The organism is Longimicrobium sp. (assembly GCF_035474595.1).
In the GTDB taxonomy this organism is placed as follows: Bacteria; Gemmatimonadota; Gemmatimonadetes; order Longimicrobiales; family Longimicrobiaceae; genus Longimicrobium.
In genome coordinates this window covers 1-55,627 of sequence record NZ_DATIND010000011.1, presented here as the reverse complement: position 1 = coordinate 55,627, position 55,627 = coordinate 1, and the positions used below count along the sequence as shown (strand labels likewise).

Below are 55,627 nucleotides of genomic sequence, written 5' to 3'. Positions count from 1 at the left end.
CCGGGCGTTGGCCCACCCCCGCCGGACCCCGAATCCCGCAGCCGAATGAAGCGCACCGCCCCCACGCACGCTCCCGCGCGCCCGCATCCGCGCATGCGCGCCCGGAGGTCGTGGTGAGCATGGTGGCGCCCGCCGCGCACGTGGACGCGCCGCACGGGGCCGCCGCCGCCGAGCGCGAGCTGCGCCTGGCTGTGGCCGCCGACGTCTTCGAGCGGCTGGCCGCGGGGTTCGTGGACGGCCGCCGCCGCCGCGGGACCGCGCAGGAGACCGACGCGTCGCTGGCCGAGGTGTTCGCCGGCACGCTGCTCCTCCTCTCCCGCGTCCTCTTCCTGCTGAGCGCCGAGTCGCGCGGGCTGCTGCCGGCGGACGGGCCGTACGCGCGCCACGGCATCGGCCGCATCCGCGAGCGGGTGGCGGAGCTGCGCGCGCCGGGCGAGCGATTGAATCCCCAGTCCGCCGACCTGTGGCGCGAGCTGGCCGCGGTGTTCGACCTCGTCGCCCGCGGCAGCGCCTCCGTCGGCCTCCCCGCGTACGGCGGCATCTTCGCGGCCGGGACGCCGGCCGGGCGCTTCCTGCGCGACCACTCCGTCTCCGACTTCTTCCTGGTCCCCGCGCTCGACAAGCTCTCGCGCGACGCGGAGGGGGGATTCTACGACTTCGCCCCGCTGGGCCCCGACGACGTGGCCGGGGTGCTGGACGGCGTGCACGGCCTCCGCCTGGCGGCCGACGAGCGCGGCAAGCCGGTCCTCGTCGACCCGCGCGGCGAGCGGAAGGCGTCGCCGCACGGCGCGCTCCCGCGGTGGATCGTGGAGTACGTGGTGGCCGAGGCGGTCGGCCCCGCGCTGGCCGAGCGCGAGGCCGCGTACCGCGCCGCGGTGCACGAGGCCGCCGCCCGCCGCGAGCGCCTGCACGAGGCGCCGCCCGAGTCCGCCGCGCGGCTGGCGCGCGAGGCCGCCGCGCTGGAAGACCGCGCCGCCGACGCCCTCCTCTCGCTCCGGGTCGCCGACCCGGCGATGGGGAGCGGGCGCTTCCTGGTGCACGCCGCCGACCTCGCCGCCCGCCGCCTGGGCGAGCTGCTGCGCGAGATGCCGCGCGGGCCGCTCTCCGCGCGCGTGGCCGAGGTCCGCGCGGGGATCGCCGCCGGGGTGCGCGCACAGGGGCTGGAGCCGGATCCCGCCCGGCTGGGCGACGACGCGCTGCTGCGCCGCATCGTGGTCCGCCGCTGCCTCTTCGGCGTGGACGTGGACCCCGCCGCGGTCGAGGCGGCGCGGCTGGCGCTCTCGCTGGCCGGCTTCGTCCCCGGCGCCCCGCTCCCGCGCCTGGACCACCACCTGAAGTGCGGGAACGCGCTGGCCGGCGCGCGCGTGGCCGAGCTGCAGCGGGCGATGGAGGAGAACCCGCAGGGGCAGTTCGACGCGTTCGGCGGCCCCTTCCGCGGCCTCCTGCGCGCCGCCGCCGCCATCCGCGAGGTGGCCGCGTCCGCCGACGCCAGCCCCGCCGAGGCGGCCGAGGGCGCGCGCCGGCACGAGGAGCTCGAGGGCGCGCTGGCGCCCTACAAGCGGCTGCTGGACGTGTGGATGAGCCGGGGCTTCGGCAACCGGCTGGCCGAGGAGATGGCCAGCCTCCACGCCGACGAGGTGGTGGAGGCGGCGCGCGGGGGGCGCGGGCAGCTGGGGCGCGCGCACGCCGAGGCGCTGGAGCGCGCGGCGGGGCTGGCGCGCGAGCACCGCTTCTTCCACTGGGACCTGGAGTTCCCCGAGGCCTTCGTGGACGCCGAGACGGCCACGTGGAGCGAGGACCCCGGCTTCGACGCGGTGATCGGCCGCCCGCCCGCCTCGCGCGGCGAGCACGGCGCCGCGCTCCGCCCGCACCTGGCGCACGCCTTCGCCGAGGTGTACGACGCCTCGGCGGACCTGCACGCCTACTTCTGGCAGATGGCGATGACCGTGCTCCGCCGGGGCGGCCGCGTGGCCTTCGCCGCGGCGGAGCGGTGGATGCGCTCCGGCCCGGCCGAGGGGCTGCGGCGCTTCCTGGCCCAGCGCGCGGAGATGGAGCGGCTGGTGGATTTCCGCGCCGCGGCCGCGCGGGTGGAGCCCGACGCCGCCTGCGTGGTCGTGGCCCGCCGCCCCGGCCCGGACGGCCGCGCCACCGCGGGCGAGACGCAGGTCACCGTCCTTCCCGCCGGCGCGGGCGCGGAGCCGCGGCTGGCCGCGTACGCCGCGGCGCATTCGTACGCCGTGCCGCGCGGGCGCTTCGGCGGGGCGCCGTGGAGCCTGGAGCGCCCCGAGGTGCAGCGGCTCATCGACCGCATCACCGCCGCGGGCGTTCCCCTGGCCGACTACATGGGCGCGGCGCCGGCGGGGGGAATCCGCACCGGGCTGAACGACGCGTTCGTGGTCGACGCCGAGACCCGCGACCGCATCGTCCACGCGCACGCGGGCGCCGCGCACCTGGTGCGCCCGCTGGTCCGCGCGGGCGAGATCGAGCGCTGGGCGGCGGACTGGCGCGGCGCGTGGCTCATCGCCATCCCCAGCTCCGAGGAGCACGCGTGGCCCTGGACGGGCGCGGGGGAGAGCGATGCCGAGCACCTCTTCGCCCGCTCCTTCCCCACCCTGCACGCCTACCTGAAGCCGTGGGAAGAGCGGCTGCGCGCCCGCCACGACCAGGGGCGCTACTGGTGGGAGCTGCGCCCGCGGACCGAGCGCGAGCACGCCGGGCCGAAGATCGTGCACGCCGACAGCGCCGCGCACCCGCAGTTCGCCTACGCCGCGGCCGAGGTCTGCGTCCTCGCCAACGCCTGCGTCTGGCCCGCGGCCGATCCGTATCTCCTGGCCGTGGCCAACTCGCCGGTGGCGTGGACCTGGCTCTGGCGCAGCGCCCTGCACGGCCGCGACGACGTCCTCCGCCTCACCCCGTCGGCCGTCGAGGCGCTCCCCGTCGCCCTCCCCACCCCGGAGCTGAAGGGGGAGATCGACGGCGGGGTGGAGCGCATCGTGGAGCTCACCACCGAGCGGCGGGGGATGACGGAGGAGATGATGGCGTGGCTGCGCTCGGAGTACCACATCGCCCCGCCCGACGCGGCGCTGGCGGCCTTCGCCGACCTGAACGCCACCGCCTTCGTGGACGCCGTCCGCCGCCACCGCGTGGCGCACGCCGAGCCGCTGGCGCCGCGCGAGGTGGGGATGCTGCGCAACGCGCACGCCGAGTACGCGCCGCGGCTCACCTCGGTGCAGGCCAAGGCCGCCGGTCTGGAGCGCCGCATCTCGCAGCTGGTGGTGCGCGCCTACGGGCTGTCGCCCGACGAGGTGGAGCTGATGTGGTCCACCGCGCCGCCGCGGATGCCCGGAAGCCGGTGAACGGACGCGCGCGGAAGCGCCGCGTCAGGCTCCCGGACAGACGTTCGTTCACGAAAGACGAGGCAGGCAGCGCGGGCTCCCGGTAACAGACTCTGGTCATGGCGCCGCAACCGACATACTTTATGGCCGCAAACGCGGTCCATCCCGTCGCCGCGCGGGCTTCAGCGCCCGCGCCCCGCCAACGGAGCCCGATGAAGGCACTCCAGCCGAACGGACGCGTCGTGCGTCCGCGCGCCTCCTGCGCCGCTCCGCCGCCCCCGCACGCCGACGACGCCGCCGAGGGGGCGGACCTGCTGGACGAGATCGCCGGGCCGGTGGGCGTGCTCCTGTGGAGCGCGCTGCGCGACTTCATGCTCTGGGCGGACACGCCGGCGGAACGGCGGGCCGGCCTGTTCGGCCCCCATGCGGGCGAGGTGCGGCGCCGCGAGCTGGCCGCGGCCGCGCCGGAGCAGGAGCTCTGGGCGCCGCTGCTGACGCTGGCCCAGATGACCGACGACGCCGCGCATGCCGACCCCACCCGGCTGGTGTTCGCCGTGCGATCGCTGGCGCGGTGGGCGGAGCGGCGCGGGGCGCCGCGTGCGCGGCTGGCGTTCGCGCACGCGGCGGCGGTCGCCGTGGCCGACGATGCCCGGCTGGCGCTGGACGCGGCCCGGCTGGCGCGCGACGCGGCGCGCCACGCGCAGGCCGAAAGCTGGTTCCGGCGGGCCATCCGGCTGGCCCGGGGGCACGACTGGGAAACCTACGTGTGGGGGTTCATCGGCCTGGGCGTGCAGTACATGCGCACGGGCAACTACCCCGCCGCCCAGGCGGTGATGCGCCGCGCGCTGCGGTCCGCGCGCAAGCGCCGGCTGCACGGCCTGGAAGGGTCCGCGCACCACCACCTGTTCGTGTTCTGCGTGGACGCGGGGCGGATGGACGAGGGGTACGCGCACGCGGGCTTCGCCCTGCGCGCCTACGGCGAAGGGCACGCGCGCCTTCCCGCGCTGGCCCACGACCTGGGATGCTTCTGGGCGGAGCGCGGGCACTTCGCGCGCGCCCTCTCCATCCTGGACGTTTCGCTCCCGCACTTCCCCGGCGGCCCCGGGCGCCTGCTGTCGCTGGCGAACGTGGTGCGGGCCGCGGGGGGCGCGGGGGCGCGGGCCCGCTACGAAGCCGCGCGCGCCGAGGCCATGGCGCTGGCCGAGATGCCTATCTGCGCCGAGTTCGCGGCCGAGTCGCTGCTGGTGATCGCGCAGGGTGACGTGAGCCTGGGCGAATGGACGCGCGCGGAGACGGCGGCGCGTGCGGCGCTCGTGGTTGCCCGCGAGCGCGACGAGGCGCGCACGATGATGGCGGCCGAGGCGCAGCTCGAGGCCGCCGCCAACGGCCGCGCCGTCGAGCGCACCGCGCCTCCGGAAACCACGGAGCTGGCGCGCCGCGCCGACGAGCTCGCGGTGCAGGTGCGCGCCTCGCTGGCGCGCCGCCCGGCGCACGCCGACGCCTGAAAACGGCGCGAGCCCCCGATCGGTCCGGATCAGGGACTTCGCGGCACGGCTTCCGCAGCGGAGCCCGGCCGGACCGTCACCGCACGGGTGACGGCCCGGCCGGGTGGCTCGCGATCCGGAATCAGCCTCCGCCGCCCATCATCCCGCTCCCGTCGGTGGTCTTGTTTCCGCCGCCGCCCATCATCCCGCTCCCGTTGGATTCCTGGTTGACGGGCGGGCGCCGGGTCACGGGCCCGGTAAGCGAGTCGGCCGAACAGGCAGCCAGCGTGAGCACGGCGGCGGCGAACACGAGCGACGTACGGAATTTCATCCGGTCCTCCTGGTGTGCATCGGGTTGTGTGGGGGCGAGGCGGCATAAGGTGATGCGTTTTTGTGCGGCCCGTCAAGCGGTGTCGCCAATCTGACCCCCTTTCAGGACGTAACATTGCAGGAGGTCGTCCGGCCGCTGTTCCTGCTCCACGCCTCGCCGGTGCTGAAGGAGCGCCTGGCCGCGGTGCAGGGAACGGCTTTCCGGCTGGTGCCGGTGCGTGACTGGAAGGAGCTGGCGTCCGAGCTGGGCCGGGCGCCGGGAACGGCCGTGTCGGTCGTAGACCCGTTCGCCGGGGCGGCGGGCGGCGCGCCGGTGCCGGCGCTGCGGGCGCTGCTCGAGGAGCACCCCCTGGCCACCGTGGTCGCCGCGTTCCCGGTAACGCCCGGGCATGCCGACGCGCTGCGCACCCTGCTCGCGTGGGGCGTGGCGGATGTCGTCGCGCTGGGGCGCGAGGACAGCGAGCCGGCGCTGGCCCGCCGCATCGCCGCGGTGCAGGCGCGCACGGTGCACCGGCTGCTGCGCCGCGCCCTTCCGCGCGGCGTGCCCGCCCGCGCCCGCGCGCTGCTGACCACCGCGGCCGAGACGGTGGCGGCCGGCGGACAGGCGCCGGAACTGGCCGCGGCGCTGGGAGTGAACGAGCGCACCGTCCCCCGCTGGTTCGCGCGCGCCGACCTGCCGCCGCCGCGCCGGCTGATGGCGTGGCTGCGCCTGCTCCTGGCGGCGGAGCTGCTGGACGACCCGCGGCGCACGGTGGCGCAGGTGGCGCGCGCCTGCGGGTACGCCAGCGAGGTCAGCCTGAAAGCCGCCATGCGGCAGTTCATGGGCGCCCCGCCCAGCGAGCTGCGCGAGCGCGGCGCCTTCGCCACGGCGGCGCGCGCGTTCAGCCGCGAGCTGTTCGAGCTGCGCGAGACCGCACGGGCGCGGGGCAAGCCGGAGAAGACCTGGCTCAACTGACGCATCTCCATCCCCCGCTCCCGGTCCGCCCGGAAGCGAACGCGCGGTCCACGGCATCCGCGCATCGCCGCGCGGCGCGGGGACGGCGACGAAATCAAACGACCGGCGGCCCGCACCACTCGCGGGCCGCCGGTTCCGTCTTGTGGAATGCGATCCCCGCGAGCTCAGCCTGCCGGAAAGCCGGCGTGCTCCTTCACCCGCCGCATCTGCCAGAGGTGGCGTCGCTCGTGGGCCAGGATGAGCGCCAGCGCGTCGCCCGCGTTCATCCGCACCAGCCGGCTGGCGGGGGAGACGATGCGGATGCGGCGCAGGTCCAGCCCCGCGGCGGCGCGGATCGTCTCCTCGAACGCGTCGTGCAGCGCGCGCCAGTCCGCCATCTCCCGCGTTCGATCCGCCGCATCCCCGCCAGCGCCGGCGGGGCGCCAGATGCGCGGAGCCTTGAAGCGCATCCGCGGCGGCGGCTCCATCCAGCGCACCATCAGCCCGCCGACGAGGCTCGGCCTGAAATCCCCCCGGTCCGCCGATCCCCGGGCGCGCGCGGCCGCCAGCGCCGGGCGCAGCGCATCCGCGTAGCTGCGGCCGGAGACGGTGAGATGGCGCACGATCTGCCCGACCGACCACACGGCCGGCTCCGGGCGCCAGCCGAACTGCGCGCCGGTGAGGCCGGCCGTCAGCTCTTCCGCGTCGCGGCGGATGGCGGCGAGCTCATCGAGATATCCCTGCAGGAGCGGCGAGAGCGGGAGCGTGGGCGGGAGGATGGTCGGCATCGCGCGGGCGGCGGGTGGGACGGAGGATTGCTCTCATGATAGGCGTGGCGCGGCGGCGGAGCCAGAACGGCGATGATGCCGCGGGTGCGCGCCGGGGGTGGAAAGCGAGTAGATCCGCCCCTCGATGCCGAGGCCTCCAATCCATCTCCACACAAAACCGCGGGGGCGCCCGTTTCCGAGCGCCCCCGCGGTGGTTGGATCTCCGCCTGGAGAATCAGGATCCGGCCGCCCGGGCGCGGATCAGAACTCCGATTCGGCGGGCGAGGCGGCGGTGCCGCCGTTCCGGCTCTTCCACCACTCCACCAGCTTCAGCACGCCCCACACCAGGAGCACCAGCGGCAGCACCTTGGTCAGCAGGATCCCGCCGAGCACCCATGCCAGGGCGAATACGCTGAAGACGATCTTCATCGCCACCACGGCGAGGATCACCAGGACGATCCACTTCAGGATCATCTCTACCTTGTTCTTTCCGTTCGTGTCCATCTCGAGCGCTCCGGATTCTGGGGACTGCGTTTCAGGCGGATTCGCCGGGCCATCCCGCTGTACGGGGGCCGCCGCGGGGAAGTTTCAGCCGGCCGGGCGCCGGCACTCGGGCCCGCGCCGGACCGACACGGAAGGCGCGATGCAATCTCACGATACGCGGGGGGATGGACAACGGTTTCAGCGCGGATAGCCGCTCCCGGACGCGCGGAGCGGGCCGGCGGGCGGTGATGCGGGGCTTGCGCGGATCGCCGCCCGCGCGCATCCTCACGGATACACGTGAACGGAGGATGCGGCGTGGCGGGAGAGATCCGGATCGGCACGCAGGGGTGGAACTACGCGGCGTGGGTGGGGCCCTTCTACCCCGAGGGCACCCGCCCGGCCGACATGCTCACGCTCTACGCCCAGGCGTTCGGCACGGTGGAGGTCGATTCCACCTTCTACGCCACTCCGCCGCCCAACTCGGTGCGCGGGTGGGCGCGGCGCACGCCGGACGACTTCGTCTTCGCGCTGAAGATGCCGCAGGAGATCACGCACGAGCGCCATCTCCGCCGCGCCGAGGCCGAGACGGAGACGTTCCTGGAGCGCGCGCGGATGCTGGGCCCCAAGCTGGGGCCCATCCTGGTGCAGATGGGGCCCGAGTTCGCGCCGCCGGACTTCGACGCGCTGGAGTCGTTCATCCCCCGGCTCCCGCGCGACCTGCGCTTCGCGGTGGAGCTGCGGCAGGCGAAGTGGATGCGGCCGGACGTGCTGTGGGACCTGCTGGCGCTGCTGGCCGAGCACGGCGTGGCGCTGGCGCTCAGCGACGGCCGCTGGATCCCGCGCGACATGGTGCTGGAGCTGGCCGCGAAGCCCACGGCGGACTTCCACTACCTGCGGTGGATGGGGCCCAACCGCGACCTGACCGACTTCTCGCACGTGCAGGTGGACCGCGGCGAGGAAACCGCGGAGTGGGCGGGCGTGCTGCGCGGGCTGACGGTCGACGTCTTCGGCTACATGAACAACCACTTCGCCGGTCACAGCCCCGCCTCCGCGCGCGACCTGCAGCGCCGCCTCGGCATCGCGCCCGTGGACCCGAAGCAGATCGGGGAGCAGATCTCGCTCTTCTGAACCATCGATAACTGCAATCTCACGCGGAGACGCAGAGAACTCATCGCGGCGATGGGTTCTCCGCGTCTCCGCGTCTCCGCGTGAGGCCGTTCCGTTTTCTGCTATGCGGGAACGGCGGGAGTCCGCCGCCGCCCGAACGCGAGCCAGTAGACGGCGACGTTCACGGCGATGACGAAGAGGCCGATGGCGATCTGCATCCCGCGCGTGAGGCCGGCGGGGTACATCGCGCGGGTGATGTAGTGCTCCACGAAACCGCCGGCGTACCCCGGCTCGTGGCCCAGGTCGCGGAGGCGGTGCTCCAGCGGCGTGAGCGGGCAGATCCACCCGCCGAACTCGATCAGCGCACCCCACGCGGCGCACGGCAGATGGGCCCGCGCCGCGCGCCGCCACCGCAGCACCAGAATTCCCCCGAGCACCACGAACAGCACGAAGCCGAAGTGGATCACCACCACGGTGTCGGCCAGCGTGCGGTACGTTGCGGGCGAGAGCGTCATCCGCTGAATCCTGCGGGAGCCGGTCCTCTCCGGGTGCGGAGAGGGCCGGCTCGGGGTTTCCCTTCTTTCGCGCCCGCCCCGCGATCAGCAGTACTGGGGATACTGGGTCGGGCACGCTTCCGGGCTGTACGTGGGCGCACAGTTGGGGGTGCAGAGGCCCGTGTGGCAGGCATCGTATGCCGAGCCGCAATGCTGCCCCTGCATGGTCTGCTGGTAAGCCACCACGGTTCCTTCGGCGGCGTGTGAACTCGACGTGGCGAAGCTCTGCACATCGAGACTCTCCACCGCCAGCTTGATCTTCCGCATCGGTCTCATCCCTTTCTGGCTCTGTGGCACGCATGCGGGCGTTCGCCGCGCGCGTCCGCCCCGCACGGGATGCGCAGGGGAGGTAGCCACAACAACGAGCTGCGGGGAAGGGGCAAGAACGGGTCCACGTAAGCCGCCAAGTCGTTTACAATCGCCGAGTTGGATGCAAATGGGATCGCGCCCGGCGATCACGGGTCCGTTCGCGGGCGAACCGGGTCAGGGACCCTTCTTCGTGGACCGCCCGGCGCGCCATTCCCGCCAGCTCGGGTGATCCACCTCCACGAACGGCCCCAGCGCATTCCGCTCCGCCAGGAACGCGCGCTCGTCCGGGTCGCGCGCCGGCCGCGTCATTCCGGTGGGATCGATCCGCTTTCGCAGTTCGACGAGCGCGGCCCGGTGGCGCGCCCACATCTCGCGAAGCTCAGTGAGATCAATATCGTCGATGTCCATAGTCCTTGGTCTCCAATGACGCTTCAACGATACTCGCGGTGCCATCGGGCCTCAAGCGTCTGCTCCGTCAGGGGCTCGCCCGACGCCATAATCTCACGCAGCAGATCATAGGCGTGCTCCGAGCCCTCCTTGCGCAGATAGGCACGAAGCGCCGCTTCATCGATCTGGCTCCCGAGAGCGCGAATCATCTCGATTGCCTCCACGCCGTATGCCCAGTACTTCCAATGTCGGAACCCGATTACGCGGTCCGCCAGCACGTACTCCTTCCGCACCACCCGCAGAGTCATGGGACCGATTGTAAACTCCTCCGTCGGCTCCGCCATGTAGTTGCCGGGCACTTCGACGAATAACTCCCCACGGACCCAATGCCTGCCACGGCGCGTCAACCCGAGCGAGGTGAACACGTCGTCTAACGCCTCGCGTGTCTGGCGCTCGACAACCAGATCTATGTCGCTCGTCGTGTAGGCGTCCGGAATGTAGAACTCGATCGCGCCGCCGCCGACCAGCGTCGCCTCCATCCCCGCTTCTCGCAACGCGGTCTGCAGGACGGCGGCGGCGAGCGTCAACCGTTCCACGTGCTCGCGGTCGCTGTCCCAGGCCTGCTCCAGCGCGCGGCGAAGCTCGTCCGTGGTCATTCGCCGTCGCGGCGGGGGATGGGGGATGCGGCTGCGTCACCCAGCCGCGCCAGCACCTCGCGGCGGAGGGCGGCGAAGGGGGCGTCGGGGAGCGCGGGGAAGGCGGGGGCGGCGGAGACGGGTTCGTCCAGCTTCAACCACGAGACGCAGCCCTCGTACGCGGCCGTGTTGGGGATGGCGCGCGGCTCGGCGAGGACGTGCGCGCGGACGAGGACCACGTGCAGGTACGGCTTGCCGCGGTACTCGAAGCGCGACTCCAGCGTCTCGTCGGTGAACGGCTGCAGGTCGGCGAGGCGCTTCAGCGCGTCCAGGTCCTCCACGCGCCACGCGTCCTCGACTGCGCACCAGACGCGCAGCGGGATGGTGTCCGGGGCGAAGCGCGGCGTGTCGCCCAGGTGGCCGCGGAAGGCGGGGGAAAGCTCGTGCTCGTTCTGGTGCCACCCCGTGGGGAAGATCCAGAAGCCGCGGTGCTCCACCTCGAAGCCGCCGCGCTTCTCATGGATGCCGCCCTTGCGCACCAGCACGGAGAGGCGGCCGCTCGCGAGCGCATCCTCGATCGCCGCCCACTCCTTCAGCGCGACGTCGCCCGTCTCCATCACGCCGGCCGCTCGAAGGGCAGCTTCGCGACCGTCGCCATCGCACCGTCCGGCGCGCCGAGGCGGACGACGGCACCGGGCTCGACCTCGCGGCGGACGTAGCCGAGCGCGACCGACTGCCCCAGCAGGGGCGAGTGCGCGACGCTGGTGAGCCAGCCCGCGTCTTTCCCCGTTTCCGCGTTCACCAGCCGCGTGCCGGGCGCCGGCGCGGGCGCGTCGCCGAGGAGGAGGCCGCGCAGGTGCTTGTTCACGTGGCCGCGGTGGGCGATGCGGACGATCACCTCCTGCCCCGTGTAGCACCCCTTGGAGAAGGAGATGGCGCGCTCCATCAGCCCCGCCTCCTCGAACGCCTCGGTGGGGATCACGTCCTCGGTCAGGTCCGCGCCAAAGCGCGGGCGCCCCGCCTCGATGCGCAGCGTCTCGATCGCGCCGAAGCCGATCGGCCGCGCGCCGGCCACGGCGAGCGCATCCCACAGCGCCCCCGCCGCATCCGCGGCGACGAACAGGTCGAATCCGTCCTCCAGTCCCACGTACCGCGTCGCCGCGACCATCACCGCCGCGCCGCCGAAGTCCGCCTCCGCGTGCGCATCCTCCGCGGACGGCGGGTCGATCCCCAGCACCTGGCCCACGATCTCCCGCGAGCGCGGGCCGTAGACGCCCAGTCCGGCCAGCGTGTCCGTCACGTCGCCCCACTTCGCGAACATGGGCGGCACCATCTTGCGGAAGTGCTCGCGGACGCCGTCCAGCGCCTCGCGCGGCATCTCCACCAGCACCTCCACACCCGACGGCAGCTCGCGCCGGAAGATGCGCAGCTCGGCGATGGTGCGGCCCTTGGGCGTGAGCATGGCCGCGTAGACGCCCTGCCCCGGCGCGGCCTTCAGCAGGTCGTTGGTGATGAGCCCGTGGATCATCTTCACGGGGTCCTTGCCCCACATGCGGATGCGCGCGCGGTCGCCGCGCTCGGCCAGCCCGGCGCCCTCGCGCACCGCGCGGTACTCGCCCGCGGAGTCGCCGTAGTGCCGCGCCACGCGCCGCCCCGCCACCTCCGTCCACACCGCGCCCACGGCGTCCTGCCGCGCGCGGATCGGGCTCTCGGACGGGGGAATCTCCACGGCGGGAGAGGGGGATGGAGCGCTGGTGGGGATCGAATCTACCATCGTCGGGATTCTGCTTCGGTGCGAAACGACTTCCGTGAGCGTGATTGTACACCGGGAGATGTATCGCGTTTGCGGGATGGAAGAAAGAGAGTCGCGGCGAAGCCCCCGGGAAGGCGGCCGAAGCCGCGGCAACCACGACGGAAAGCCTCGCAAACTACGCGAGGCTTCAACCGCACGAGGCCGCGCCGGCAGAGCGCGAAGTTACAGCAATGCCGCCGTAGACCGGCTCTCGCGGATCACCTGCTCCATGCTGCACTGGCGCGGCTCCTTGTCGGGGCGCCAGCGGAGGAAGCGGGTGCCGTGGCGGAAGCGGCCGCCGCTGAAGTGGTCGTACTGCACCTCGGCGACCAGCTTCGGCGCCAGCGGCTCCCACTGGGTGGAGCGCTCGGTGCTCCAGCGGCTGGGGCCGCCGGGCGCGCTGCCGGTGAAGCCGGGCGCCTGCCGCAGCTTTTCCAGCTTCGGCGTCAGCTCCTCGCGTTCCTCCTCGGGAATCGCGGAGCAGAAGCCGATGTGGTGCAGCAGCCCGTCCACCGTGTAGAGGCCGAGCAGGAGCGAGCCGATGACGGGCTTTTTCTGCAGGTAGCGGAAGCCGCCGACCACGCACTCGGCGGTGCGCAGGTTCTTGATCTTCACCATCGCGGTGCGCTCGCCGCTGGCGTAGGGCTCGTCCTCGCGCTTGGCCATCACGCCGTCCAGTCCCCGCACGCCGCCGGTGAGCCACCCCTTCGCCTCGCCCACGTCGCACGTCGACTTCGAGAGGCGGACGGGGCCGCCGGCCTCGAAGAACTGCTCCGCGAACTCCTCCAGCTTGCGGCGCCGCTCCTCCAGCGGCCGGTCGTGGACCGGGCCGCCGCGCGGGCCCAGCAGCAGGTCGAAGGCGACGAAGACGGCCGGGTGCGCCGCCGCCAGCTTCGCCACGCGGCTCGCGGCGGGATGGAGGCGCAGCTGCAGCTCCTCGAACGAGAGCGAGTCGCCGACGGGGACGACGATCTCGCCGTCGAGGACGAAGCGCTTCGCGCGCAGCGACAGCATCGCCTGGACGACGTCGGGGAAGTAGCGCGCGAGCGGCTTCCCGGCCTTGGAGCGCAGGTCCACCTCGTCGCCGTCGCGGAAGGCCAGGCAGCGGAAGCCGTCCCACTTGGGCTCGTACATCCACCCGGCGCCCGTGGGGATCTCGGCCGCGCTGTCGGCCTCCATGGGCGCGTAGTCCAGCCCGATCGGCAGCTCCATCTTCTTTCTTTCCAACGTGTTCGTTCGTTACCCAAGGAGTTTCGTGCGAGCCCCGGCCCCGCTGCCCGGCGACTGAAGTCGCAGCAACAACCACGGGAAGCCTCGCAAACTGCGCGAGGCTGTTCGGCGCGGTGAAGGGCTTCGTCTCGCATCAGCATCCGCCCTGCGCACCGACGTCATCCTGAGGCCGACCACACCGTAACTCGTATCAGCGCAACACCTTCCAGGCCGAAGGATCTGTGGGTGCGGCAGCACGTGAGCTAGTCGGATGCACCGATCCTTCTCTCGGATTCCGTGTCAGATCAGCTTCGACAGGTCGAATCTTCCGCGGTTCAGCAGCAGGGGGCGATACAGATCACCCTTCTCCTTCAGCCGCGCGGGGACGTTCAGGACGGTGAAGTCCTCGATCTCCACGCCGCCCTCGACCTCGTCCCACGTGACCGGTGTGGAAACCGTGGCGCCGGGCTTGGCGCGGACGGAGTAGACGGACGCCAGCGTGCGGCCCCACGCGTTCTGGTTGTAGTCGACCAGCACGCGGCCCGCGGGGCGCCTGGCGACGCGGTACTCGGCCGTGACGAGGTCGGGGTAGAGCTGCTCCATCGCCTGCGCGAAGCGCTTGGCGAAGCCCCACACCTGCTTCTGCAGCGGCCCGCGCACGATCGGCACGTAGATGTGGATCCCCTTGGAGCCGGTGGTCTTGGGGTAGCTCTTCATCCCCAGCTTGGCCAGCGCGTCGCGCACGTGCAGCGCCACCTGCCGCACCCGCGCGAAGTCCGCGCCGGGGACGGGGTCCAGGTCGAAGTGCACGTAGTCGGGGCGGTTGTAGTCCTCACAGGTGGCGTACCACTGGTTCAGGTCGATGCACCCCAGGTTCACCACCCAGAGCAGCGACGCCACGTCGTTGACGATGGGAAAGTCGATGATGCTCTTGCTCTTGTGCTCGATGGCGCAGGTCTTCAGCCACGCCGGCGCGCCCGACGGCGTGCGCTTCATGAAGAAGAACGGGCCGTTCCAGCCGTTGGGGTAGCGCTTCATCACCATGGCGCGGCCGCGCAGGTGCGGCAGCAGGTACGGGCTGACGGCCAGGTAGTAGCGCAGCAGGTCGCCCTTGGTGATCCCCAGCTCCGGCCAGAACGGCTTGTGCAGGTTGGTCAGCCGCACGGACTTGCCGCCCACCTTCACCTCGCACGCCTTGCCGCGCGCGGGGATCAGCTCCGGACCCGCGTCGGCCTGGCGCACGTTGGCGGGCGTGGATTTCGGCTTCGCTTTCGGTGCGGCCATGGCGAACAAAGTGCGAGAGTGCGGGAGTGCGGGAGTGCGAAAGAGGTCTCGTCGCGGGACGGGCTTCGCGGCGCTCCGCCGCGACGGAGCGCAACAACCCTGCCGGTGTGCACGATGATGGATTCGGGGGATGAGCGAGCGCCTTCTGCCGTTGCAGTTCCGGCGCTGCCGGGCGCGCTGGTGCACTTCTCGCGTTGGGCGCGCGGCACAAGGCACGGATGCGTTCCTCGCATCCGCGCGCGGTCGGGATTGAACTTCGGTTTGGATCGGACTCCAGTCGGGACACGCATGAAAGCCATCGTCATCACCCGCCCCGGCGGGCCGGAGGTGCTCGCGCCGGAGGAGCGGCCCATCCCCGAGCCCGGGCCGGGCGAGATCCGCGTGCGGGTGCGCGCGTCGGCGCTGAACCGCGCGGACCTGCTGCAGCGCCGCGGCAGCTACCCCGCGCCCCCCGGCGCCCCCGCCGACATCCCCGGGATGGAGTACGCGGGCGAGGTGGACGCCGTGGGCGAGGGCGCCGGCCTGTGGGCGGTGGGCAACCGCGTGATGGGAATCGTGGGCGGCGGCGGCCACGCCGAGTACGTGGTGGTGCACGAGCGCGAGGGGATCCGCATCCCCCACGACCTGGACTGGGAGCACGCGGCGGCCATCCCCGAGGCGTTCCTCACCTCGTACGACGCGCTCTTCCGCCAGCTCGACCTGAAGATGGGCGAGCGGCTGCTCATCCACGCCGTCGGCAGCGGCGTGGGGACGGCGGCGCTGCAGCTCGCCCGCGCCGCGGGGGCCATGACCATCGGCACCTCGCGCACCCCGGAGAAGCTGAAGCGCGCCGAGGAGCTGGGGCTGGAGGTGGGGATCGACACCACGCGCGAAGACCTGGCCGAGGCGGTGAACCAGGCCACCTACGGCAGCGGAGTGCACGCGGTGATGGACCTGGTGGGCGGCAAGCTGCTCGAGGCCAGCCTCCGCGTCCTCGCGGTGCAGGGGCGCGCGATCGTGGTGGGCACCACGGCGGGGTCGAAGGTGGAGATCGACCTGGGGCTGCTGCTGCGCCGCCGCGTGCACCTGTTCGGCACCGTGCTGCGCAGCCGCCCGCTGGAGGAGAAGATCGCCCTCGCGCGCGAGTTCTCGTCCGTCGTCCTCCCGCTCCTCTCGTCGGAGCGGATCAGGCCCGTGGTCGATTCGGTCTTCAGCTTCAAGGACATCCGCAAGGCGCACGAGCGGATGGAATCCAACGCCACCTTCGGCAAGATCGTGCTCACCTGGTAGACCGGCCCGGCACGCACGAGAAAGGGGAGCCCCGCGCGGGCTCCCCTTTCGTCGGTATACCAGATCCGGGAGATCAGCTTCTGCATCCGCGCTGCCCCCCCGACGTCATCCTGAGGCCGGCCACACTGCAACTTGAGTTAGCGCAACACCTTGCAGGCCGAAGGATCTGTGGGCGCGGCAGCACGTGAGTGGGTCGGATGCACCGATCCTTCCTACTGGATCTCGTATCACCCCGCGCTCACAGCGTCGAAGTCGGGCTCCTGGATCATCTGGTCGTTCACGATCACCCAGTGGTACGTCGGCGGGTCCGAGACGGTGGCGCCGCCCCTGATCTGCGCGGCTTCTTCCGTCGCGAGCGGCGCGAAGCGCGCGTCGCTCAGCGATTCCAGACGGGTCATGGCAGCTTCTCCGTGCCGGCCGGACGGGCCGGCCGATGGGTTCGGGGTCGATGGGGCCGCGGCGCCGGTCAGGCGACGGTCGCGGGCTCCGCCTGCTCGTCCTCGTCGCGGCCGTAGCCGACGAACACGCCGTTGACGTAGTCGGCCGCGAACGTCTGCGTCGCGGTGGCGATCATGCCGCCCTTCACCTGCGCGGCTTCGTCCTCCGCCAGCGGCGCGAACTGCGCCTCGCTCAGCGATTCCAGCTTCTTCATGGCGTCCTCCTGTGCATGGGGAGATGAGGGAATCGGCGGGATCAGTCGGTCACGTAGTCCCAGCCGATGAAGTTGCCGTCCAGCCCGTAGACCGGAACGAGCATCAGCGTGCTTCCCGGCTGCTCGGTCGCGGCGGCGCCGCCCTTCACCTGCGCGGCCTCGGCCGCCGCGAGCGGGGCGAACAGCGCGTCGTCGAGCGGCTGCAGCGTGGGGCGCGAGCTCACGCCACGGCCTCGGCGACGGTGGTGGAGTCCGGATCGGGAATGAGCTCCACGACCACCTGACCGTTGATGATCGTGTAGTCCTTGATGTAGGTCTGCGCGGGCGTCGAGGCGATTCCGCCCTTCAGCATCTCCGTCTCTTCCGCCGACAGCGGCGTGAAGAGCGCCTCGTTCAGCGATTCCAGCTTCGACATCGTCATCTCCGTCTCTCGAAAGGTGGATGTTGGGCCCCGCGGGTGCGGGGAGCGGGTGGGTCAGGCTCCGAGCGTGCCGATGGGCTCGGCCGGAGCGGAGTCGTCGTCGGGCGAGATGTCGTAGTCCATCACCACGGTGCCGTCGCTCAGGAAGGTGTTGGCGCCGCGGATCAGCTGCGTGGGCGCCGCCATCCCGCCCTGCACCGACGCCTGCTGGCCGGCGTCGAGGGGCTGGAACAGGTCGGAGCTCAGGGATTCCAGTCGGGACATCGGGAAGCTCTCCGTGCGTGTGTGGATCAGGGGGATCAGGCTCCCACCGTGCCGATCGGCTCGGCGGGCGCCACGTCGTCGTCGGTGTAGATGTCGTAGTCGTAGACGTAGCTGCCGTCGCTGATGAACGTCATGCCCTTCACCAGCATCTGCGTGGCCGCCGCCGCGCCGCCCTGCACCGCCGCCGACTGCTCGTCGTCGAGGGGCTGGAAGACGTCGGAGCTCAGGGATTCAAGCCGGGACATCGGGGGATTCTCCGCGCGTGAAGGGGTCAGGCCGGCTGCGTGGGCTCGGTGTCGCCGATGAAGTCGTTGTCCTCGATGCGGGTGCCGTCGGGCATGATGTCGTAGCTCTTCCCGATGTACATCATCGTGGCGCCGCTGCCGCCCTGCAGGCTGGCCGCGTCCTGCTCCGCGAGCGGCTGGAACAGCTCGGAATTCAGGGATTCCAGTCGGGACATGGGAATTTCTCCTGCGTTTCTGGGGAGATGAGGAGCCGCGCGCGAGCGGCGCGGATCGGGAGACGGCCCACCCGCCGTCGAGGAAAATCCTACGTCACGGCCCGATCTATCCGGGTCGTGGATGCCGGGGGATGGCCGCGGAGCCGTGTCCGCGGCGCATCCCTCGCCGATCGATCATTGCGAATGCGGGGATCGTGCAATCCCGCAGCGCACGTGCGACCTCGCCTGTAGATCCTTCGGCCTGCAGCCGTTCGTGCCGAGACGACGACGGTGTGGCCGGCCTCAGGATGACGTCTCTCTCTGCTCCTCTGGAACAGAGGTGATCGCCGGATCCGGTATCAGTGCCCGCCGGCGTGGTCCAGCAGGTCGCGCAGCTGGTTGAACACGCGCTCCAGCAGCCGCAGGTCGCGGGTGACGATCTGCGCCTGGCCGCGCATCTCCTGCCGGAAGGGGATCTCGCGGTGGTAGTTGGTCACCAGCTTCGAGGGCACGGCCACGTCGACCAGGTACATCGACTCGTCCTTGTCGCGCTGCTGGAAGGGCACCTGCGCGATGGACGTCACCCGCCCCTCCACGCTGCCGAACTCGCGCGACGGGTAGCTGTCGAAGCGGATCAGCACCGTCTGCCCGGGCTCCACCTTCCCCGCCCCGCTCTCGCTGAGCAGGACGCGGCCCACCACGCGCCCCGATGCGGGAACCACGGCGATGACGGGGTCGTTCGCGTCCACCGCCTGGTGCTCGGCCAGCCCGCGGAAGAGCGAGACCCGGCCCGCCACCGGCGCGCGCAGCACGTGCTCCTGGTCCCAGTGCGCCACCGCGGCCCGCAGCGCGCCGAAGGCGGTGCGCAGCGAGAGCAGCGAGTTGCGCCCCTGGTCGTCGCCGGTCTTGCGCAGGTCCAGCAGCTGGCTGCGCAGGCTGGAGATCTGGATCTCGCCCGAGGCCATGGCGTTGCGGCCGTCCTGCTCGGCCGAGCGGTGCTGGATGTAGTCGGCCTCGGCGCGCTCCATCTCTTCCTGCGAGATCAGCCCGCGCTGGGCCAGCGTGCGCGCCCGGTCGCGGTTGCGGCCGGAGATGGCCAGCGCCTCGGCCGCCAGCGCCTGCTTGGCCACCAGCGTCTCGCGCAGCCGCTCCTGCTCGGCCAGCTGGCGCTCCAGCTCGGCGCCCTTGCCGGCGTAGTACCCCGCGCCCGAGAACGAGCGGAAGTCCGACAGCGCCTGCAGGAAGGCGGCGTACGGCGCCTGGATGTCGCCCAGCGACAGGTTGGCGTCGAAGGGCACCGCGGCGGCCACCGAGGGCGAGGCCAGCGACCGCTCGAAGCGGTCCAGCCGCTCGTTCAGCGCGAACACGTCGCGGTAGTCGGCGGGGCCGCGGATCACCACCAGTGGCGCGCCGCGCTCCACCGGCTGGCCGTCGGCCACGAACAGCTTCTCCACCTCGCCCGCGGTGCGCGCCGCCAGCCGCGACGGCGGCTCGGGGGTGGTGAGCGTCACCTTCCCCTCCACCATGTCGGGATAGCGCACGAACCAGCTGGTCAGCAGCAGCGCGCCCACGGTGGCGAAGATCAGCGAGATCCCCCACCGCACCACCCAGTGGGGAACGTAGCCGATGATGTCCTCCATCTCGTCGCTGCGCAGGTTCAGCTCCGGCTCCTCGCCCTCGTCGCCCAGGTCGAACGGCAGGGGCGCGAACGCCGGCTCGCGCGCGGGGACGTATGACGAAACGGCGTGGGGCGATGGAGATGGAGATGCGGCCGTCGTCCCCGTCTCCCCCATCCCCATCGTCCCGACCGGAGACGGCGCCGGCGATGCGGGCGAGGATGCAGGCGCGGGGGCCGAGGCCGCGCGCAGGATGATGCGCTCGGCGCCGACGAACAGGATGCGGCGCCCGTGGTCGTCCGTCACCACGCGCACGCTCTCGGCGTCGCCCGGCTTCAGCTCGATCGGCGGCAGGGGGATGCGCTCGGCGCCGACCACCACCACCAGCCGCCCCGCGTCGTCGGTGGCGATGCGCGCGGGCTCGCCGGCCCCCGGGGCGGCCGCGGCCGGCGCGGGCGCGGCGGAGGGAAGCGGAATGCGTTCGTCGCCCAGCACGGCAAAGCGGCGCCCGGCCTCGTCCATCATCAGCCGCGGCTCGGGGATGGGGCCGCCCGGGTGCGCGCCGGGCAGCACGATCCGCTCCCCGTCCACCACCAGGATCCGCCGCCCGGATTCATCGACGACGACCCGCATCGGCGCGGGAACGGGTGCGGGGGCGGGCGCGGCGGGGCCGTGCGTCCCCGTTCCCCGCGCGGCGGCGGCGCCGGCGGCGGAGTGCAGGATCACGCGCTGCGAGCCCACGAACAGGATGCGGCGCCCGGAGTCGTCGGTCGCCACGCGCGCGGCGGCCGCCTCTTCCGGCGCGAAGGCCACCGGCGGCAGCGCCAGCCGCTCGCCGCCCACCACCACCACGCGCTTCCCGTCCTCGCCGGTCACGATGCGCGCGGGCTCGCCCACCATCACCGCGGGGGCGGCGGCGCCCGGCGCGGGCTCCAGGCGGGGGAGGGCCACGCGCTCGGAGCCCAGCAGCACCCAGCGGCGGCCGGACTCGTCGGACATCAGCCGCGGCTCGGGGATGGGCTCGCCCGCGGGGTGCGCGCCGGGAAGGACGATCCCCTCGCCGTCGATCACCAGCACGCGGCGGCCGGCGTCGTCCACCACCAGGCGCATGGGCGCGGGCGCGGTGCCGTTCATGGAGTTCATGGCTCAGCTCCCCAGCTCGAGCTGGTTCTTCACCAGCCGGTAGTAGTGCCCGCGCTGCGCGGCCAGCTCCTCGTGCGTGCCGCGCTCCACCACGCGGCCGCGGTCCAGCACCACGATCTGGTCGGCGTTCTTCACCGTGCTCAGCCGGTGCGCCACGATCACCACGGTGCGCCCGCGGAACTCCTCCTGCAGGTTCTCCATGATCGCGCGCTCGTTGTTGGCGTCCAGCGCGCTGGTGGCCTCGTCGAACATCAGGTAGCGCGGGCTCTTGTAGACGGCGCGGGCAATCAGCAGGCGCTGCTTCTGTCCCTGGCTCATCCCCACCCCGTCGCGCCCCACGCGGGTGTTGTAGGCCAGCGGCAGCCCCTCCACGAACTCGCGGATGTTGGCCACGCGCACCGCGTGCAGCAGGCGGCGCTGGTCCACGTGGTCGTTGCCCACCGCCACGTTCCCCGCGATGGTGTCGGAGAAGAGCGCGCCGTCCTGCATCACCGCGCCGCAGGCCCCCCGCCAGGTGCGCGCGGAAAGGTTCCTCAGGTTGCACCCGCCCACGTGCACCTCGCCGCCGCCGGGGGCGTAGAACTTCAGCAGCAGCTTCAGCAGCGTGGTCTTTCCGCTTCCGCTGGCCCCCACCACCGCCGTCACCTTCCCTTCGGGGATGTCGAGGTCCAGGTCCTGGAGCACCGGCTCGCCCAGCGCGCCGCCGTAGCTGAAGGAGACGCCGCGCAGCGAGATCGACCCGTCCTCGGGGAGCTGGGCGATGCGGTTCTCGGGGTCTTCCTCGTCCTCGTGCAGGTGGATCTCGCCCAGGCGCTCCACCGCGATCTTGGCGTCCTGCGCCGCGTGGGCGATGTCGACCAGCTGGGTGATGGGGCCGTTCAGCTGGCCGATGATGTACTGCACCGCCAGCAGCATCCCCAGCGTCAGCTGGCCGTCGATCACCAGCTTGGCCGCCAGGAACGAGATGACGATGTTCTTCAGCTCGTTGATGGCGATGGAGCCGCCGTCCTGGAACTGCTCCAGCGAAAGGCTCTTCAGGCTGACCTTGAAGAGCCGCGCCTGGATGCGCTCCCAGCGCCAGCGCTTCTGCTGCTCGGCGTTGGCCAGCTTGATCTCGCCGATGGCCCCCGCCATCTCCACCAGCGCGCTCTGGTTGCGCGCGCTCTCGGCGAACTTCTGGTAGTCCAGCTCCTTGCGCCGGCGCAGGAAGAGGAGGGCGTACGCGATGTACAGCGCGCTCCCGCCCGCGAACACCAGGAAGATGGTGCCGTTGTAGATGGCCAGCACCGCGCTGAACACGGTGAGCGTGACCATGCTGAACACCGCGTTCAGCGACGTGGTGGTCAGGAACTGCTGGATGCGCGAATGGTCCTGCACCCGCTGCAGGATGTCGCCCACGTGCCGCGTGTCGAAGAACGGCACCGGCAGGCGCATCAGCTTGGCCAGGAAGTCGGAGATCAGCGATACGTAGATCCGCGTCCCCACGTGGAAGAGGATGCGGTTGCGGATGAAGTCCACCGCGGTGCGCGAGATGAACAGCGCCAGCTGCGCGATCAGCACCACGTTCACGAAGCTCAGGTCCTGGTTGCCGATCCCGTAGTCGACCAGGGCCTGCGTGAGGAAGGGGAACACCAGCTGCAGCACGCTGGCCACCATCATCCCCAGCGCCACCTGCACGAAGTAGCGGCGGTAGCTCTTCACGTAGCTGGCGATGTAGCGCAGCGACGCCCGGTTCCCCTCCTTCTGGTCCTCGCGCTCGAAGAAGTGCGGGGTGGGCTCCAGCAGCAGCAGCACCCCCCGCGCCCCGTCGCCCGCGCCGTCCGACACCCAGCCGCGCCGGAACTCGTCGTGGCTGAAGCTCATCAGCCCCTCGGCCGGGTCGGCCACGTACACGCGGGTGCGGGTGACGCGGTGGACGACGACGAAGTGGTTCTGGTTCCAGTGGGCGATGCAGGGGAGCGGCGCCTCGGTGGCCAGCGCCTCGAAGGTCGTGCGCACCGACATCGTGCGCAGCCCCACCGCCTCGGCCGCGTAGGCGATCCCCAGCAGCGACACTCCCTGCCGGTCGATGCAGCTGCGCTCGCGCAGCTCCTGCAGCGAGTAGCGCTTGCCGTAGTGGCGGGCCACCATGCGCACGCAGGTGGGGCCGCAGTCCATGGCGTCGAACTGCCGGTAGGTGGGGAACGTGTGCCGGGGACGGATCCGGCTGCGCAACTTCTCGGTCATTCGCGTACTTCTTTCGAGAGGGTGCGGAAGTGCGGGAGTGCGGGTCGCTCGGGACGCCTCAGCCGGTCGCGGCCAGCGCGGCGGCGGCGGACGACGACGCATCCCACTTCGCGGCGTACGGGTCGTAGGTGCAGCGGCTGGGCTTGGCGTGGCGCTCGGCCGACTCGCGGGTGAAGGCGCGGCAGTCGGTGCACACGTAGCGGAACTCGCAGTCGCGGCAGGTTTCCACCTGGTCCTTGGTCACGCTCCACGGGTCCCTGAACCCGGGCGCGGCCAGCGCCGCCGCCAGCGGCGTCCCGGCCGCGTTGCCGAAGGTGCGCGGCATCGACGGGCAGTTGCGGATCTCGCCGCGCTCGTCCACCGACAGCTTGCGGTTCAGGCACGAGTTGAAGCCCGTGGCCTCGGTGAAGGCGCCCAGCGTGACCGCGAAGTAGGCCGGGTGCACCTGCCCGCAGTGCGCGTGCGAGTCCATCACCTCGTCGCGGTAGCGGATCACCGCGTCGCCGGGGCGCCCCTCGTCCACGCCGTCCATGGGCGCGGAGTGCACCACCACGCCCGACACGCGCTGGTGCGGGAACACCGTGGCGCGCAATTCCTCGCGCGTCCACTCGCCGCTCCAGGGAAGGAGAAGCTCCACCGAGCGCGCGCGGGTGCCGTGCAGCAGCCCCAGCACCGCGTCCAGCTCCGCCAGGGCGATGGGGACGAAGAAGCGCAGCTGCAGCGCCTTGCACCCCAGCTCGTCCAGCTGGCCGAAGAGCGATTCCCAGTCGTGCGCCGACCCGGCGCCGCAGTCGATGATGGCGTTGGTCACGCGCTCGGGGCGGTCCCACGACAGGTCCAGGTCGGGGAACGCCTCGGGGTCGTCGCACCAGAAGCCCAGGTCGTTGCCCAGCAGGAAGGTGAAGTACTCCTGCAGCGTCTCCGAGCATTCCGGGCCGTACATCGCCTCCAGCTCGGGAACGGTGCGGTCGCGGTGCTCGGTGACGATCTCGTACAGGCCGTTGGGAATCAGGTGCAGCTTGCCGCGCTGCAGGTCGCAGATGCTGCTGCGGCGCGCGCCGCGCACGGGCACGCACCCGGCGAACAGGCGGAAGGGCTTGGTCCGGTCGAGCATGGCTCTCACTCCCCCAGGCGCATGCAGCGCGAGATGGTCTTGTAGAAGCCGGCGCAGGCGTACACCCGCGCGCGGTGGCGCGCGCTTTCGGCGGCGCGCTGGATGTGCATGGGCGCCAGCGCCTCGCGCATGTGCGGGTACAGCAGCGGCACCCGCCGCGGGTCGAACGCCTCGCGCACCCCTTCGGGCACGGCCAGCGCGGCGTCGTCGTCAGTCCTGGTGGTCACGCTCGTCCCTCCGGATCAGGTACTCGGCCACCCTGCGGTGCAGGGGGTAGTTGCACGGCTCCGACACCATCGCGAACTGCCCGGCGGGGTTCACCTCCAGGAACACGTGGCGCCCGTCCGGGGTGCGGATCAGGTCCAGCGAGCCGGTGTCCAGCCGCATGGTTTCCATGAAGCGGCGCACCGCGGCCTCGACCTCCGCAGGAAGGCGGTAGGGAACCGTGCGGTTGGGGCGCTCCACGTTGTAGCGGCGGAAGTCCACCGCCGTCTGCGCATCGTTCTGGGAGAAGATCGCCATCGGCCAGCACTCGCCGTCCAGGTAGAACACGCGCAGCTCGCAGCTCTTCTCCACCATCTCCTGCACCAGCGAGGGGAAGAAGGTGTCGGGAAGCGCGTCCACGTCTTCGGCGCTCAGGCGGGCGGTGTACATCCCGAAGGTGCGGCCCTCCACGTTCAGCATGTCGGCGTCGCCCACGCACTTGGTGATCACGTCGGGGTGCGCGGCCATGAACGCCTGCAGCGTGCGCTTGTCGTTGGTCAGCAGCGTGGCGGGAATGGCCAGCCCCGCGTCGCGCGCGGCGCGCAGCGCGCGGAGCTTGTTCACGCGCCGGGTCTCGGGGTGCGACAGCCAGCGCGCCCCGCCCAGCATCCCGAAGATCGACGCCGAGGTGGCCATCACCTCGCGCGCCAGGTGCGACTGCACGTCGCGGCGCAGCCCGGCGTCCTGCGTGACGGGGCCCAGGGCGCGCAGCTGGTGCCAGCGGCGCAGCCACACGGCGCCCACCTCGGCGTGGCGCACGGGGCGGCCGTCCAGCCGGAACTCCAGCGCCTCGCCGGCGTCGTCCAGGCGCAGCGCGTACGGCTCGCTCCCGGTCACGTCCTCGCCGTTCAGCCGCACACAGTCGCCGCCCAGGGCCTCGATCCAGTCCTGGACCTCGTCGGTGGAGAACTCGTAGCTCTCCTGGCTCATCACCAGAATCATCCCGCCACACTCCGCGTGCGTTGCCGGTTCGGTTCGATGGGGGTTTTGGATCGGTCCCGCGAAACTGCTCTGGAACTGCTCTGAAACCGCGTTGGAAACTGCCCGAAACCGCTTCTGAGAGAGAAAAGAGAAGAGGGGACCTGGGTGGTGCCCCCTCTTCCCACATGAGCCGCCTGGGTTCAGCGCCCGGTCGCCCAGGACGCCGGGGGTACTTCCTTACGCGGCCGCGATCTGGTCGGCCGGCTGCGCCGGGCCCTCGTCGGTGAAGATGTCCTTGTCGTTGCCGATGTAGGTGCCGTTCAGGAAGGTGTTGCTCCACACGGTCGACGACGTGGCCTCGGCCATGCCGCCCTTGACCATCGCCGCCTCGGACTCGCTCATGGGGGCGAAGATGTCGGCCTTCAGGCTCTCGAGCTTGGTCATGGTACTGTCTCCGTTCAGTTGGGTGAGTTGGGTGAGTACTGCGTGGACGGTCAAGCGGCTCGGCGATGAGGATACAAACTCCGCCATAAATGGTCAAGTCATATGTTTCTGTCACCAAACGCCTGTTTGCGATACCAGAGCGCCGAGACATTCTGCTACCTGCGTTGCATCCCGTTATGCTGCAACAGATTGAACATGCGTAACAAATACGAAATCCGGCGGGAAACATTTGAAGGAACCGATTTTAGATCAAGCTGCCTCTATTTCCTTTCTCTGCAAAATTTTAGGTGCGCTCCTATCGTGTCCTTGCAATAAAAACTAAAATCATCTTTTAGCGTGCGAACTAGGCCATTTCTAAAACGCGTGAGAGCCTGCCCCGCAGACTGTTCTGGAACGCGAGGGCATGTGGATGCCGGGCGCTGGACACTCTCTCAGTTTCCCACCGCTCCCGACGGGACGATGCTCGAGGCGCCGTGGAGGTGGCGACCTCCCCCCGCGTCACGGCTCCGCGGGCGAGCGGCATCGATCGCCGGATCGGCGACGGTAGGACGTCATCCCCATCGCCGGTGTGAAGAGACGGCTGCACCGGGATGCATCGCCAGCGCGGTGTGGTGGACCGCCGGTGGCGCAGTGTGCGCGCCCGGTGTTCACCTTCTTGCCGGAGGCGGCGCGCGGCGCCACTTTCCGCGCCCATGCCACCACACGCCGACCATCCCGCGCACGAGTTCGAGGTCGTCCGCGACCCGCTCTGGAACACCATCCGCCTGGACCGCACGGCGGTGGCGCTGATCGACACCCCCGAGTTCCAGCGGCTGCGCAACATCCGCCAGCTGGGGCTGGCCTACCTGGTCTATCCCGGCGCCACGCACACCCGCTTCGACCATGCGCTGGGGGTATACCACCTGGCGCGGTGGGCGCTGGGGCTGCTGGCCGAGCGCGGCGAGCTGGAGGGGGTGGACGCGGCGGAGTGCGCGCTGGTGCCGTACGCCGCGCTGCTGCACGACGTGGGGCACTACCCGTTCAGCCACGCGCTGGAGGAGCTGGACGGCGAGTGGATCTCCGGGCACCACGAGACGCACACGGGGCGCTTCCTGGCCGCGCCGCGCATCGCCGCCGCGCTGGAGGCGGTGGCGCCGGGGGCCGCGGGGCGCATCGAGGCGCTGGTGCGCGGCGCGTCGGAGTCGCCGCTGCAGGGACTGGTGTCGGGGAGCCTGGACCTGGACAAGATCGAGTACCTGCGCCGCGACGCCCGCTTCTGCGGCGTGCCGTACGGCGAGGTGGACGTCGACCGCCTGCTGCACGCGCTGGTGCTGGTGGACGACCCGGCGACCGGGCGGCGCGAGATCGGCATCCACGAGAAGGGATTGTCGGCGCTGGAATCGCTGCTCTTCGCCAAGTACCAGATGTTCCGCAACGTGTACTGGCACCACGCGGTGCGCGCGGCCACCTCGCTGTACAAGCGGCTGGTGCAGGAGGCGGTGGACGGCGGGCTGCTGACGCAGGACGAGGTCGTGGGCCAGACCGACGAGCGGCTGCTGGTGACGCTGGAGGTGCGCGCGGAATCCGCCTCCGGCCCGCACGCGGAGCGGGTCGCCCGCCGCTGGCTCCCCTGCCTGCGCGAGCGGCGCCTTCCCAAGCGCGCGCTGGAGCTGCCGGGCGAGGCGCTGCGCGGCCTTCCCGCCGAAGACTGGCTGTACACCGAGCCGCGGCTGCGCTACGACCTGGAGCTGCGGCTGGCGCGCGACCTGGGGATGGAGGACGGCGGCGCGTTCGTGGACTATCCCGAGAAGCCGCGGATGCTGGGGCTGGACCTGCTGCTGATGCGCCGCGACGGCTCCGTGCACCGCCTGACCGACGAGGGGCGCGCGGGGCTCATCGACCTCCCGCAGCTCTCCGACGAGCTGTACTACACGGCCCGCGCCTTCCGCGTGTTCACGCTCGACCGGCGCACCATCGAACCGAAGAAGATGCTCGCGCTGCTGTCGCTGACCGCGGACGAGCTGCGGGCGAGGCTGGAGGATGCGGCGGGGTTGATATGAAACAGAAGTCCTAAGTCCTGAGTCCCAAGTCCCAAGTGGCCGTGCGACATCTCTTCGAGCGGACCACTCAGCACTCAGCACTCAGCACTCAGCACTCAGCACTCAGCACTACTTCCCCTTCTCTCCCGGAGCCCCCATGGCCGTCCCCGCGATCATCCACGCCGAACACAACGTCGTCCGCACGCTGCGCCGGGCTGGCGCCGTCACCCCGGACGCCGCGCGGCCGCTGATGGATTTGCGGCGGCTGGAGCAGCGCGCGGCGGAACGCCTTCTCGCGCCCGGCGTGCTGCGCGAGGCGGCGCCGGGGCGGTACTGGCTGGACGAGAACGCGTACGGCGTCTACCGCGGCGAGCGGCGCCACCGCGCGATGCTGGTCATCATCGCGATGGGCATCGTCATCCTGCTGCTGGTGATCCTGGGGATCGTGAAGATGTAGACGCACTCAGCACTCAGCTCTCAGCACTCAGCACTCAGCACTCAGCACTCAGCACTCAGCACTCAGCACTCAGCACTTCCCGCCGACAGATCCCGGCCTTACCTTCCCCCCGTCCACCCCGCACAGAACCGCCGCCGCCCGGAGACGACGTGCCTCTCGCGCCGCCGCCCGCACCGCTGCCGTGAGCGAAGACTTTCCCGTTCCCTCCGTGCGCCTGGACGAGCCGCGCGGCGAGCACATCCTGATCGCCGAGGACGACCCTGCCGCCGCGCGCATCCTCCGCCAGATCCTGCAGCAGATCGGCTACCGCGTGACGGTGGCCGAGGACGGCGCGCAGGCGCTGCGGGCGCTGGACGAGGGGCCGCCCGACCTGCTGCTGCTGGACTGGATGCTCCCCGGCATCTCGGGACTGGAAATCTGCCACCAGGCGCGGGAGCGGTGGGACCCGCTGAGCCTGCCCATCCTGATGGTGACGGCCAAGACCGACCCCGAGAGCGTCTACGCCGCGTTCGACGCGGGGGCCAGCGACTACGTGGCCAAGCCCTTCCGCGGGGCCGAGCTGCGCGCCCGCATCGCCGCGCACCTGCGCACCAAGCGGATGGTGGAGGAGCGGCGGCGGATGGAGGACCACCTCCGCGAGCGCGACCGGCTGTCCACGCTGGGGCTGCTGACCAGCGGCGTGGCGCACGACCTGAACAACCCGCTGGCGGTGATCAGCGCCCACGCGCAGATCCTGATGCGCCGCGCGCCCGACGAGGGCACCAGCGGGCAGCTGCGCGAGATCCTGGACGCGGTGGAGCGCTGCCGCCGCATCGCCGGCGACCTGCTGGGCTTCGCGCGGCGGCACCCGGTGGAGCGCGAGCCGCTGGACCTGGGCGAGGTGGTGCGCGCCACGCTGGAGCTGCGCCGCCGCGACATGGAACTGCACGGCCTCCGCACCACCGTTTCCATCCCCGGCGCGCTGCCGCGGGTGATCGCCGACCGGCACCAGATGCAGCAGGTTTTCCTGAACATCGTGGTGAACGCCGAGCAGGCGCTGGCCGGCGGCGGCGGGCGCTTCGACGTGGCGGTGGAGACCGACGCGGCGCGCGAGGCGGTGACGGTGCGCTTCACCAACGACGGCCCGCCCATCCCGGCCAGCGCGCTCCCGCACATCTTCGACCCGTTCTTCACCACCAAGCCCGAGGACGAGGGCACGGGGCTGGGGCTGGCCATCGGCCGCCGCATCGTGCAGGAGCACGGCGGCGAGATCACCGTCACCAGCGACGCCGCCGGCACCACCTTCACCGTCCGCCTCCCCGTGGAGGCGATGGCGGTGGCGGGGGATTAGGCCGTCGCGCCGCCCGGCGGGCTGCACGCCGCAACTGTAGATTCGTCGGCCGCGCGGGCTGAATGGAAGGTCGCGGACCGGCCCCCGAACCGGCGACTGAAGTCGCAGCAACAACTACGGGAAGCCTCGCAAACTGCGCGAGGCTGTTTGGCTCGGAGGCCGGTTCGGCTCGTCCTTTCATCCTCCCTATCAGGATGACGTCCTGGGGGTGATCGGACGGGCTCGATGTGGCGGACGCGCTCGTGAGGCTCGGCGCCACGGGAAGTCCGCGAAGGCGGACTGCGTGCCGTTGTAGCCGCGAGTTCACTCGCATTTTTCGCCACACCATTCTCGCATTATCATAACCAGGAACCCGAATCGACGAGCCCCGCCCGGCAGGCTGCCGGGCGGGGCTCCTCGTCTTCAGCCGTGCCGCGGGTGGGGCGTCAGCGGGCCGAGGTGATGCGGGCCACGATCTGCTGCGCGTAGTCCTTGTCCCACTGCGCCATGTTCTTGCGGGCGCTGGCCGACACGCGCGACGAGCCGTTGGTCTCGGACTTCACCTGCACGTGCACTTCCATGTTGTCGGTGCCGGTGCCGGTCCATTCGTGCTCCATCCCGTCGTGCTCGGTCTTGTGGTCGGTCACGCTGATCCCCATCGACGACAGCACGCCGGGCACGCGGCCGGCCACCGTGGCCGCCGGCTGGTTCAGCATGCTCTCGGCGCCCTGCGAGGTCAGGTAGATCCCCCCGCCCGCGCCGGCCGCCGCCACCGCCGCCGCCGCGCACCCGCCAGCCGAGGCCAGGCCCAGCGCCAGCACGGCCATCTGCCCCGCCTTGATCCACGTCCTGAGCATCGTCCCACCTCCTTCTGAAAGGACCCCACACACCGGGCCGGTCTCGCGCATCCCCGCGCGGAAGCCGCCCGCCGCCATCCCCGTGATGCGGCCAGAGCGGACCAACCCCGCTCGCAACCCGGATGCCAGTGGCGCAGGGGACAGGGGACAGGGGACAGGGGACAGGGGACAGGGGACAGGGGACAGGGAGCGAAGATGGATCGCCGCGTCTCCGGAAACACGAAAGCCGCGGAGGAGATCGGCGTCTCCTCCGCGGCTCCGCGTCTCCGCGTGAGATTTCCGTCAGTCGGCGGCCACGGGCGAAAGCTCCGGCTCGTCGATGGCGACGCGCGGGCCCTCGGCCAGCGCGGGGACGTGCACGCGGCGGCCGCGGCGCAGGCGGGCCACGAAGTCATCGAAGAGCGTGTAGACGACCGGGACCACGAACAGCGTCAGCGCGGTCGAGGTGATCAGGCCGCCGATCACCGCGTGGGCCATCGGCGCGCGCTGCTCGGCGCCCTCGCCCAGCGCCAGCGCGAGCGGGATCATCCCGAAGATCATCGCCATCGTGGTCATCACGATCGGCCGCAGGCGGGTGCGCGCGGCGGAAAGGATGGCCTCCTCGCGCGGAACGCCCCGCTCGCGGTCCTGATTGACGAAATCGACCAGCAGGATGCCGTTCTTCACCACCAGGCCCATCAGCATGATGATGCCGATCATCGACATCACGTTCAGGTTCCCCCGCGTGGTCCACAGGCCCAGCCCCACGCCGATGAACGAGAGCGGGAGCGCCAGCATGATGGCCAGCGGCTGCAGGAACGACCCGAAGAGCGAGGCCAGGATCAGGTAGATGAAGACGACGGCCAGCAGCAGCGCCTCGCCCACGTAGCCCTTGGTCTCGTTCAGGTTCTGCACGTCGCCGGTGAACACCGCGTGGTAGCCGGCCGGCAGCCCCAGCGAGCCGATCTTCGCCTCCACCGCCGCGGCCACGTCGCCCAGCGAGTAGCCGGGCAGCACGCCGGCGGAGACGGAGACCATCCGCTCCAGGCTGCGCCGCTCGATCTGCTGCGGGCCCACGCCGCTGGTGACCTGCGCGATCTGCGAGAGCGGCACCAGCGCCGCCTGCCCGGTGGCCGGGTTCATCGCCCCGGGGATGGCCAGGTTGCGCACGTCCGCCGCCGAGGTGCGCATCGAGTCCGGGTAGACCACCACCACGTCGTGCGCGTACCCCTGCGGGTCTTCCCACGTCCCCGCGCGCTGCCCGCTGAACAGCGGCTGCACCACCGAGGCGACCGACTCGATCCCCAGCCCCGCGGCGGCCGCCTGCTCGCGGTTCACGGTCACGTTCAGCTGCGGCAGGTCGCCCTCGTCGCTGCTCTGCGGCTCGGCGGTGCCGGGAACCGAGCGGATGGCCTCGAGCACCTGGTTGGCGGCCATCTTCAGCTGCCGCTCCTCGGGCCCCTGCACGTTCACGATGATCGGCTGCCGCGACCCCTGCTGGAAGATGCTGGGCGAGCCGCTCACCGACGCGCGGACGCCGGGGAGCTGCCGCAGCTTGCCGCGCAGCTCCGTCTGGATCTCCTGCTGCGTGCGGTTCCGCTCCCCCGCCGGCTTCAGCTTCACGTAGATCGAGCCGTTGTTCGGCGTCCCCCGGAAGCCGCCGCCGACCGAGAGGTAGGTGAAGTCCACCTCCGGGAGCCGGCGGAGGAACTTCGCCACGTCCTGCCCGCGCCCCACCGTGTACTCCAGCGACGACCCCGGCGGGGTGCGGAAGCCCACGTTGAACTCGCCGCCGTCGAAGTCCGGCATCCAGGTGAAGCCCAGGCTTCCCAGGATGAACCACGCCAGCACCACCGAGAGCCCCGCGCCGCCCATCACCTTCCAGCGGTGGTGCAGGCTCCACTTCAGCCAGTGCGGATACCGGTCCGCCAGTACCTCGAAGCGGTCGTTGAACCAGAAGGCGAAGCGCCGGATGGGGCCCACCTTCCGCCGCCCCCCCGCCCCGTGCCCGTGCGCCGCCCCGTGCTCCACCTCGGGGTCCGGCCACACGCTCGAAAGCATGGGGTCCAGCGTAAACGAGACGAAGAGCGAGACCAGGACGGCGAACGCCACGGTGACGCCGAACTGCATGAAGATCTTCCCGATCATCCCCCCCATGAACGCCACGGGAACGAACACCGCGATCACCGCCAGCGAGGTGGAGGTCACCGCCAGCCCGATCTCGCTCGTTCCCTCGCGCGCCGCGCGGTGGTGGTCCTTCCCCATCTCGATGTGGCGCACGATGTTCTCGCGCACCACGATGGCGTCGTCGATCAGCAGGCCGATGGCCAGCGACAGCGCCAGCAGCGTCATGGTGTTCACGGTGAAGCCGAACATCCACATCACGAAGAACGCGGAGATGATCGACACCGGCAGCGTGAGCCCGGTGATCACCGTGCTGCGCCAGGAGTTCAGGAACAGGTAGATGATGGCGATGGTGAGGACGGCGCCCAGCAGGATGGTGAGCTGCACGTCGGCCAGCGACTCGCGGATGCGGTGGCTGTCGTCGCGGATGACGGAGATGCGCACGTCTTCCGGCAGCTGCCGGCGCAGCTCGTCCACCGCGGCGCGCACCCCGTCCGCCACCTCCACGGTGTTCGACCCGCTCACCTTCAGGATGTCGAGCGAGACGGCTCGCGTGTCGTTCATCAGCGCGGCGCTGCGCACGTCGGCCGTCGCGTCCCTCACGTCCGCCACCTCGCCCAGGAGCACGGGAACGCCGCCGCGGACGACCACGGGGATGGAGGCGAACTCGCGCGGGTCCTCCACGCGGCCCATCACGCGCACCAGCCGCTCGCCCGAGCCGCGGGTCACGCGGCCGGCGGGAACCTCCTGGTTCTCGGCCTGCAGCGCCGCCGCCACCTGTGCGGGCGACACGCCGTACGAGCGCATGGCGTCGGGCTTCAGCTCCACGCGGATCTGCCGGCTGGCGCCGCCCACCACGTTCACGCCGCCCACCCCCTGCACCGCCTCGATGCGGGTGGAGATGGTCTGCTCGGCCAGGTCGGTCAGGTCGCGCACCGGCCGGTCCGTGCTCTGGATGGCGATGGACATGATCGGCCGGTCGTTGGGATCGAAGTGCTGGATGACCGGGTCGTCGATGTCGCGCGGCAGCGAGCGGCGGATGCGCGCCACCTTCGACTGCACGTCCTGCTGCGCGTCGGCCACGTCCACTCCCAGCTTCAGCCGCAGGCGGACGATGGAGATCCCCTCCAGGTTGGTGGACGAGAGCTCGTCGATCCCCTGCACCGTGTTCAGCGCCTCCTCGATGGGGCGGCTGACGTCGCGCTCCATGCTCTCGGCGCTGGCGCCGGACCACGAGGTCTGCGCGATCACCACGGGGTAGGTGACGTCGGGGTACTCGTCGATGGCGAGGCGCTGGTAGCTCACCACGCCGAGCACCACCAGCGCCACCATGAGCATGGTGGCGAACACGGGGCGCCGGATCGATACGTCGGACAGGAACATCGCCGTATGCCTGGAAGGAGTCTGCCGGCCGAGAAACCGGAGAAAAGTCCTAAGTCCTGAGTCCTAAGTCCTAAGTGCCTAGTGCCTAGTGCCTAGTGCCTAGTGCCTAGTGCCTAGTGCCTAGTAGTTCAACCACTTAGGACTTGGGACTTAGGACTCAGGACTTCTTTTTATCTTCCGCCCTGCGCTCCGCCGGCCGCCCCGCCCCGCCGCCCGGCCGCGCCGGCCATCCGCACCTGCATCCCCTTCCCCAGCATCCCTACGTTGCCGACGACGACCCGGTCGCCGGGCGCCAGGCCGTCCACCACCTGCACCACGCCCTGCGCGTCGTCGGCCAGCCCGGTGGTGACCTCGGCCACGTCGATCTTGTCGCCGGTGATGCGGTAGACGAAGGGCTTCGCGCCCTCCTTGCCCTCGTGCAGCGCGGAGGCCGGAACCACCAGCGCGTTGTCGACCACGCGCGAGACGATGCGCCCGCTGGCGAAGGTCCCCGCGCGGAGCGATCCATCGCCGTTCGGCACCTGCACGTACACCGTCACCGAGCGGGAGGAGGGGTCCACCGACGGGGCCACGCGCGCCACCCGCCCCTCGATCTGCCGCGCCCCCGCGGTGAAGTGCACCGTCTGCCCCGGCTGCACCCCCGCGGCCACGCGCTCGGGGACGGCGGCGGCCAGCTCCAGCACGTCGCCGCGCACCACGGTGAAGAGCGAGGCGCCCTTGGCCACGTGCTCGCCCGGCGACACGACGCGCTTCTCCACGATCCCGTTCACCGGAGCCACCACGCGCGTGTCGGTGACGGAGCGCGCGGTGGTGCTCAGGCGCGCGTTCGCGGCGGCCACGCGGGCGCGGGCGGCGGCCACCTCCTGCTCGCCCACGCGCACGTCGCGCTCGGGAACGGCGCCCTGGCGGTACAGGTCGCGCGTCTGGTCCAGGTTCCACTGCGCGGTGGAGAGCACCGTGCGCGCCGAGGCCAGGTCGGCCCGCGCGCTGGCGTTCTCGCCCGCCTGCTCCACCGCGCGGAAGCGCGCCATCACCTGCCCCGCGGACACGGGCTGCCCCTCGCGCACGTACACGGCGTCCAGGTCGCCCTCCAGCGCGGCGCGCACCTCGGCGCGGTCCAGCGGGTCCAGCGTTCCGGTAACGGGAACGGCGTCTTCCAGCGAAACCAGCCGCGGCGAGGCCACGTCGGCGGGCGCCAGCGTCACGCTGGGGGCGCGGCCGCCGCCGCCCGGCCCGCCCGCCCCGGGGGCGTCGGCGCCGGCGTTCTTGGAGCACGCCGCCAGCTGCAGGGCGGCCACGAGGGCGAACGGAAGAGAACGAGTCACGGTCGGTCCGGATCCGGAGATCATCAGGTCAGCGAGGGGTGGCGGCGGCGGAAGCGGCCGGGAGCGGGACGGGGCGTCCCAGCGCCCGCGAGACCTCCGCCGTCGCCAGGTACAGCCCATGGGTGGCGCGCGCCTCGTTGGTGCGCGCGGTCAGCAGCGCCAGCTGCGCGTCCTGCACCTCCAGCTGCGTCCCCAGCCCGCGGGAGAAGCGGAGCGCGGCCAGGCGGTACGCCTCCTCGGCCTCGGCCACGTTCTGGCTGCTGGCGGCGAAGATGGCCTGCGCGGCCTGCAGCGCGTTGCGCGTGTTGGCGGCCTGCACCGCGGCCGCCTCGCGCGCCTGCCGCGCCTGCGTGGCCGCGATGTCGGCCTGCGCGCGGGCCAGCGCCACGTTGCTGCGCGTGCGGAAGCCGTCGAACACCGGCCAGCTCACCTGCAGCCCCGCCGAGCGGTCGCTGAACCAGCCGCCGTTCTGCTGCGTGCACACGCGGCCGGCGTCCGACCCCGCCGGGCAGTCGATCGTCTGCAGCCTGCCGAACGAGGTGGGCAGCCCGGTGAGCGGGAAGGCCTGGTAGCCGGTCTGCAGGAAGACGGAGACGGTCGGCAGATAGTCCGCCCGCGCCGCGGTGACCGCCGCGCGAGAGGCCTCGGCGCGCAAGCCCGCCGCGCGCACCGCGGGAAGCGAGTCCAGCGCGGCCGGGTCCACCGCCAGCGCCCCCGCGCTCTCGGCCAGCGCCCGCACCTCGGCCGGCTGCAGCGCCGAGGTCAGCCGGAGCGGCGCCTCGGGGGGGAGGTTCGTGAGACGCTTCAATTCCAGCGTGGCCGCCTCGCGGTCGGCGCGCGCCTGGATGACCGCGGGCTCCAGGTTGGCCCGCGCCACCCGCGCGCGCAGGACGTCGTAGCGGCTCTGCCGCCCGGCGCGCTCCAGCTGCTCGGCCTGCGCCAGCTGCTGCTCGGCGAGCGCGAGATTCGCCTCCTGGATGCGCACCAGCCGGTCGGCCAGCAGCGCGTCGAGGTAGGCGCCCAGCACGTCCAGCGTGGCCGCCTGCCGCGTGTCGGCCAGCTCGGCCTGCGTGGCGCCGCGCGTGCGGCTGGCGCCGCGCACCCCCGCCGCCGCGCGCCCGCCCTGGTACAGCGGGACGCTCAGGTTGGCGTTGGCCGAGTAGGTGTTGGGCTGGTTGAAGATGGAGCCCACCGCCTGCGCGCGGGCGCTCTCGTACACGTGCGTGTAGGCGCCGCTGGTGTTCAGCCGCGGCAGCTGCGCGGCGCGCGCGGCGCCCAGCTGCGCCTGCGCCACGTCGGTGCGACGCTCGGCGATGCGCACCTCGTCGCCCACGGTGAGCGCGCGGTTCAGCGCGTCCTGGATGGAAAGGTTCACCGAGTCGCCCGGCGCGGGCGCGGCCTGCTGCGCCGCCACCGGCGCGGCCGCCGCGGCCAGCGCCAGCGCGCAGAGCGGGAGACGGACGAAGAAAGATCCTGCGAACGCTTGCATGTCCCGGGCGATGGGGATGAACGGACGGAAGTGCGAGTGGACAACGTGTGACGCCCGCTCCCCCGGACCGGGTTGCACTTCCGGCGGGAACGGGTGTATTCTACCCGCCGGTCGATTACCAACGGACGGGAACGAACTGCTGTATACAAACGACAGCCAGGAAAGTTTGCACGTTAAGCCGGATGCGTCAAGTAATTGACCCACCGGTCGACAACAAGAGCGAGGAGAGTCGGGAAATGACGATGGCACAGGCGGCGCCGCGCTGGCGCCGCCGCCCCGAAGACCGCCCGCGCGAGATCCTGCAGGCCGCGCTGGAGGTGTTCGGCGAGCAGGGGCTGGCCGGCGCGCGCATCGACGACATCGCCGCGCGCGCCGGGGTGGGCAAGGGAACGCTGTACCACTACTTCCCCGGCAAGGACGAGCTCTTCCGCGAGCTGGTGCGCCACACGGTGCGCGAGCTGACGGTGGGCGTCCTTCCGCCCGACGCGCCGGGAACGGCGGTGGAGCTGCTGCGCGCCTTCATGCACGGCTACTGGGCACGCCTGCGCACCCCGGGCTTCCACACCCTCTACCGGCTGATCCTGGGCGAGCTGCACCAGTTCCCCGAGCTCACCCGCTTCTACGCCGACGAGATCGCGGGAACCACGGTCGACTTCGTAGCCCGCCTGGTCGAGCGCGGGGTGGCCGCGGGCGAGCTGCGGGCGGTGGATCCGCACGCGGCGGGGCGGATGCTGGCGGCGCTCTTCACCCAGAACGCGCTCTGGGCCGCGCGCCCCGAGATCTTCCCGCACGCCGCCCAGCGGCCCGACGCCGAGGTGCTGGCCGAGCTGGAGGAGATGTTCTTCCGGGCGGTGCGGCCATGAGCACCGTGGCCATGCGGATGCCGGGCGCGGCGGAAGATCCGTACGCGCACCGCTACCTGATCGCCGCGGCGGTGTCGGTCGCGTCGATGCTGCAGGTGATCGACACGTCGATCGTGAACGTGGCCATCCCCAACATGATGGGGTCGCTGGGCGCCACCATCGACGAGATCTCGCTCGTCTCCACCGGCTACATCGTCGCCTCGGTCATCGTCATCCCCCTCACCGGGTGGCTGGGCGACTACTTCGGGCGGCGGCGCTACTTCGCGGGGTCCATCCTCCTCTTCACCGCCGCCTCGTTCTTCTGCGGCACCGCGCGCTCGCTGGACGCGCTCGTCGTGTGGCGCATCATCCAGGGTGTGGGCGGGGGGGCGCTGCTCTCCACCTCGCAGGCCATCCTCTACGAGGCCTTCCCCAAGGAGGAGGTGGGGAAAGGGCTCGCGCTGTGGGGACTGGGGGTGATGGTGGGGCCCACGCTGGGGCCGACGCTGGGCGGATGGCTGACCGACAACTGGTCGTGGCCGTGGATCTTTTTCATCAACGTGCCGCTGGGGATCATCGCGGCGCTGATGGTGATGGCGTACGTGCGCGACTCGGCCGGCGGCGGGGCGTCGCGCGGGCAGCGGGTGGACTGGACGGGGATCGTGCTGCTGACCGTGAGCGTGGGCGCGCTGCAGTGGATGCTGGAGCGCGGCGAGCGCTACGACTGGTTCGACTCGCGCCTGGTCATCGGCCTCCTCGTGGTTTCCGTCGCCGGCGGGGCGACGCTGGTGTGGCGCGAGCTCACGGTGAAGCACCCGGTGATCGACTTCCGGCTGCTGAAGCAGGTGCAGTTCACGGTGGGCACCATCATGGGGATCATCCTGGGCGCGGGGCTGATGGGCTCGGTGTTCGTGCTCCCCATCTTCCTGCAGAGCAACCTGCACATGACCGCGTGGCAGACGGGGATCGTGCTCCTTCCCGGCGCGCTCGCCACCGCGGTGGCCATGACGGTGGTGGGCCGCCTCTCGTCGCAGATGGACAACCGCATCCTGGTGGTGGTGGGCACCGCGCTGTTCGGATGGGCGATGTGGGACCTGTCGCACCTGACCACGCAGAGCGGGCCGCACGACTTCTTCTGGCCGCTGATCCTGCGCGGGTTCGGGCTGGGGCTGATGTTCATCCCCCTGACCAACCTGACCATGGCCGAGGTGAGCCAGGCCGACATGTCGCAGGCGTCGGGATTGTACAACTTCTTCCGGCAGCTGGGCGGCTCGTTCAGCATCGCGGTGATGGCATCGGCGCTCACGCGCTTCACCATGGAGAAGTACGCGGTGCTGGTGCCGCACATCTCCCTGTACGACGCCGCCACGCGCCAGCGCATCGACGGGATGGCGGCGGCCATGACGGCGCGCGGGATGGACCCGTTCACCGCGCATAAGCAGGCCATCGCCATGCTGATGCGCTCGGTGCAGGCGCAGGCCAGCGTGCTGGCGTTCGAGAAGATCTACCTGCTGAGCGGCGCCATCCTGGTGGTCTCGGCCCCGCTCCTGCTCCTCTTCCGCACCGGCCGCCCCGGCCACAAGGTGGAGATGGTGGGGGAGTAGGGGAGAAGCCACACGAAGCCAGCGGAGAACCCACCGCTGGCTCCGCTTCTTTTCGCGATGTCAGGCACTTGATCGCACCTTCCCGAGGTGACGTCATCCTGAGGCCGACCACGCAGGAACCGTCGTCCACGCAAGTGGTTGCAGGCCGAAGGATCTATCGCTGGATCGCACGTGAGCCGGGAGACGCGCATCGAACGCGGTCCCGCAGCTCACGTGCGGGACCGGCTATGGATCCTTCGGCCTGCCGGCATCAGTGAGGATACGAGTTCGTCGTGGCCGGCCTCAGGATGACGTCTTTCTGCTTCTCCCTCTGATGAACCCGCGATCGCTGACCGCTCGCGTCTTGCGACCCCTTGACGGGGTGATTACCTTAGCTCTGAGATGAACACGACGATTGACGGGGCCGCGGAGGGCGGCGAGGCGAGGGACGAGGAGACGGCGCTGGCGCTGCGGCTGTGGATTGCGCTGGCGCGGGCGCACAACGCCATCGCCACGCAGGCCGCGGCCGACGTGGCGCGGCACGGGCTGACGGTGGCCGAGTTCGGCGTGCTGGAGGCGCTGTACCACAAGGGGCCCATGCTGCTGAACGAGGTGCAGCGCCGCATCCTGGTCTCCAGCGGCGGCATCACCTACCTGGTGGACCGGCTGGAGAAGCGCGGCCTGGCCGAGCGCCGCGACTGCCCCGGCGACCGCCGCGCGCGCCTGGCCGCCATCACGCCCCAGGGCGAGGCGCTGCTGGCCTCCATCTTCCCGCAGCACGCCGCCGTGATCCGCGACGCCATGCGCGGGCTGGACGCCGACGGGAAGCGCGCCGCCACCGACCTTCTCCGCGCGCTGCTGCACGGAGCCGGGGAGGAGACGCCGGAAGAAGAGTCGTAGGGCGAAGGACCGGACCGGCGGGAAGATCCGGCGAACACACTGTAGGTCAGTATCTCAGCACTGAGAATTAAAGGGGAGGGGATGATGGAATCGTTGGCCACGAGCGGGCTGCACCACGTGACCATGGTGTCGGCGAACGCGCAGCGCACGCTGGACTTCTACCGCAGCGTGCTGGGGCTGGGGCTGGTGAAGCGCACCGTCAACTTCGACGATCCCGGCTCGTACCACCTGTACTTCGGCGATCCCGTGGGGAGCCCGGGGACGCTGCTGACCTTCTTCGAGTGGCCGCACGCGCCGCGCGGGCGCTGGGGGATCGGCGGAGTGCACCACGTGGCCATGGGCGTGGCGACCGACGACGGGCTGCTGAAGTGGAAGCGGCGGCTGACCGACGCGGGCGTGCCGGTGAGCGGGCCGTACGACCGGCGCTGGTTCCACAGCATCTACTTCTCCGATCCCGACGGGCAGATCCTGGAGATCGCGACGAAGGGGCCCGGCTACACGCTCGACGAGCCGGCGGACGCGCTGGGGCGGCAGATCATCATCCCCGGCGAGGGGAACCTGCGCGGGCACCGCGACGAGGCGGCCATCCACGCGCGCACCTGGCCCGAGCCGGTGCCGGAGATCACGCCCGACATGGCGCTGGGCGGGATGCACCACATCTCCGCCATCACCCGCGACGTGGAGGAGGCGAACGACTTCCTGGAGCGCGCGCTGGGGTTGCGGCTCATCAAGAAGACGGTGAACCAGGACGCGCCGGACATTCCGCACTGGTTCTGGGGGAGCTACGATGGGCAGTCGGTGGCGCCGCACAGCGCGTTCACGCTCTTCGGCTTCCCGAAGAACGGGAAGTGGGCGCAGGGCGGCGTGGGGCAGACGCACCACGTGGCGTTCCGCGCCAGGAGCGACGAGCAGCAGGCGGAGTGGCGCGACCACCTGCTGAGCCTGGGCGTGAGCGTGAGCCCGGTGATGGACCGCGACTACTTCCGCAGCATCTACTTCCGCATGCCCGACGGGCTGCTGCTGGAGATCGCCACCGACGGCCCCGGCTTCCTGGTCGACGAGCCGCGCGAGACGCTGGGCACGGAACTGCGCGTCCCGGCGTGGATGGCGGATCAGCGGGAGGAGATCGAGGCGGGGCTGGAGGTATTGAGGTAAGAAGAAAAGAAGTCCTAAGTGCTAAGTGCCAAGTCCTAAGTGAAAAGACTCAGCACTCAGCACTCAGCACTCAGCACTCAGCACTTAGGACTTAGGACTTAGGACTTAGGACTTAGGACTATCCATTCACCCTCCATCCGGAGCTATCCGATGAAAGTCCTGGGATTCGCGGGAAGCCTGCGCGAGGCGTCGTACAACCGCGCGCTGCTGCGTGCCGCGAAGGAGCTGGCGCCCGCTGGGATGGAGATCGAGATCTTCGACATCGGCGGGATCCCGCTGTACAACGAGGACGTGGAGCGCGCCGGCGTTCCCGCGGCGGTGGAGGAGTTCCGCGCCGCCATCCGCTCCGCCGACGCGATCCTCGTCGCCGTGCCCGAGTACAACCACGGCGTGCCGGGCGTGCTGAAGAACGCCATCGACTGGGCCAGCCGCCCGCCCGGCCAGTCGGCGCTGAACGGGAAGCCCGCCGCGCTCTTCGGCGCCTCGCCGGGGCAGACGGGCACGGCGCGCGCGCAGACGCAGCTGCGCGGCTCGTTCGTCTTCACCAACACGCCCGCGCTGCCGCAGCCGGAGGTGCTCGTCTTCCGCGCGCACGAAAAGTTCGACGCCGAGGGCCGCCTCACCGACGAGGCCACCCGCGTCTGGGTCGGCAAGCTCCTCGAGGCGCTGCAAGACTGGGCCACGCGCCTGGCGCGGTAGGATTTGGGTCAGCGGAGAACACCCCCCTCAGGAGACGTCATCCTGAGTCGAAAACCGCGCTTCGCGCGACCACGGAGGATGAAAGGAGATCGGCCGTGAGCACCGGGGCGGCGGAGTGAGCGGATCAGCCTCGCGCAGTTTGCGAGGCTTCCCGTAGTTGTTGCTGCGACTTCAGTCGCCGGTGACCGGCTGCGCCCGCGCACTTTCTATTCAGGCCGGCCACGCCGCAACCGGTGTTCACGCAAGAATTTGCAGGCCGAAGGATCTATAGCCAGCCGACGCGCGTGAGTCTCGGAATCGCACCAGAGCCATCGGTGCGTTTCCCCGAATCACGTGCGGGACGGGCGATAGTCCTTCGGCCTGCCAACGCCTGCGCATGCCCCGTCACGGGGTGGCCGGCCTGAACAGAAAATCATCGCGCCAGTTGTTGCTGCGTAATGCGATCTGAGTTTCTCACCTCCCTGGACGCGCGCCAGCGCGGGGACGACTCAGGATGACGTCCGAGGGCGTGCGTGAGCACGGAGCTGCGCCTGGGCCCGCCGCGTTGAACCCCGCGGGCGCTCGGGTGTACGCAGGCGGTTCTCGCCCAGCCTTGTTTTGCAGGACCTGACCGATCCCATGAAGAAAGCCTACATCGAGACGTACGGGTGCCAGATGAACATCAGCGACAGCGAGCTGATGGCCGGCATCCTGGCGGAGCAGGGGTTCGTGTCCACCGACACCCCCGACGACGCCGACGTCATCCTGGTGAACACCTGCGCCATCCGCGACCACGCCGAGCAGCGCGTGATCGGCCGGGTGGGGCAGCTGCAGCAGTTCCGCCGCGGCGGCGCCGTGGTGGGCGTCACCGGGTGCATGGCGCAGCGCATGGGCGAGTCGCTGCTGGGCCGCGCCGGCGGCGTGGACCTGGTGATGGGCCCCGACGCCTACCGCCAGCTCCCGCAGAAGCTGGCCGACGTGTCCGCCCGCCGCACGCCGCCCCCGGCGCTGCCGCTGGCGCACGGCACGCACGCCCCGCAGCAGCCCCGCGGCCTCACCGTGCTGGGCTTCGATCCGCACGAGAACTACGAGGGCGTGGCCGCGAAGCGCGTCTCGGCCGTCTCGGCGTGGGTGCCCATCCAGCGCGGGTGCAACTACCGCTGCACCTACTGCATCGTCCCCTACGTCCGCGGCGACGAGAAGAACCGCGACCCTCGGGCGATCCTGGCCGAGGTCCGCCAGCTCGCGGCGGACGGCGTGCCCGAGGTGACGCTGCTGGGGCAGACGGTGAACAGCTGGGAGCACGGCGACTGGAGCTTCCCGCGCCTCCTCCGCGAGGTGGCGCGGGTGGACGGGATCCGGCGCGTGCGCTTCACCAGCCCGCACCCCAACGGCTTCACCCGCGAGCTGGTGGAGGTGATGGCGGCGGAGCCCGCCGTCTGCCGGCAGCTCCATCTCCCGGTGCAGGCCGGCCACGACCGCACGCTGAAGCGCATGCTGCGGCGCTACACCGTGGCCGAGTACCTGGAGAAGATCGAGTGGGTGCGCGCGGCCATGCCCGGCATCGCCCTCTCCACCGACGTGATCGTGGCCTTCCCCGGCGAGACCGAGGAGGAGTACGAGGCCACGCTGGAGCTGATGCGCCACGTGCGCTACGACGACGCCTTCCTCTACCGCTACTCCGAGCGCGAGGGAACGCCCGCCACGCGCCTCCCGCGCGACCAGTTCGTTCCCGAGGACATCGGCCAGGCGCGGCTGGAGCGGCTGATCGAGACCCACCGGCAGATCCAGTCCGAGATCTACCACGCCGAGGTGGGGCGCGTGGAAGAGGTGCTGGTGGAGAAGGAGGGCCGGCGCGGCGGCGTGCAGGGGCGCACCGCGGGGAACAAGGTGGTGACCTTCGACGGCCCCGCCTCGCTCATCGGCACCTTCGCCGAGGTGCGGCTGACGGGGACCTCCGGCTCCACCTTCAGCGGTGAGCTGGTGGAGAGCGCCGAGCTGGCGGAGATGGCGGCGTGAAGCCGGCCGGCTGGATCTTCGTCGCCATCGTGGCCGTTCTGGCCGGCATCTTCGCCGTGCTGAACCGCTGGGAGCGGGTCAGCATCAGCCTGGGCATCGTCCGGCTGAACGCCGTTCCGCTCGCCATCGCCCTCTTCGCCGCCTTCCTGCTGGGGATGGCGGCCATGCTCCTCGTCTCGCTCCCGCAGGACCGCCGCACCCGCGACCTCCTCCGCGCCCACGGCCTCCTCGACGCCGCCGATCCCCCGTCTTCCCCCGTCTCCGCCCGTCCCGAGCCTCGCGACGCGTTCGAAGCCTGAGCTGATCTGACGCGGAGACGCAGAGAACTCATCGCGCGCACGGAGCTCTCCGCGTCTCCGCGTCTCCGCGTGAGATCCTGCGATGTTGGGGAGAATCGAGGCAAATTCGTTCCGCGACTCCGTTTACCTGAGGTCGCGCGACGCACCGAATGACAACGCCGTGAACGCGGGGCTTGCCCCGAGCGTTCACGGCGTTTATCGTCTCGCGCTTCCGTTTACATTGCGCCGCCGCGTTCCGGGCGGCGCGCGTGCTCAGGGCACGGTCGTGGTGCTCTGCAGGTTGAACGTTACGCCCGTGGTGGCGCCGTCGGTCACCGTCACGGTGCGCGTGGCCGTCTGCCCCGCCACCAGCGCGAAGCCGAGCGGCACCTGCACCGCCACCGAGTAGGTGGACGACGGCACGCTGGTAAAGGTGAACACGCCCGCGCCGTTGGTCACCGTGGAGTCCTGCCCCACCAGGATCACGGAAACGCCGCCCGCGCCCGCGCCGTCCTCGGTCACCTGGCCCTGGATGGTGCCCACGCCGGCCGCGCCGCCGCCGTTGCGGCCGAACTCGCTGCCGGTGAAGGCGTTGGCCCCATCGCACGCGGCGGCGGCGAGCACGGTGCACGCGGCCGCGATCCCGAGCTTCAAGCGCACTCGCATCTCGCACCTCCGGTTCATCACCCTCCACCGGCCCGGACGGGCCGTCAGGAGCCGCGCATGCAACCGCCGCGCCATCTGCGTCCGCCGCATCTGCATCGTCCGCAAGGAGTTGAAGGGAGATGACGGCGCTCCGCATCCCCCTCGTCTCCGCCTTCCTCGCCTTTCTGGGCGGGCTCCTCCTCGGCCTGCGGGTGGAGATGGTGCCCGCCTCCGCGGCCCTCGCGGCGGTGCTCGTCCTCGCCGCCGCCGCGCTCCACCGTCCCGTGACGGGGATGGCGATGCCGCGCCGGGCCACGCACGCCGCCCTCCTCGCCGCGCTGGCGCTGGCGGGCGCGGGGGACGCGGCGCTCGCGCGGAGCGACGCCGCCGGCGACTGCCGCTCGACGCTGGCGGACGGCGCGGCGCTCTCCGTCACCGGCGCGCTCGCGGCCGACTTCGCGCCGCCGCGGGACAGCACCGAGCGCATCCCCCTCCTCCCGCTGCAGGTCGCCCGCGCGTCGGTCCGGGGCCAGTTGGTCGAGAGATGCGACGTCGAGGTGCGCCTCCGCCTCCCGCGCGGCGCCCCCGCCCTCGCCGCGGGGACGGAGCTGCGGGTGATGGGGGAATGGCGGCTCCTTCCCTCCCCCGTGGACCCCAGCCGGTGGCCGGCGGACCCGGCGTACCGCGGCTACGTGCTGGCGCGGACCGCGGCCGTCGCCGCGCCGGCGGCGTTCGCGCGGCACCCGCTGCTCGCGCTCCGCGGCCGCGCCGAGCGGCAGATCCGCCGCCTTTTCCCGCGCAACGCGCCGCTGGCGGACGCGCTGGTGCTGGGCCGGCGCGAGACGCTGGACCGCGCCGTGGCGGACCGCTTCGCCGCGTCGGGGCTGGTGCACCTGCTCGCCATCTCGGGGACGCACGTCGCCCTCGTTGCCGCGGCGCTGATGCTGCTGGCGCGCGTCGTCCGCGTCCGCCGCGACGCCGCCGTGTGGCTCACCATCGTCCTCGTCGCCCTGTACCTGGCGATGATCGGCGCGCCGCCGTCGGCCGTGCGCTCGGGGATCATGACGGCGCTCACGCTGCTCACCCTCGTCCTGCAGCGCCCCTCATCCCCCTTCTCCATCATCGCCGCCGCGGCGTTCGTGATCCTGGCGCTGGAGCCGATGGCCGCGCTGGACGCCGGGGTGCAGCTCTCCTTCGCGGGCGTGCTGGGGATCCTGGTCCTCCGCCGCGCCATGCTCGACCGCGTCCCCCCGCGTCTCCGCGAGGGAAAGGTGGTGCGGCCGCTGACCGAATCCCTCGTCGTCAGCGTCGCCGCGTTCGTGGCGACGGCACCCATCGCCGCGCACCACTTCGGCCAGGCCGCGCCGGTTTCCATCCTCGCCAATCTCCCCGCCATCCCCCTGAGCAGCCTCGCCCTGGTGGGGATCGGCGCGGCGTGCGCCATCGAGCCGCTGTCGCCCGGCCTGGCGCGGCTGGTGGCGGACGGCGCCTCGCTGGCGATGGACGCGCTGCAGAAGATCGTGGACGTCGCCGCCGCCGTCCCCGGCGGGCACGCGGCAGTGGCCCGGCCGGCGTGGTGGCTCTGGGCCGCGGCGGCGCTGGCCTTTCTCCTCGCGCTGGAGTGGTCGGCGCGGATGCGGCAGCGCGTCCGCTGGGCCGTGGCCCCCGCCGCCGCGGGCACCGTCTTCCTCCTCCTCCCGCTCGCCGCCGCCCCCGCGCGCGGGCTGGAGATCGTGATCCTCGACGTCGGCCAGGGAGACGCCATCGCGCTGCACACGCCGGGCGACCGCTGGGTGCTGGTGGACGCGGGCCCGGCGGACGAGCACTTCGATGCCGGCGCGCGGCGCGTCCTCCCCTATCTCCGCGCGCACGGGGCGCGGCGGGTGGAGGCGATGGTGCTCACGCACCCGCACGTGGACCACATCGGCGGCGCGCCCGCGGTGATGCGGGGGATGCCGGTGGAGCGGCTGATCGACCCCGGGCTGGCCTTCGGGACGCCGCAGTATCTCGGCGTCCTCGCGGTGGCCGAATCGACCCACGTGCACTGGGCTGCGGCACGGCAGGACCGTGCTTTGCGGATCGACGGGGTGGAACTGACGTTCCTGTGGCCCGCTGCGGACGTTCTTGACGCGCCCGCGGACGCGAACGACATTTCGGCCGTGGTCGAGCTCCGCTATGGGGCGTTCTCCATGCTGCTTACGGGCGATGCGCCGGACTTCGTGGAGCACGCGCTGGTGGCGCGCTACGGCGACCGGCTGCGCTCGGCGGTGCTGAAGGCGGGGCACCACGGGAGCCGCACCGCCTCGTCGCAGGAGCTGCTGGAGACGGTTCGCCCCGCGCTGGCCGTGATCTCCTGCGGCCGCCGCAACCGCTACGGACACCCCGCCCCCGAGACCGTCGCCCGCCTCCGCTCCGACGGCATCGACGTGGCGCGGACGGACCTGGACGGCACGGTGACGATCGACGTCGACCCGGGCGGACGCAGCTGGCATCGGGAGACGCAGTGAAGCTGCTGTCGCGGATCGCCGATGGGGTGATCGGAAGGGAAGTACCGGCGGGCGAGCTTCCGGGCGCGCCGCTCCCGCCGGGGGTGAAGGTGCGGCGCAACCGGTGGATCCCGCGGATCGGCGGGGTCACGGGGCGGATGAAGGGGCACGCCGCCGCGGTCACGCTGGGCGGAACGATCCTGGTCCACCCCGACGTGGAGATCGACGAGGGGCTGCTGGTGCACGAGCTGGTGCACGTGGAGCAGTGGCGGGCGGACAGGCTGTTCGCGGTGAAGTACGTGGCGGAGTGGGTGCGCCGCGGTTACATGGGCAACCGCTACGAGGTCGAGGCCTACGAGCGGGAACGGCGCTACCGCGCGGACCCGAAGAAAACGGCGAGGAATCCGTGAGCAGCAAGGGCATCATCACCATCGAGCGCCACATCATCGAGGCCGAGCGGCAGTTTCCCGAGGCCACGGGCGCATTCAGCAACATCCTGTACGACATCGCCTTCGCGGCGAAGATGATCGGCAAGGAGGTGCGGCGCGCCGGCCTGGCCGACGTGCTGGGGTACACCGGCGAGGTGAACGTGCAGGGCGAGGAGGTGCGCAAGCTGGACGAGTACGCACACGAGGTGCTGTTCAAGGCGCTGGACCACACCGGCCACCTGTGCGGGATGGCGTCGGAAGAGGTCGAGGACTTCATCCCCATCCCCGACCGCTTTCCCACCGGCAACTACTCGGTGGTCTTCGACCCGCTCGACGGCTCGTCGAACATCGACGCCAACGTCTCGGTGGGCACCATCTTCTCGGTGCAGCGCAAGGTGAGCGACCACCCGCGCGGCTGCGTGGACGACTGCCTGCAGCCCGGCTACAAGCAGGTGGCGGCCGGCTACGTGGTCTACGGCTCGTCGACCATGCTGGTGTACACCACGGGGAACGGGGTGCACGGCTTCACCCTGGAGCCGTCGATCGGCGAGTTCCTGCTGTCGCACCCGCACATGTGCATTCCCGAGAAGGGGCAGCGCATCTACAGCGTGAACGAGGGCAACTACTCGCGCTGGAGCGCCGGGCAGCGGCGGATGGTGGACTGGATGAAGGGCGCCACGCCCGACAACCCCAGGCCGTTCTCGTCGCGCTACATCGGGTCGCTGGTGGCCGACTTCCACCGCAACCTGCTGTACGGCGGGCTGTTCATGTACCCGGCCGACGTGAAGAACCCCAACGGCAAGCTGCGGCTGCTGTACGAGGCCGCGCCGCTGGCCATGATCGTGGAGCACGCGGGCGGGAAAGCGACGGACGGGCAACGCAGGATCATGGAGATCGAGCCCGAGTCGCTGCACCAGCGCACCCCGCTCTTCATCGGCACCAGCGAGTACGTGGACCTCGCGGCCAGGTTCCTGGCCGAGGAGACGGTGGAAGAGCCCGCGCTCGCCGGCGTCTGACGCCACGCCAGCAGGTCGAAGCCACGAGCCCCGGCCGTCATCGCGACGGCCGGGGCTCGGTTGGTTTTCAGCGTCGGATCGGCGATGCCGGCTGGCGATTCTTTGCGTCGTCAGCTACATCGCGTGCTCCGGCACCGCGCCCTCTCCGGCCGGCCTAGGCCGTCCACCTCTCCCGTACCGGGAGAGGTAGCTGGACCGGCATCCCCGGCACGGGGAAGTATTGGCGCAAGCATAGTTTGCAGGCCGCGCCGATGGTTTGGCCGCCCCCCTCGCCCGGAACGGGAGAGGGCGAGCGCTCCAAGGCGCGGGGAGAGGGCGCGAGGCGTCGGAAACGCACCGAAGCCTCGGCATGCACCACCCGGCACTCAGCACTCGGCACTCGGCACTCGGCACTCGGCACTCAGCACTCAGCACTCAGCACTCAGCACTCAGCACTCAGCACTCAGCACTCAGCACTCAGCACTCAGCACTCAGCACTCAGCACTCAGCACTTCAGTAGATGAACACCGGCGTCCCGACGTCGATCTGGTGGTAGAGATACCGCACCGCCTCGTTCGACATGCGGATGCAGCCGTGCGAGACGTTCTGGCCCAGCAGCTCGGGGTGGTTGGTACCGTGCACCGCGATCCCCTCGCCCAGGTAGAGCGCGGTGGTGCCCAGCATCCCGCGCTCCCAGCGGCGGGGGCTGTCGGCGGGGGGGATGGGCTCCTTGCGCTCGATGTACTGCCAGTCGGGCACGTACCAGCGCGGGTTCTTCTCCTTGCGCTGGATGCGGAACATCCCGCGCGGAGTGGAGAACTCCCACTTCTGCCCGGCCCCCTCCAGCCGCGTTCCCGTCCCCGTGCCGACGACCGACGACCAGAGCACGCGCGACTCCTCCATCAGGTACAGCCGGTGCTCGGCCAGGGAGATCACCACGTACTTCCCCTCCACGTTCACCGGGGGGTCGCGGTAGCGTTCGGCGCCCTCGCCGGCCACGCCGTGCTCCAGCGCCAGCGGCTCCAGCGGCAGCTGCGCCGCCGCCGTCCGCGCGCCGAAAGCCGCCGCGAGCGCCGCGGCGGCGAACGAAACCAGGACCTTCGCAGGAAACTTCATCGTACTCCCGTACTTTCGTACTGTTATTCCAGAAGCTCGCGCTGCAGCCGCCGCATGCGCATCAGGTCGTACACGTGGGCGATCTCGCCGCCCAGTATGAACACCACCGCCGAGTAGTAGATCCACAGCACCAGGATGATGGGCGTCACCAGCACGCCGTACACCTGCTGCCAGCTGCCGGCGTGCAGCACGTAGATGGCGAACAGCCCCTTGAGCAGCTCCCACGCCAGCGAGGTGAACACCGCCGCCACCATCGCCATCCGCCAGGGCGTGCGCCGCTTGGGAAGATAGCGGTAGATGAGCAGGAACATCAGGAAGATGAAGAGGAACGCCAGCAGCCGCGCCCACACCAGCTGCACCGTCTGCATGTCGATCCACCGCGTGCCGATCAGCCGCACCCCCAGGTTCTGCGCCGCGTCCAGGATCACCGTGATCCCGGTGTTCGCCACGAAGAGCGTCCCGGCGACCAGCATCATCTGCAGGTCGAACACCTTCCCCTCCACGATGCCGCGCTCCTCGGGGAGGTCGAAGATCTCCTTCAGCGAGGTGCGCAGCGTGGCGATGAGGCGCGACGAGATCCAGAGGAAGAGCACCAGGCCCACGACCCCGAAGCTGGTGCGCCCGGCCAGCACCGCGTCCACGATCTGGTAGCTGCGGCGGACGACCGACTCGGTGGGGGGGAGGATGGTGACGATGTAGTCGACCGCGGCCTTGCGCGGGTCGGTGACCACGCGCGCCAGCACGATGCCGAAGATCCCCACCAGCATGAGCAGGAAGGGAACGGCCGCGAACAGCACGTCGAAGGCGATACCGCCGGCCAGGAAGAAGATCTCGTCCTCGCCCGCCTTGCGGTACAGGTGGCCCACGAAGTCGCCGCCGTAGCGCGCAAAGCGTGCGAGGGCCGCCACGGCGGCCCTCGGCACGTTCACCCGGCGCATCCAGCGCCTGCGCTCCACGGTAGACATCGCTCAGACCTCGCGGTCGGCGGGCGCGCGTGTCGACCGCATCAGGCCAGGTCGCCCCGGTCCTCCTCGGTGGTGACCTCGGTGACCACGATCTCGGCGCTCGCGGCCGCCGGGCCGGCGTCCGCCTCCTCGCCCGCGTCGCCGCCGTCGCCGTTGCGGCCCAGCGTGCTGCGGTAGGCGCGCTTGGCGTCGTCCACCCGGCGCTGCAGCTCGCCGCGCGCGGTGGCGGCGGCGCCGCGCCCCACGTCCAGCGCGGCGCGGGCCTGCTGCACGCGCGACTCCACCTGCCCGCGCACCCCGCCGATGGCGCCGCCCACGCGGTCGCGGGCGCCCTCCACCCGCGTCATCACCTGGTCGCGCGCGCCGTTCACGCGCCCCTGCACGTCGTCCGCCAGGCGCCGCGCGGCGCCCGCGATCTCGGCCTGCGTCTCGGTGCCCGAGCGCGGGGCCAGCAGCAGCGCCGCCGCGGCGCCCACCAGCGCGCCCAGCAGGAAGGTGCCGGCACCCCCGCCGCCGCGCGTTTCGATCACGAAGGTCGGCAGGTCGTCGTAGTCCGCCATGTGTGGGGTCCGCGGTGGAAGGGTCAGGTCGCGGCGGCCGCGGGAGGGTGCCCGTTGGGGCCGTGCGCGGCCGGGGCCACGGTGCGCTCCAGCGCGTGCCGCAGCCGCTTCAGGTCCACCGGCTTCTGCAGGAAGAAGTCGGCCTCGCGCTTCAGGAGGCGCTCCACCCCGTCGCCGCCGCAGGCGCCGGTGATGACGATGAAGGTGACCGGGTGGGCGGCCTGCGAGCGAACCCGCCGCAGGATCTGCAGCCCGTCGGTGTCGGGAAGGTAGAAGTCGCAGACCACGGTGTCGGGGCGGAACTCGCTCAGCCGCCGCATCCCCGATTCGCCGTTCTCGGCCGACGCGACCGTGTAGCCCTCTTCGGAAAGCAGGCTCTCCAGCGCTTCGCGCGCACCCGGCTCGTCTTCGATGACCAGAATACGTTGTGCAGCCATTGCCCTGCAACCTCGGTGCGCGGTCATCCTCCGTCGCTCGTACCCCTGGAAGGGCAATCGGCATGCCACATTCAGGTAAACGAATGTTGTCACCAAAATGCAGCAACCCGCGCCAGATCAAGAAGATCGTGCGGCAAACCTTTGACGTGCTCCGCACCGGCCGAGCGTCACCAGAGGCTCTGATGGAATGCAGGTGAAGCATCGCTGCATCACCGCGGCGCCCGTGGAGCCCTCCCCCCGCGGCTGGGGCCGCGTACCCCCTCCCGATAACGGGAGGGGGTAACTTCGACCGCCTCGCGCGGGCGGTGGCGCACTCGTCGGGCGGTGGTGTGACGCGTGACCCGACCAGGTATCGGCGCCACTCCGCAGGCCACCTCACGCTGAGTTCTCTACTCCCCGCGGGAGCGGGCGGAGGGGCCGGGGGAGGGAGCCGGCAAGGCGGGCAGGATGCATCCCTCCCGGTGCCGAAGCTGTTCTCTCGGTTAGGTCTCCCCCTTCTCCTGCTGTCGGAGAAGGGGGCCGGGGGGATGAGGGTTCCCGGCGCGCAACGCCCCATCGATCTCCATCCAGCCACCGTCCCTGTTGTTGTTGGGCTGTTGGTTGTTGTGGTGGAGATCCGACAAACGACGCGGGCCGCGCCCCCGATGGGAAGCGCGGCCCGCGATCGATCTGTTGCGATGGAGAGGCTTACGCGACTCCGGCCGGCTCCGGCGTTACCGCGCGGTTCAGGCGGTTGCGCAGCTCGTCTTCCTCGATCCCCAGCATGGTGGCGGCGCGCTGGTGGTCGCCGTCCACGAAGGAGAAGGTCTTCAGCACCAGCGTGCGCTCCGCCTGCTCCAGCGGCGTGCCCACCGGAAGGCGGATCTCGCGGTCGTCGCTCTGGATGAGCTCGTGCGCGCGCAGGTCGGCCAGCGAAACGCTGTCGGTGCGGGCCAGGATCACCGCGCGCTCCAGCGCGTTCTTCAGCTCGCGGACGTTGCCCGGCCAGCGGTAGGTGTTGATGAACTCCAGCGCGTCGGCCGAAAAGCCCTTCAGCGGCTTCTGGTTCTCCTCGGCGAAGCGGCGGAGGAAGTGCTCGGCCAGCACGCGCACGTCGCCGCGGCGCTCGCGCAGCGGCGGCAGGGTGAGCGGGATCACGGCCAGGCGGTGGTACAGGTCCTCGCGCAGCTCGCCGCTGTCCAGCGCCTTCTGGATCACCTTGTTGGTGGCGCTCACCACGCGGATGTCCACGTGGATCTCCTTCTTCCCGCCCAGCCGGCGGAACGAGCGCTGCTCCAGCGCGCGCAGCAGCTTCACCTGGATGTCGGCCTCCATCTCGGCCACCTCGTCCAGGAACAGCGTGCCGCCGTCGGCCAGCTCGAAGCACCCGGGCTTCTCGTTGATGGCCCCGGTGAAGGCGCCCTTCTCGTGCCCGAAGAGCTCGTTCTCCAGGATCTCGCGCGGGAAGGCGGCGCAGTTGATGGCGATGAACGGCCCCTTCGCCCGCCCGCTCTTGTCGTGGATGGCGCGGGCGACCAGCTCCTTGCCGGTGCCGCTCTCGCCCACGATGAAGATGCTGGCGGCGCTCGGCGCGGCGGCCTCGATCATCGAGTAGATGTCGCGCATCTCCTCGCTCTGGCCGATCAGGTCGCCGAAGCGGGTGAGGTTCTTGAGCTTCTCCTCGAGCTGCTTGTTGGCCTGCTTCACCCGGAAGGCGTCGACCGCCTTGGGGAGAAGGGCCTTCAGCCGCTCGATGTTCAGCGGCTTCTCCAGGTAGTCGTAGGCGCCCTGCCGCATGGCCTGCACGGCGGTGTCCACGCTGGCCGAGCCGGTGATGATGATCATCTCGCTGGGGATCCCGGCCTCGCGCATGCGGCGGAACAGCTCCAGCCCGTCCATCTCCGGCATGCGCAGGTCGGCCAGCACCACGCCGTATCCGCCCTGGCTCACCATCTCCCACGCCTTCTTGCCGTCGGTGGCGGTGTCGACCTCGAAGCCGTCGTCGGCCAGGAGCATCTGCAAACCGTCGACGATGTGCCGCTCGTCGTCCGCGACCAGGATCTTTTCTGCCATTGCCGGCCGTGTGTTCCGGGGGTGGTTTTTCAGTGTGCCAGATGTGAAGTATACCTATACCCAACGCCGCCGAAAAGGGTCAACCCGTTGCGGCGGCTGGACCTGCGGAAGTCCTGAGTGCTAAGTCCTAAGTGCTGAGTGGCAAGCGGTTGGGCGCCCCACCAAGGATGGGCGATCAGGTCACTCAGGACTCAGGACTTGGGACTTAGGACTTGTTCGCCAGCGGCAGCGCGAACACCAGCGCGGGCGCGCCCGCCGCCTCGCGTGCCTCCACGCGCCCGCCCACCGCCTCGGCCAGCGCGTGCGCGGCGGCCATGCGGGGCGACGGGTCGCCGCAGAGCGCGGCCACCACGCGGCCGCTGTCGGCCAGCGCCAAGCGGCTCTCGCCGTTCTCCTCGGCCACCGAGATGCACAGGGTGCCGCCGCGCTGCATGCGGTCCATGACCTCGAGCACCAGGTTCAGGATCACCTGGCGGCTGGGCTCACGGGGCACGTGCACGCGCGCCATCCCCCCCTCGGGGCGGTACTCCACCTGGATGTCGTGGTGGCGCGCCTCGAGCTGGATGAGCTCCATCACCTCCTCGGCCAGCTCGTTCAGCGTGGTGTTCTCGGCGCCGCGCCCGGGGCGCGACAGGCGCAGCAGCAGCTCGATGCGCCGGTTCACCCGCTCCAGCTCGCCCGCCAGCACGCCGATGTAGCGCTGCACCTCTTCGGCCGCGTCGGCGCGGGCCACGCGGCGCTTGAGCACCTCCAGGTTGATGACCATGGAGTGCAGCGGGTTCTTGATCTCGTGGGCCAGGTCGTCGGCCAGGCGCTCCAGCAGGTCGAGCTTGTTGGCGCGCAGGGCCAGCCCGTCCGCGGCGTCGGGGCCGGGAGGGTGGGGGGGCGCGCCGGCGCCGGCCGGGTGAAGGCTGGGGGTCTCGGTGATCACGGATCTCGGGTGTACGGCGTCCCGTGGCCGCGCACCGGTGGGTGCCGCGGCCCGAACGTCGTCGTCAGTCTGGCTTCAGGGAATCCGGGCCGTCTCCATCAAACGCCCGTTCACCTGACGCGGGCGTTCCAAGTGCCCGGTAGCACAAACCGTTCCCACGGAAGCATCCTTTTCCCGCGCGGAGACACGGAGACCCGGGGCTCATGGAAGGCGATCGGTGGCGGGAGCGGGCGTGGCATGCACGGACGGCATCCCTCGATCTCGCGTGGAGACTCGGAGCCGCGGAGAGCTCATACCAGCTTCGGGATCGATCGTGTAAGCCGGCGCACGTGCAGCCTCACGTATAGATCCTTCGGCCTGCAACCGCTCGTGCAGCGGCAACGACGGTGTGGGCGGCCCGCCTGAATAGAAGGTTCCGCGCGCAGCCGGTCACCGGCGACTGAAGTCGCAGCAACAACTACGGGAAGCCTCGCAAACTGCGCGAGGCTGATCCGCTCATTCTGTGGCATCAGCGCTCACGACCAATCTCCTTTCATCCCCCGTGGTCGCGCGCAGCGCGGTGTTCGACTCAGGATGACGTCTCTCCGTTTGTATACAGAGATAATTACCAGACCCGCTTCATCCGCCCGCACGAACCCCCCCGCGTCTCCGCGTGAGGTCCGGGGATGATGAAGGAACGGGCGGACCCAGTCGCGGCCCGCCCGTTCTCATCTTCTTCCCCGAATCTCCCGTGCTTCAGGGAGATGACGATCAGTCCGACAGGTCCCAGTCGTCGGCGGCGGCCTTCATGCGCATGGCGGCCGGGCCGGTGCGGCGGATCTCGGGAATGGAGACGATGCGCTGCACCATCTCCTGCGTGCCGTCCACCCGCAGCTGGCGGAAAAGGAAGGCGAAGGTCTCGCGCAGCACCGCGCGCACCTTCTCGCGGTCGCCCTCGGGCAGCTCCCACAGCTCGCGCTTGAACGCGCCCAGCGCCTTCTTGCGCGCCTTGTAGATGAACTGCTCTTCGGTGTCGCTGGGCTTCCGCTCGTCGGGGAAGTTCTGGCGGCAGTGCTCGTACATCCGGTCGCGCAGCTCGGACGGGATGTTGTCGTACAGCAGGTTCTGGAAGTTGGTGGCCAGGTGGATCTCGGCCGTCTCCACGTCGGGGAAGGTGCCGAACGCGCTCTGCGGCAGCGTGCTGGCGCCGTGCTGCACCGCGCCGGACAGCCCGTACTCGCTGCGCGAGATCTC

At 71.1% G+C, this 55,627-nt stretch carries 53 protein-coding genes and 1 pseudogene; 18 read left to right on the top strand and 36 right to left on the bottom strand.

Annotated elements, in window-relative coordinates:
* Window positions 1-119 precede the first annotated feature (119 nt).
* The gene (locus VLK66_RS02180; protein WP_414676449.1) at window positions 120-3,356 is read left to right on the top strand and encodes an Eco57I restriction-modification methylase domain-containing protein; all 3,237 of its coding nucleotides are present in this window, start codon (window positions 120-122) and stop codon (window positions 3,354-3,356) included.
* A gap of 191 nt (window positions 3,357-3,547) precedes the next feature.
* Complete coding sequence (locus VLK66_RS02175; protein WP_325307509.1) at window positions 3,548-4,840, top strand: hypothetical protein; 1,293 nt, start codon at window positions 3,548-3,550, stop codon at window positions 4,838-4,840.
* Between the two features lie 121 nt (window positions 4,841-4,961).
* Here VLK66_RS02175 and VLK66_RS02170 read toward each other — a convergent pair whose 3' ends face one another.
* Complete coding sequence (locus VLK66_RS02170; protein WP_325307508.1) at window positions 4,962-5,150, bottom strand: hypothetical protein; 189 nt, start codon at window positions 5,148-5,150, stop codon at window positions 4,962-4,964.
* 114 nt (window positions 5,151-5,264) lie between these two features.
* On the opposite strand from VLK66_RS02170, the gene VLK66_RS02165 reads away from it, so the two are divergent.
* Window positions 5,265-6,104, top strand: coding sequence for a helix-turn-helix domain-containing protein (locus VLK66_RS02165; protein ID WP_325307507.1), 840 nt, complete (start codon window positions 5,265-5,267; stop codon window positions 6,102-6,104).
* A gap of 164 nt (window positions 6,105-6,268) precedes the next feature.
* Here the strand turns inward: VLK66_RS02165 and VLK66_RS02160 are convergent, their stop codons facing one another.
* Together VLK66_RS02160 and VLK66_RS02155 are read right to left on the bottom strand one after the other, a co-directional pair.
* Window positions 6,269-6,871 (bottom strand): DinB family protein, encoded by a 603-nt coding sequence (locus tag VLK66_RS02160; RefSeq protein ID WP_325307505.1) that lies wholly within the window; start codon window positions 6,869-6,871, stop codon window positions 6,269-6,271.
* Window positions 6,872-7,111: 240 nt separating this feature from the next.
* The gene (locus VLK66_RS02155; RefSeq protein WP_325307504.1) at window positions 7,112-7,354 is read right to left on the bottom strand and encodes a hypothetical protein; all 243 of its coding nucleotides are present in this window, start codon (window positions 7,352-7,354) and stop codon (window positions 7,112-7,114) included.
* Window positions 7,355-7,648: 294 nt separating this feature from the next.
* Here VLK66_RS02155 and VLK66_RS02150 point away from each other — a divergent pair, with 294 nt between their 5' ends.
* Window positions 7,649-8,461: a DUF72 domain-containing protein gene (locus VLK66_RS02150; RefSeq protein ID WP_325307502.1), complete on the top strand. Its 813-nt coding sequence runs from the start codon at window positions 7,649-7,651 to the stop codon at window positions 8,459-8,461.
* 101 nt (window positions 8,462-8,562) lie between these two features.
* Here the strand turns inward: VLK66_RS02150 and VLK66_RS02145 are convergent, their stop codons facing one another.
* From VLK66_RS02145 to ligD, 8 genes are all read right to left on the bottom strand, one after another.
* Window positions 8,563-8,955 carry a DUF2784 domain-containing protein gene (locus VLK66_RS02145; RefSeq protein ID WP_325307500.1) on the bottom strand — a complete coding sequence of 131 codons (393 nt, stop codon included), beginning with the start codon at window positions 8,953-8,955 and terminating at the stop codon, window positions 8,563-8,565.
* Window positions 8,956-9,039: 84 nt separating this feature from the next.
* Entirely contained in the window at window positions 9,040-9,261 is a 222-nt protein-coding gene (locus VLK66_RS02140; protein ID WP_325307499.1) for a hypothetical protein, read from the bottom strand.
* 216 nt (window positions 9,262-9,477) lie between these two features.
* Window positions 9,478-9,711: a hypothetical protein gene (locus VLK66_RS02135; RefSeq protein ID WP_325307497.1), complete on the bottom strand. Its 234-nt coding sequence runs from the start codon at window positions 9,709-9,711 to the stop codon at window positions 9,478-9,480.
* A gap of 23 nt (window positions 9,712-9,734) precedes the next feature.
* Window positions 9,735-10,346, bottom strand: coding sequence for a hypothetical protein (locus VLK66_RS02130; RefSeq protein ID WP_325307496.1), 612 nt, complete (start codon window positions 10,344-10,346; stop codon window positions 9,735-9,737).
* The gene (locus VLK66_RS02125; protein ID WP_325307494.1) at window positions 10,343-10,942 is read right to left on the bottom strand and encodes a DUF1802 family protein; all 600 of its coding nucleotides are present in this window, start codon (window positions 10,940-10,942) and stop codon (window positions 10,343-10,345) included. Before VLK66_RS02125 ends, VLK66_RS02130 begins: the two co-directional genes overlap by 4 nt.
* The gene (locus VLK66_RS02120) at window positions 10,942-12,099 is read right to left on the bottom strand and encodes an aminomethyltransferase family protein (RefSeq protein WP_325307492.1); all 1,158 of its coding nucleotides are present in this window, start codon (window positions 12,097-12,099) and stop codon (window positions 10,942-10,944) included. Before VLK66_RS02120 ends, VLK66_RS02125 begins: the two co-directional genes overlap by 1 nt.
* A 201-nt stretch (window positions 12,100-12,300) precedes the next feature.
* Complete coding sequence (locus tag VLK66_RS02115) at window positions 12,301-13,329, bottom strand: ATP-dependent DNA ligase (protein ID WP_325307490.1); 1,029 nt, start codon at window positions 13,327-13,329, stop codon at window positions 12,301-12,303.
* A 297-nt stretch (window positions 13,330-13,626) separates the two neighbouring features.
* Window positions 13,627-14,610, bottom strand: a complete 984-nt coding sequence (gene ligD / locus VLK66_RS02110) for a non-homologous end-joining DNA ligase (protein ID WP_325307489.1) — start codon at window positions 14,608-14,610, stop codon at window positions 13,627-13,629.
* 288 nt (window positions 14,611-14,898) lie between these two features.
* Here ligD and VLK66_RS02105 point away from each other — a divergent pair, with 288 nt between their 5' ends.
* Window positions 14,899-15,879 (top strand): NAD(P)H-quinone oxidoreductase, encoded by a 981-nt coding sequence (locus VLK66_RS02105; RefSeq protein ID WP_325307488.1) that lies wholly within the window; start codon window positions 14,899-14,901, stop codon window positions 15,877-15,879.
* 227 nt (window positions 15,880-16,106) lie between these two features.
* Here VLK66_RS02105 and VLK66_RS02100 read toward each other — a convergent pair whose 3' ends face one another.
* The 13 genes from VLK66_RS02100 to VLK66_RS02040 form a co-directional block, all read right to left on the bottom strand.
* Window positions 16,107-16,277: a hypothetical protein gene (locus VLK66_RS02100; RefSeq protein WP_325307487.1), complete on the bottom strand. Its 171-nt coding sequence runs from the start codon at window positions 16,275-16,277 to the stop codon at window positions 16,107-16,109.
* A gap of 68 nt (window positions 16,278-16,345) precedes the next feature.
* Complete coding sequence (locus VLK66_RS02095) at window positions 16,346-16,531, bottom strand: hypothetical protein (protein ID WP_325307486.1); 186 nt, start codon at window positions 16,529-16,531, stop codon at window positions 16,346-16,348.
* A gap of 41 nt (window positions 16,532-16,572) precedes the next feature.
* A complete protein-coding gene (locus VLK66_RS02090) occupies window positions 16,573-16,755 on the bottom strand; it encodes a hypothetical protein (RefSeq protein ID WP_325307485.1) in 183 nt (60 codons plus the stop codon).
* On the bottom strand, window positions 16,752-16,946 hold the full coding sequence (locus VLK66_RS02085) for a hypothetical protein (RefSeq protein ID WP_325307484.1): 195 nt from the start codon (window positions 16,944-16,946) through the stop codon (window positions 16,752-16,754). The genes VLK66_RS02090 and VLK66_RS02085 overlap by 4 nt, the downstream gene beginning before the upstream one ends.
* Before the next feature lie 60 nt (window positions 16,947-17,006).
* A complete protein-coding gene (locus tag VLK66_RS02080; RefSeq protein WP_325307483.1) occupies window positions 17,007-17,216 on the bottom strand; it encodes a hypothetical protein in 210 nt (69 codons plus the stop codon).
* 35 nt (window positions 17,217-17,251) lie between these two features.
* A complete protein-coding gene (locus tag VLK66_RS02075) occupies window positions 17,252-17,461 on the bottom strand; it encodes a hypothetical protein (RefSeq protein WP_325307482.1) in 210 nt (69 codons plus the stop codon).
* 26 nt (window positions 17,462-17,487) lie between these two features.
* Window positions 17,488-17,676 (bottom strand): hypothetical protein, encoded by a 189-nt coding sequence (locus VLK66_RS02070; RefSeq protein WP_325307481.1) that lies wholly within the window; start codon window positions 17,674-17,676, stop codon window positions 17,488-17,490.
* Between the two features lie 338 nt (window positions 17,677-18,014).
* A complete protein-coding gene (locus VLK66_RS02065) occupies window positions 18,015-20,414 on the bottom strand; it encodes an HlyD family secretion protein (protein WP_325307479.1) in 2,400 nt (799 codons plus the stop codon).
* A 3-nt stretch (window positions 20,415-20,417) separates the two neighbouring features.
* Window positions 20,418-22,640, bottom strand: a complete 2,223-nt coding sequence (locus tag VLK66_RS02060; RefSeq protein WP_325307477.1) for a peptidase domain-containing ABC transporter — start codon at window positions 22,638-22,640, stop codon at window positions 20,418-20,420.
* A 58-nt stretch (window positions 22,641-22,698) separates the two neighbouring features.
* Window positions 22,699-23,754, bottom strand: coding sequence for a grasp-with-spasm system SPASM domain peptide maturase (gene gwsS, locus VLK66_RS02055; protein ID WP_325307476.1), 1,056 nt, complete (start codon window positions 23,752-23,754; stop codon window positions 22,699-22,701).
* Between the two features lie 5 nt (window positions 23,755-23,759).
* Window positions 23,760-23,981, bottom strand: a complete 222-nt coding sequence (locus VLK66_RS02050) for a hypothetical protein (RefSeq protein WP_325307475.1) — start codon at window positions 23,979-23,981, stop codon at window positions 23,760-23,762.
* Window positions 23,965-24,960, bottom strand: a complete 996-nt coding sequence (gene gwsG, locus VLK66_RS02045; RefSeq protein WP_325307474.1) for a grasp-with-spasm system ATP-grasp peptide maturase — start codon at window positions 24,958-24,960, stop codon at window positions 23,965-23,967. Before gwsG ends, VLK66_RS02050 begins: the two co-directional genes overlap by 17 nt.
* A gap of 216 nt (window positions 24,961-25,176) precedes the next feature.
* A complete protein-coding gene (locus VLK66_RS02040; RefSeq protein ID WP_325307472.1) occupies window positions 25,177-25,383 on the bottom strand; it encodes a hypothetical protein in 207 nt (68 codons plus the stop codon).
* A 692-nt stretch (window positions 25,384-26,075) separates the two neighbouring features.
* Between VLK66_RS02040 and VLK66_RS02035 the strand changes: the two genes are divergently transcribed.
* The 3 genes from VLK66_RS02035 to VLK66_RS02025 all read left to right on the top strand — a co-directional run bounded on the left by VLK66_RS02035 (window position 26,076) and on the right by VLK66_RS02025 (window position 29,188).
* On the top strand, window positions 26,076-27,422 hold the full coding sequence (locus VLK66_RS02035; protein ID WP_325307470.1) for an HD domain-containing protein: 1,347 nt from the start codon (window positions 26,076-26,078) through the stop codon (window positions 27,420-27,422).
* A 136-nt stretch (window positions 27,423-27,558) separates the two neighbouring features.
* Entirely contained in the window at window positions 27,559-27,858 is a 300-nt protein-coding gene (locus VLK66_RS02030) for a hypothetical protein (RefSeq protein WP_325307468.1), read from the top strand.
* Between the two features lie 181 nt (window positions 27,859-28,039).
* On the top strand, window positions 28,040-29,188 hold the full coding sequence (locus VLK66_RS02025; RefSeq protein WP_325307466.1) for a sensor histidine kinase: 1,149 nt from the start codon (window positions 28,040-28,042) through the stop codon (window positions 29,186-29,188).
* 425 nt (window positions 29,189-29,613) lie between these two features.
* Here VLK66_RS02025 and VLK66_RS02020 read toward each other — a convergent pair whose 3' ends face one another.
* From VLK66_RS02020 to VLK66_RS02005, 4 genes are all read right to left on the bottom strand, one after another.
* Window positions 29,614-30,024, bottom strand: coding sequence for a hypothetical protein (locus VLK66_RS02020; RefSeq protein ID WP_325307464.1), 411 nt, complete (start codon window positions 30,022-30,024; stop codon window positions 29,614-29,616).
* A gap of 282 nt (window positions 30,025-30,306) precedes the next feature.
* Window positions 30,307-33,510, bottom strand: a complete 3,204-nt coding sequence (locus tag VLK66_RS02015; protein WP_325307463.1) for an efflux RND transporter permease subunit — start codon at window positions 33,508-33,510, stop codon at window positions 30,307-30,309.
* A gap of 170 nt (window positions 33,511-33,680) precedes the next feature.
* On the bottom strand, window positions 33,681-34,835 hold the full coding sequence (locus tag VLK66_RS02010; RefSeq protein ID WP_325307462.1) for an efflux RND transporter periplasmic adaptor subunit: 1,155 nt from the start codon (window positions 34,833-34,835) through the stop codon (window positions 33,681-33,683).
* 28 nt (window positions 34,836-34,863) lie between these two features.
* The gene (locus tag VLK66_RS02005) at window positions 34,864-36,324 is read right to left on the bottom strand and encodes a TolC family protein (protein WP_325307460.1); all 1,461 of its coding nucleotides are present in this window, start codon (window positions 36,322-36,324) and stop codon (window positions 34,864-34,866) included.
* A 236-nt stretch (window positions 36,325-36,560) separates the two neighbouring features.
* Between VLK66_RS02005 and VLK66_RS02000 the strand changes: the two genes are divergently transcribed.
* From VLK66_RS02000 to VLK66_RS01970, 7 genes are all read left to right on the top strand, one after another.
* Window positions 36,561-37,187: a TetR/AcrR family transcriptional regulator gene (locus VLK66_RS02000; RefSeq protein ID WP_325307458.1), complete on the top strand. Its 627-nt coding sequence runs from the start codon at window positions 36,561-36,563 to the stop codon at window positions 37,185-37,187.
* Window positions 37,184-38,770 carry a DHA2 family efflux MFS transporter permease subunit gene (locus VLK66_RS01995; protein WP_325307456.1) on the top strand — a complete coding sequence of 529 codons (1,587 nt, stop codon included), beginning with the start codon at window positions 37,184-37,186 and terminating at the stop codon, window positions 38,768-38,770. Before VLK66_RS02000 ends, VLK66_RS01995 begins: the two co-directional genes overlap by 4 nt.
* A 381-nt stretch (window positions 38,771-39,151) precedes the next feature.
* On the top strand, window positions 39,152-39,649 hold the full coding sequence (locus tag VLK66_RS01990; RefSeq protein ID WP_325307453.1) for a MarR family transcriptional regulator: 498 nt from the start codon (window positions 39,152-39,154) through the stop codon (window positions 39,647-39,649).
* Between the two features lie 81 nt (window positions 39,650-39,730).
* The gene (locus tag VLK66_RS01985; RefSeq protein ID WP_325307451.1) at window positions 39,731-40,804 is read left to right on the top strand and encodes a VOC family protein; all 1,074 of its coding nucleotides are present in this window, start codon (window positions 39,731-39,733) and stop codon (window positions 40,802-40,804) included.
* A 150-nt stretch (window positions 40,805-40,954) separates the two neighbouring features.
* Window positions 40,955-41,503, top strand: coding sequence for an NAD(P)H-dependent oxidoreductase (locus VLK66_RS01980; RefSeq protein WP_325307449.1), 549 nt, complete (start codon window positions 40,955-40,957; stop codon window positions 41,501-41,503).
* 618 nt (window positions 41,504-42,121) lie between these two features.
* The gene (gene miaB / locus VLK66_RS01975; RefSeq protein ID WP_325307447.1) at window positions 42,122-43,501 is read left to right on the top strand and encodes a tRNA (N6-isopentenyl adenosine(37)-C2)-methylthiotransferase MiaB; all 1,380 of its coding nucleotides are present in this window, start codon (window positions 42,122-42,124) and stop codon (window positions 43,499-43,501) included.
* Window positions 43,498-43,800 carry a hypothetical protein gene (locus tag VLK66_RS01970; protein ID WP_325307445.1) on the top strand — a complete coding sequence of 101 codons (303 nt, stop codon included), beginning with the start codon at window positions 43,498-43,500 and terminating at the stop codon, window positions 43,798-43,800. Before miaB ends, VLK66_RS01970 begins: the two co-directional genes overlap by 4 nt.
* Before the next feature lie 252 nt (window positions 43,801-44,052).
* Here VLK66_RS01970 and VLK66_RS01965 read toward each other — a convergent pair whose 3' ends face one another.
* The gene (locus tag VLK66_RS01965; protein WP_325307443.1) at window positions 44,053-44,445 is read right to left on the bottom strand and encodes a carboxypeptidase-like regulatory domain-containing protein; all 393 of its coding nucleotides are present in this window, start codon (window positions 44,443-44,445) and stop codon (window positions 44,053-44,055) included.
* A gap of 119 nt (window positions 44,446-44,564) precedes the next feature.
* Here VLK66_RS01965 and VLK66_RS01960 point away from each other — a divergent pair, with 119 nt between their 5' ends.
* From VLK66_RS01960 to fbp, 3 genes are read left to right on the top strand one after another with little or no spacing between them, the layout of a single operon-like run.
* Entirely contained in the window at window positions 44,565-46,931 is a 2,367-nt protein-coding gene (locus tag VLK66_RS01960; RefSeq protein ID WP_325307441.1) for a DNA internalization-related competence protein ComEC/Rec2, read from the top strand.
* Window positions 46,928-47,320 carry a DUF4157 domain-containing protein gene (locus VLK66_RS01955; protein ID WP_325307439.1) on the top strand — a complete coding sequence of 131 codons (393 nt, stop codon included), beginning with the start codon at window positions 46,928-46,930 and terminating at the stop codon, window positions 47,318-47,320. The genes VLK66_RS01960 and VLK66_RS01955 overlap by 4 nt, the downstream gene beginning before the upstream one ends.
* Window positions 47,317-48,354 (top strand): class 1 fructose-bisphosphatase, encoded by a 1,038-nt coding sequence (fbp, locus tag VLK66_RS01950; RefSeq protein ID WP_325307436.1) that lies wholly within the window; start codon window positions 47,317-47,319, stop codon window positions 48,352-48,354. The genes VLK66_RS01955 and fbp overlap by 4 nt, the downstream gene beginning before the upstream one ends.
* 492 nt (window positions 48,355-48,846) lie before the next feature.
* On the opposite strand, the gene VLK66_RS01945 is transcribed toward fbp, so the two are convergent.
* From VLK66_RS01945 to VLK66_RS01915, 7 genes and pseudogenes are all read right to left on the bottom strand, one after another.
* Entirely contained in the window at window positions 48,847-49,449 is a 603-nt protein-coding gene (locus tag VLK66_RS01945; protein ID WP_325307434.1) for a L,D-transpeptidase, read from the bottom strand.
* A 23-nt stretch (window positions 49,450-49,472) separates the two neighbouring features.
* The gene (locus tag VLK66_RS01940) at window positions 49,473-50,414 is read right to left on the bottom strand and encodes a YihY/virulence factor BrkB family protein (RefSeq protein WP_325307432.1); all 942 of its coding nucleotides are present in this window, start codon (window positions 50,412-50,414) and stop codon (window positions 49,473-49,475) included.
* A gap of 41 nt (window positions 50,415-50,455) precedes the next feature.
* A complete protein-coding gene (locus VLK66_RS01935; RefSeq protein WP_325307430.1) occupies window positions 50,456-50,974 on the bottom strand; it encodes a YtxH domain-containing protein in 519 nt (172 codons plus the stop codon).
* Window positions 50,975-50,997: 23 nt separating this feature from the next.
* Window positions 50,998-51,411 carry a response regulator gene (locus tag VLK66_RS01930; RefSeq protein WP_325307428.1) on the bottom strand — a complete coding sequence of 138 codons (414 nt, stop codon included), beginning with the start codon at window positions 51,409-51,411 and terminating at the stop codon, window positions 50,998-51,000.
* A gap of 687 nt (window positions 51,412-52,098) precedes the next feature.
* The gene (locus tag VLK66_RS01925) at window positions 52,099-53,463 is read right to left on the bottom strand and encodes a sigma-54 dependent transcriptional regulator (protein WP_325307426.1); all 1,365 of its coding nucleotides are present in this window, start codon (window positions 53,461-53,463) and stop codon (window positions 52,099-52,101) included.
* 205 nt (window positions 53,464-53,668) lie between these two features.
* Window positions 53,669-54,394 (bottom strand): histidine kinase dimerization/phospho-acceptor domain-containing protein, encoded by a 726-nt coding sequence (locus VLK66_RS01920; RefSeq protein WP_325307423.1) that lies wholly within the window; start codon window positions 54,392-54,394, stop codon window positions 53,669-53,671.
* 750 nt (window positions 54,395-55,144) lie between these two features.
* Window positions 55,145-55,627, bottom strand: a pseudogene (locus VLK66_RS01915) (aldolase); the annotation flags it as partial.

Coding starts and splice junctions, on each gene's coding strand:
- VLK66_RS02180 (WP_414676449.1), top strand. CDS start 120: ATGGTGGCGCCCGCCGCGCACGTGGACGCGCCGCACGGGGCCGCCGCC.
- VLK66_RS02175 (WP_325307509.1), top strand. CDS start 3,548: ATGAAGGCACTCCAGCCGAACGGACGCGTCGTGCGTCCGCGCGCCTCC.
- VLK66_RS02170 (WP_325307508.1), bottom strand. CDS start 5,150: ATGAAATTCCGTACGTCGCTCGTGTTCGCCGCCGCCGTGCTCACGCTG.
- VLK66_RS02160 (WP_325307505.1), bottom strand. CDS start 6,871: ATGCCGACCATCCTCCCGCCCACGCTCCCGCTCTCGCCGCTCCTGCAG.
- VLK66_RS02155 (WP_325307504.1), bottom strand. CDS start 7,354: ATGGACACGAACGGAAAGAACAAGGTAGAGATGATCCTGAAGTGGATC.
- VLK66_RS02145 (WP_325307500.1), bottom strand. CDS start 8,955: ATGACGCTCTCGCCCGCAACGTACCGCACGCTGGCCGACACCGTGGTG.
- VLK66_RS02140 (WP_325307499.1), bottom strand. CDS start 9,261: ATGCGGAAGATCAAGCTGGCGGTGGAGAGTCTCGATGTGCAGAGCTTC.
- VLK66_RS02135 (WP_325307497.1), bottom strand. CDS start 9,711: ATGGACATCGACGATATTGATCTCACTGAGCTTCGCGAGATGTGGGCG.
- VLK66_RS02130 (WP_325307496.1), bottom strand. CDS start 10,346: ATGACCACGGACGAGCTTCGCCGCGCGCTGGAGCAGGCCTGGGACAGC.
- VLK66_RS02125 (WP_325307494.1), bottom strand. CDS start 10,942: ATGGAGACGGGCGACGTCGCGCTGAAGGAGTGGGCGGCGATCGAGGAT.
- VLK66_RS02120 (WP_325307492.1), bottom strand. CDS start 12,099: ATGGTAGATTCGATCCCCACCAGCGCTCCATCCCCCTCTCCCGCCGTG.
- VLK66_RS02115 (WP_325307490.1), bottom strand. CDS start 13,329: ATGGAGCTGCCGATCGGGCTGGACTACGCGCCCATGGAGGCCGACAGC.
- ligD (WP_325307489.1), bottom strand. CDS start 14,610: ATGGCCGCACCGAAAGCGAAGCCGAAATCCACGCCCGCCAACGTGCGC.
- VLK66_RS02105 (WP_325307488.1), top strand. CDS start 14,899: ATGAAAGCCATCGTCATCACCCGCCCCGGCGGGCCGGAGGTGCTCGCG.
- VLK66_RS02100 (WP_325307487.1), bottom strand. CDS start 16,277: ATGACCCGTCTGGAATCGCTGAGCGACGCGCGCTTCGCGCCGCTCGCG.
- VLK66_RS02095 (WP_325307486.1), bottom strand. CDS start 16,531: ATGAAGAAGCTGGAATCGCTGAGCGAGGCGCAGTTCGCGCCGCTGGCG.
- VLK66_RS02085 (WP_325307484.1), bottom strand. CDS start 16,946: ATGTCGAAGCTGGAATCGCTGAACGAGGCGCTCTTCACGCCGCTGTCG.
- VLK66_RS02080 (WP_325307483.1), bottom strand. CDS start 17,216: ATGTCCCGACTGGAATCCCTGAGCTCCGACCTGTTCCAGCCCCTCGAC.
- VLK66_RS02075 (WP_325307482.1), bottom strand. CDS start 17,461: ATGTCCCGGCTTGAATCCCTGAGCTCCGACGTCTTCCAGCCCCTCGAC.
- VLK66_RS02070 (WP_325307481.1), bottom strand. CDS start 17,676: ATGTCCCGACTGGAATCCCTGAATTCCGAGCTGTTCCAGCCGCTCGCG.
- VLK66_RS02065 (WP_325307479.1), bottom strand. CDS start 20,414: ATGAACTCCATGAACGGCACCGCGCCCGCGCCCATGCGCCTGGTGGTG.
- VLK66_RS02060 (WP_325307477.1), bottom strand. CDS start 22,640: ATGACCGAGAAGTTGCGCAGCCGGATCCGTCCCCGGCACACGTTCCCC.
- gwsS (WP_325307476.1), bottom strand. CDS start 23,754: ATGCTCGACCGGACCAAGCCCTTCCGCCTGTTCGCCGGGTGCGTGCCC.
- gwsG (WP_325307474.1), bottom strand. CDS start 24,960: ATGATTCTGGTGATGAGCCAGGAGAGCTACGAGTTCTCCACCGACGAG.
- VLK66_RS02040 (WP_325307472.1), bottom strand. CDS start 25,383: ATGACCAAGCTCGAGAGCCTGAAGGCCGACATCTTCGCCCCCATGAGC.
- VLK66_RS02035 (WP_325307470.1), top strand. CDS start 26,076: ATGCCACCACACGCCGACCATCCCGCGCACGAGTTCGAGGTCGTCCGC.
- VLK66_RS02030 (WP_325307468.1), top strand. CDS start 27,559: ATGGCCGTCCCCGCGATCATCCACGCCGAACACAACGTCGTCCGCACG.
- VLK66_RS02020 (WP_325307464.1), bottom strand. CDS start 30,024: ATGCTCAGGACGTGGATCAAGGCGGGGCAGATGGCCGTGCTGGCGCTG.
- VLK66_RS02015 (WP_325307463.1), bottom strand. CDS start 33,510: ATGTTCCTGTCCGACGTATCGATCCGGCGCCCCGTGTTCGCCACCATG.
- VLK66_RS02005 (WP_325307460.1), bottom strand. CDS start 36,324: ATGCAAGCGTTCGCAGGATCTTTCTTCGTCCGTCTCCCGCTCTGCGCG.
- VLK66_RS02000 (WP_325307458.1), top strand. CDS start 36,561: ATGACGATGGCACAGGCGGCGCCGCGCTGGCGCCGCCGCCCCGAAGAC.
- VLK66_RS01995 (WP_325307456.1), top strand. CDS start 37,184: ATGAGCACCGTGGCCATGCGGATGCCGGGCGCGGCGGAAGATCCGTAC.
- VLK66_RS01990 (WP_325307453.1), top strand. CDS start 39,152: ATGAACACGACGATTGACGGGGCCGCGGAGGGCGGCGAGGCGAGGGAC.
- VLK66_RS01985 (WP_325307451.1), top strand. CDS start 39,731: ATGATGGAATCGTTGGCCACGAGCGGGCTGCACCACGTGACCATGGTG.
- VLK66_RS01980 (WP_325307449.1), top strand. CDS start 40,955: ATGAAAGTCCTGGGATTCGCGGGAAGCCTGCGCGAGGCGTCGTACAAC.
- miaB (WP_325307447.1), top strand. CDS start 42,122: ATGAAGAAAGCCTACATCGAGACGTACGGGTGCCAGATGAACATCAGC.
- VLK66_RS01965 (WP_325307443.1), bottom strand. CDS start 44,445: ATGCGAGTGCGCTTGAAGCTCGGGATCGCGGCCGCGTGCACCGTGCTC.
- VLK66_RS01960 (WP_325307441.1), top strand. CDS start 44,565: ATGACGGCGCTCCGCATCCCCCTCGTCTCCGCCTTCCTCGCCTTTCTG.
- VLK66_RS01945 (WP_325307434.1), bottom strand. CDS start 49,449: ATGAAGTTTCCTGCGAAGGTCCTGGTTTCGTTCGCCGCCGCGGCGCTC.
- VLK66_RS01940 (WP_325307432.1), bottom strand. CDS start 50,414: ATGTCTACCGTGGAGCGCAGGCGCTGGATGCGCCGGGTGAACGTGCCG.
- VLK66_RS01935 (WP_325307430.1), bottom strand. CDS start 50,974: ATGGCGGACTACGACGACCTGCCGACCTTCGTGATCGAAACGCGCGGC.
- VLK66_RS01930 (WP_325307428.1), bottom strand. CDS start 51,411: ATGGCTGCACAACGTATTCTGGTCATCGAAGACGAGCCGGGTGCGCGC.
- VLK66_RS01925 (WP_325307426.1), bottom strand. CDS start 53,463: ATGGCAGAAAAGATCCTGGTCGCGGACGACGAGCGGCACATCGTCGAC.